Genomic DNA, 57,671 nt, shown 5'->3' with positions numbered 1-57,671 from the left:
GATCCTCGACATCCCTATTGTTCATACGGATGCAACCCGAGGACAGATTCAGCCCGATTGACCATGGCTGATTGGTGCCATGAATGCGGAAAATCGTATCGCGATTACCCTTGTAGAGATACATGGCGCGTGCGCCGAGCGGGTTATCCGGTCCTCCTTCCTGGACGACCGGCAGGACATGACCGCGACGCGCTTCCCGCACGCGCATTTCTTCCGGTGGACGCCAGCTTGGCCATTCCACCTTGCGACCGATATTGACGACACCAGACCAACCGAAACCTTCGCGCCCGACGCCGACGCCGTAGCGGATCGCCCGGTTATTACCCTCAACGAGATACAGGAACTTGTTATTGGTATCGATGATGATTGTACCCGGCGCCTCATCGGTTCTGAGCCGCACCAGCCGCCGCTTGAATTTGTCGGGGACTTCCCGCTTCATCATCTGCGGTGTTACAACGCTGCTGGCTGTTGAGCTGGCCGGATCGTCCGCTCTCGGCGCTGCTGCCGAGCCTGAAGCTGGCAAGGCCAGTGCTGCCATCATCAATGCGGCCATCGCCACACCCGTTCCCCTCATCCGCATAGGCAATTTCCCTCTCCAAACAGTTCGAACAAAACTATCCAAGCTTAGCAATGTTGCAAGCCATCCCCGGTCGATTTTGTCAAAAAGGTGACAATAGTGTGACTTGAAATCAGCAGCTAGCCTCTGATCACATCACGATAACTTTCGTACCCACGGGTACGCGGCCATAGAGATCCGTTACATCCTGGTTGCGCATGCGGATGCAGCCGGAAGATACGCCATAGCCGATTGTCCATGGCGCATTGGTCCCGTGAATACGGTAGAGGGTCGAGCCAAGATAAAGCGCCCGGGCACCCAATGGATTTTCAGGCCCACCCTGCATGCGGGCCGGCAGATAATGGCCCTTGGCAGCTTCACGCGCGATCATTTCCTGCGGCGGAATCCATTCCGGCCACTCTGTCTTGCGGGTCACTTTGTGCTCGCCAGCCCATTCAAAACCAGGCTTGCCAACACCGACGCCATAGCGGCGCGCCATTCCTCCGTCCATCACCAGATAGAGAAAGCGATTATTGGTATCGATCACCAGTGTGCCCGGCTTTTCCCTGGTCTGGTAGGCCACCACCTGCGGCAGGAATTGTGCGGGCGTCGGCGACATCTGTCTGGGCGCGGGCATGGCTGACGCTTGTTGAAGCGCAGGCCGCAACGGTGCGGCGGAAGCGGCAGGCTGGCGGTATTGCTGCGGTACCGGCTTGCTCACCGGGCGATAGTAAACCGGCTGGGCGGCAGAAGTCCTGCTCGGATTAACGGCTGGTGGCTCGGCCCGCACACCCAATTGCAATAGCCATGGCGCTGCAAGGTCCGGGCTGACGACAACCGGTGGGCGGATTTGATAGCGATCCTGCGCCACGGCTTGCCCGGTTATGGCCGGCAAGGTGAGCGCCAGTGTCAAGGCAAGACTGGCTTTCAGGAGAAAACGCGGTGGCAGCATCGGCTAAACCCATTTTTTAAACCATCAGGACCCACAGTCCGTTGGGATCAACCTGCCACCGCCACTTGTGGAAAAGGTAAACGCGCATTCATTCCATTTGCCACAATGCGGGAAAGCTTTTGTCAGGGTTAGTATTTCGTTTGAAAAGACAGTGAACAAAGAGTAAACAAAAAATCAAACGAGGGAGCGGGAATGGATAGTGCAGGATTGATTGCCGACGAAGAAGGCGTATTGCGCTGTTTCTGGCATGGGGGGCTTGCGGATTACCGACGCTATCATGACGAGGAATGGGGCCGCCCTGTTACCGACGACCACCGCCTGTTCGAGAAAATCTGCCTGGAAGGCTTTCAATCCGGCCTGTCCTGGCTGACCATTCTGCGCAAGCGCGAGAATTTTCGCGCCGCCTTTGCCGGTTTCGACTTTGCAAAAGTAGCGCTGTTCGATGATGCGGACATTGCCCGTTGCCTTGCCGATACTGGCATTGTGCGCCATCGTGGCAAGATCGTTTCCACCATCAACAATGCCCGGCGGGCTTTGGACTTGCAGGCCGAGTTCGGTTCCCTCGCCGCTTATTTCTGGCGTTTTGAGCCTGGCCCCGAAGAACGCCCGGCCAAAATGGATTATGCAACGCTGCGCGCCAATCCTACATCGCCCACGTCCATCCGGTTGTCGAAGGAATTGAAAAAGCGTGGCTGGAGTTTTGTCGGCCCCACCACAGTCTATGCCTTCATGCAGGCGATGGGACTGGTCAACGATCACCTGGAAGGCTGTGTTTGCCGGGATATAGTGGAGCAGTTGAAGGCTACGTTTATTCGGCCCACCTAACCCTCAGCCTATCGAAGCCACCAGTTCCGGCAGGGCGCTGATCTCAGGCAATTCGCGAAACCGCGGCGCATCGACGGGCTTTTCCACATGCTCGAAAACCCAGGTCAGCTCATGCGGTACGAAGACGCCCCAGGCTCCGACGGCCAGCGCGGGCACGATGTCGGATTTCAGCGAATTGCCAACCATCATTGATCGTTCCGGCTCATCGCCATGCTTTGAAAAAAGTCGCCGATAGGTGGTGGCGTTTTTATCGGAGACGATTTCCACCGCATCGAAAAAATCACCAAGCCCGGATTGCGCCAGTTTGCGTTCCTGGTCGAACAGGTCGCCCTTGGTAATCATCACCAGGAAATATTGCCCTGCCAAGGCTTCCAGCACATCGCGCACACCGGGCAGCGTTTCCACCGGATGGCTGAGAAGATCACGGCCAATCGCCAGGATCTCGCCGATCACTGTGCCGGGCGCCCTACCCTCGGTAATATCCAGCGCGGTCTCGATCATCGACAGGGTAAAGCCTTTAATGCCGAAACCGTAATGGGCCAGATTGCGCTTTTCCGCCTCCAGAAGCCGTTCCGAAATCATGGAGGATTCAGCATAATCAGTCAGCAGCGACCGGAAATGCTCTTCCGTCAGCCGGTAGAATTGCTCGTTTTGCCAGAGCGTATCGTCGGCATCGAGGCCAATGGTGGTCAGCGCCCGCGTCATGTTCTCCTCCAAGCAAGGCAGCAGCACGGCTGCCTCAAGCGTATCCAATACTTGAGACAGCCGCTGGTCGCTTATTTGCCGTGCATATCAAGCCATTGCTGCATCATGGCAATTTCGCCCTGCTGCGCCTTGATGATCTCTTCGGCCAGCGTGCGGATCTTTTCGTCCTTGCCATATTGCAACTCTACCTTGGCCATGTCGATAGCGCCCTGGTGGTGAGCAATCATGCCGCGCACGAAATCCACATCGGCGTTGCCGGTCATCGGCATGGCCATGGCCTTATGCATCCTGGCATTGGCGGCTGTAAAAGCCTTGCTGGATGGCGCGTTCAACGTGGTCGAGGGCATGGAATGATCCATGCCTTTCATTGTGTCGTCGGCATAAGCGGCAGTGGTGGCAAGCAACAGGCTTGCGGCAAGAAGTACTGTTTTGACCATGACGGTCCCTTTCTAATGATGACAAGTAAGTCGAAATCCGGCCTTTCCCGGATTCCATAGGCTCTTTCATCCATCAGAAACGAGGCGGCGGCACCAAGGGCAGAGGCGCCAGTGATAGCAACCGGGTCGTCGATCCCGGCAATGGCGCATCCCCCACAAGTGGCTTGCCAAACACAACGGAAAAATCCGCAAGCAGGCTCACGCAGGCGGCACAATGCCCACATCCCATTGCCTGATGCCGATCAGGACAGTTTCCGTCGGTCTTGTGGAGATGCCCGGATGGGCTAGCAGCCTGCATCGGCGATGCGGACAGCATCATATCATGGCCATGGGGCGTTTCGGGAACCGGCATCGTCATCAAGGTCGCCATACCGCCGGAGGCCGCCAAGCCGCTAACCGGCATGGCGCCATAGGCCAGAGCGGCAATAACCAGCATAAGGCGAAGAACGAGAGCCATGGACGCAGTGTATGCCAATCGCCTCATGAGGCAAGCGTTTTCGATCAGCCCTTCCGGCCCTTGAGTTGGCCCGCCAGATCCAACCATTGCTGCGCCCGGCGCGCCCAGGTGAAGTGGGTACGGACATAGTCCGTCCGCTCCTGGCGTCGTGCCGCCGCAGCGGACGGATCTCGCTTCATTGCCACCAAGGCCTCACTGGCAAATTCGATGTAGTTCTGCGCGAGTTGCCGGTAGGATGGTGCCATGTCCATGAACTGACCGAGTCCATTTAGAACTTCCGGTAGCGCACCAAGTCGCGTCGTCAGCACCTCCGCCCCGCTGGCCAAGGCTTCGACAGCAGCTATGCAAAAGGTTTCCGCGAATGTCGATGGATAAGTCAGGGCAGCAGCATTCCCCATAACATCAGCCAGTTTTTTTTGCGAAACCGAGTCATGATAGGTCACGCCCGACAGGCTACGTGCAACTTCATAGAGATAGGCATTGGGGTCATTCTGAGCATCAGCAGTGTAAATCTTTATGCCCGAGAAAATTTTAAGCTCTGCCCCTGACAATCGGGCACGAATGGAAGGAAAAGCCAGCAGCAGAATGTCCAATCCACGAAAGGGTGTGCTGGTATAGGTCAGGACTGGCTCAGCGCCGATCTCAAACCATGCCGGTTGCAAGGGACGTTCCAGAAAAGCAGGAGATACTGCATTGCCGATCACCGCGGCCCGCGTTGGATTAAGACCAAAGGCCGCGGCATAATCGTTGACCTGCCAATGGCTCACCATCACAAAGGCGTCCCAGACGGCCCGTTCCTCCGCATTGCGCAGGGTCGAAACCGACACTTGATCGGCAGCGTGATGGCAATAAAGCACCATGGGAATGTGTTTGGGAACGACCTGACGAAATTTGATGCCCAACGCCACCGATACCACGACGACGATATCGAACTGGCCGAAGCCCTCACGTCCGATGGTGCTGCTTTCCACCAGCCGAACGCCCTTTACCACCCGCTCACGGCTAGGATTGTTCATCAGGGTCACCGTGGCACCAGCCTTGACCAATTCCTCGGAAAGATAGGCAATGGCCGATTGCGTGCCGCCGAGTGGCTGTTGCAGAGGCGTTTCTGGATCGTAATCGATGCCACTCGTATCCAGAAACAGAAAATGCATGCACCCCCCCAAATGGCTCATGTCAGCGATGATTCGAATTAACCTGAGGAAGCATATATGACCTTGTGAACAATACGATAATCCTTACTCTCTTCCCCCAGCGGCACGACGGGCCAATCCCAGCCCTGCTCTGTTTCAGGCGGCGCAATACCCGCCAGAAGATCGGTTTCCTCACGCAGCACATCATTGCGGTCGATGACGGAGAAAGAAATATCCGTCAGCAGACAGACCCGGGCAGGCACTTGCGACAATCCGTCGAGATGAGCGCGGATCAGCCGGGCGACGCTATCCCCAGGCATCGCCTCCGCCGCCTCCCCGGCCAGCCGCTTTTTAGCGCCCATGCCAATCTGGGAAAGAACATTGGCCGAGACCACCAGATCAAGCCATGGAACGCGGCGCAGGAAATCCAGCGGTTCCGGCAGCTCTCCCTGTTTCAGCGCGTCGTAGCCGGAAAGGTCGCGCTCGATGAACCGGACGTTCTTCAGCCCCTTCATCCCCACCCAGGCCCGGACGCTGGCGACATGCACCAGATCCACCAGCACGACCGTATCGAAGGCCCGTGACAATTCCAAAACAGGCACATCGCGCAGCAGGCCGGAGCCAAGCACGACAACCGTGCGGCGCGGCATGATCGGCTGCGCCGCATGCAGGACCGCCCGTTTGCAATTGCGCTCATGCTCCGCCCAATCGCTGGCGCAGCGGCGGGCGCGCGACCAGAGATTGATGGAATAGCGGATATAAGGCCGATGCGCTTTCGACGTCACCCACCATGTTGCGGCGTAATTCAGGGCTTCCAGGATCATTTCCGGCCTATAGCATTGGCTTCGGGCCGAAACCAGCCTTCGGCCTTGCCGCTCAGGGCGTCATCCACTAAGACAGCCGCAACACACATTTACCCCAAAAAATATCAGAGACTCGGTGCCGATCATGAGCGAAAAGACCAAAAAGCCCCAGAAACTGAGAGCCCGCCTGCCGCGTGGTTTCGTGGATCGGGAAGCCCATGACATCCGCGCCGTCAACGAGATGACCGCGAAAATCCGCGAGGTTTATGAGCGCTACGGCTTCGATCCCATTGAGACGCCGCTGTTCGAATATACCGATGCGCTCGGCAAATTCCTGCCCGACAGCGACCGCCCGAACGAAGGCGTGTTCTCGCTTCAGGACGACGACGAGCAATGGATGAGCCTGCGCTACGACCTGACTGCACCGCTCGCCCGCCATGTCGCGGAAAATTTCAACGAAATCCAACTGCCCTACCGCACCTACCGCGCCGGCTATGTGTTCCGCAATGAAAAGCCGGGTCCGGGCCGTTTCCGCCAGTTCATGCAGTTCGATGCTGACAGCGTTGGCGCACCTGGCGTGCAGGCCGATGCCGAAATGTGCATGATGATGGCCGATACGCTGGAAGCATTGGGCATCAAGCGTGGTGATTATGTGATCCGGGTGAACAACCGCAAGGTTCTGGATGGCCTATTGGAGTCGATCAATCTTGGCGGTGATGACAAGGCCATTCAGCGCCTGAATGTTCTTCGGGCTATGGATAAATTCGACAAATTTGGTTTTGAAGGCGTAAGACTTCTACTCGGCGCTGGCCGGAAAGACGAAAGCGGCGATTTCACCAAGGGCGCCGGATTGGACCACGGTCAAATTGAAACCGTAATCCAATTTTTGAGTTGGAAGAGTATTCAATATACCCCTGTAGAGGGCAGCGACAAACTTAAACAAGAGACAAACATTCAGGACACTAATCTGACGGTTCTAGACGGTTTCATAAATTCATTCCCTGCCGAGAATGCTCTTTTCTTAGAGGGCATCAGCGAGTTGCAAACAATAGCAACGCTGACCGATGCCGCCGGGTATGATCGCAGCCGAATTCAAATCGACCCCTCCGTCGTGCGCGGTCTCGAATACTACACCGGCCCCGTCTATGAAGCCGAACTGACATTCGACGTCACCAACGAAAAAGGCGAAAAGGTCGTCTTCGGTTCGGTCGGCGGTGGTGGGCGGTATGATGGCCTCGTGTCGCGTTTCATGGGCCAGCCTGTTCCGGCCACCGGCTTTTCCATTGGCGTCTCGCGCTTGATGACCGCCTTGAAAAACCTGGGCAAGCTGGGTGCCGACGAGGTGATCGCTCCGGTTCTGATCACGGTCATGGATGGCGATGTCGAGAGCATGGGGCGCTATCAGCGCTTTACCCAGGCGCTTCGCAATGAAGGCATTCGCGCTGAGATGTATCAGGGCAATTGGAAGAAATTTGGCAATCAACTGAAATATGCCGACCGTCGCGGCTCCCCCATCGCCATCATCCAGGGCGGCGATGAGCGTGAACAGGGCGTGGTGCAAATCAAGGACCTGATCGAAGGCAAGCGTCTGTCAGGTGAGATCACCGACAACACCGAATGGCGCGAAGCCCGCGTGGCGCAGATTGTCGCGCCGGAAGCAGAGCTTGTGGCCAAGGTGAAAGAGATTTTGGCCGCCCAGGCGGAAGATCGGGCGCGGGCGAAATAAGGGTTTTGGTTTGATGTTGTCGGGTGGGGGACCCCCCTCTGCCCTGCCGGGCATCTCCCCCTCAAGGGGGGAGATCGAAGGAGGTTGGCGGCTCGGCTATCATTCGCGTTTTGGGCATTCGCGTTTTGGGGTTTGGTCAGACTAAACTCCTTGATCCTTGTCTCAAGACGAAATAGGCGGGTGCGGCATACCGATCTCCCCCCTTGAGGTGGGGTGAGGAGTGGTCGGCAAAGCCGATGAAACGATCCAGTGAATCGTTTCAAATGACGAACGCTGGCAAGCCAGAGGGGGTAACCCCACACGCAAAGCGGTCCCAATCTGGACGACGAAGGGCAATCAACCCCACCGAATTTCACGGTTATAAATTCCGCAGCGCCATGCCAGACTACCGTGGCAACGACACGGTTCCCAACGATGCCGCATTTTGATGTTCCAGTACGCAATCGGCAAAATGCGCGGCAGATGCGCAAGGCTATGACCGATGCCGAGTTGAAATTCTGGAACGCGGTTCGGGCGCATCGGTTGATGGGATTGAGCTTTCGGCGACAAATGCCGATTCACGGCTATATCGTCGATTTCGCCTGCTCGGAATATAAGTTGATCGTAGAGATCGACGGCGCAACCCATAGCGATGACCACCAGATTCACAAGGACGCACGGCGGGATCAGATGCTGTCGTCGCTTGGCTGGACGATCCTTCGCGTCACCAACGAGGACGTTACACGTCGGCTCGATGAGGTCTGCTCTCATATCATTCGCTTGGTTGAGACACTGCGGTGATATTCGCTTTCAGGTGAGATATGGGCGAGGTGCCGGGTGGAGTACCCCCCTCTGCCCTGCCGGGCATCTCCCCCTCAAGGGGGGAGATCGATGGGGTTGGCGGCTCGGCTATCATTAGCGTTTTGCGTTGAGAAAACAGGAATCTATTGCCATACGTTTTAAGAGGAAATAGGCGGACAAGGCATACCGATCTCCCCCCTTGAGGGGGAGATGGCTGGCAAGCCAGAGGGGGGTCCCCCCCGCGCAAACGCCCCCTTCCCCCTCCACTCCTTATACGCTAGAACCATTTCAGGATCGGTTGTAACGCACCGATCCCGGAGCGTAGAAAACTCCTCAGCAAGCGGCCCGTGTCGGTCGTTATAAAGACACCCCTCAGCCATAGGTTTGTGGCTGAGGCGGTGGGCTGTGTCTATATGGTCCACTCTCCATCCTTCTATGGTCGGGGAGGCCTTGGCGTATGTCCAGAGCTTCGGCTTAAAGGCCAAGGCGGTCGTCTTGTTGCGGCTTTTCTACCTCCCCGATCGCCAGAGACTGTTCTCTGGCGATCGCTTGGTTTTCAAGCGCGGGAGACAATGGACAATGGCCGATTACAACCTTTGGGCCGATCTTTTCGATACGTGGCAATCCTCATCCGACTGGATCAAGGCACTGATCATCGTGACGCCGCCGGTTTTTGCGGTCAGCGTGTTGGCGCTGCTACTGCGCCACAGGCGGGAGAGACCGGGAAACCCACCCCAAGGCGCAATTTACCAACCACCACAGCGCCCGGAAGACTCGGCGGAGATTATCGACGTCACCATTCTCGACGCGGCAACCAACCTTCAAACCCGATTAGAGGAAGCCCGCCGCACCCTGCTGCCACAGATCCGCACCCTGCCCGATAGCGACACACTGGGACGCCAGACCATCCGCCAGCAGATCGAACAGATCATTCTCGAAGAATACCACCGCCGGTCCGATCCAGCTGATGCCCTTGAGCGCGTGCGGGAATTCTTGAGACAATACCAGACCCTGCAGAAAGACGGTCTCCCAACTAAGGATTGACGATAGGCAAGAGGGTGACGGTCCGTTCAAGCTAAGATAGACTGGAATCGCAACCACGGAGACAGCTTTGCAAGACAGCGCCCCCATTCCGGTGACCCAGTGGAACGAAATGAAAAAGCTCGAAGCCTCGTGGTTCGACCGGCTGTCCACCGTTTGCCTTACCGTCGGTGTGGCCGCGCCGATTGCCGCCAGCAGTCTTTCGCCCAATGGTGATCATAAATTACCGTTACTCGGCTTCGTCTTCTGGATTTTTCTAGCAATCGTGCTACATATATTGGCGAGGTTCTCTATTCTGGAGATGAAACAGTGACAAGTTTTGAGCAGATCTACACTGTAATGCCGCTTGGCCTGCTGGTTTTGGCCGGGGGCCTGTTGGCCTATAAAAAATGGCAGCATAGCCAGACCCATCATTGACATAACAGTCAAAGGGTGGTGTTCGGATTATCCCGAATGCATGCGTAACTGACCGGGATAATCAATGCCTCTGATCAATATGCCGGATTTCGCCGGCGCTCTTCTTGATGACTTTGCCGCGCGTGGCGCGGCGAGGGTCGATACCCCGGTTATCCAGCCCGCCGAGCCGTTTCTGGATATGGCGGGCGAGGATCTGCGCCGCCGAATTTTCCTCACCGAAAGCGAGACCGGCGAAAGCCTGTGTCTGCGACCGGAATTTACCATTCCCGTCTGTCTCAGCCATATTGAAAACGCTACCGGCACGCCGAAACGCTACGCTTATCTGGGCGAAGTGTTTCGCCAGCGTCGCGAAGGCGGCAATGAATTCTATCAGGCCGGCATCGAAGATCTGGGCGAGCCCGCCACGGCCCGCGCCGATGCCCGCGCCATTAATGATGCCATCGGCATTCTGCACAAGCTGCTGCCCGGACGTCCGCTGACCGTCACGCTCGGCGATCAGGCGGTGTTTGAGGCCGTGGTCAAAACCCTTGGCCTGCCCTCAGGCTGGCAAAGACGGCTAATCCAGGCGTTCGGTGACAGTACTCATCTCGATCAATTGTTAAAAACCCTGGCCAGCCCACAAACGGCGCATGGTCTCGATCCGGCTGTGGAAGCGCTGTTATCCTCAGGCGACGAAGCCGGGCTGATCGCCCATCTCGACCGGACCATGGAAGACACCGGCTATTCCACCAATGCCAGCCGCAGCCCCCGCGAAATTGCCGCGAGGCTGAAGGAAAAGCTGGCGCTGGCCGAAACCCGGCTGGATGGCGCGGCCCTGTTACTGCTGCGCGAGTTTCTATCGCTGGAATTGCCGCTGAGCGAAGCCGCCGCAGCCTTGACAGGCTTTGCCGATGCGGCGGGCCTGTCGCTGGGTGCAGCGCTGGCCGGGTTTGAAGCGCGGATCGCCGCATTGGCCAACCTTGGTGTCGATCTCACCCGGATCACCTATCGCGCCGCCTTTGGCCGACCACTGGATTATTATACCGGTCTGGTGTTTGAAGTGGCCCTAACAGGCGAACCCGCCGTTCTCGCCGGTGGCGGGCGGTTCGACCGCCTGTTGACGCTTCTCGGGGCAAAAGACACCATTCCTGCCGTCGGCTTCTCCCTCTGGCTGGACCGCATCGAACTGGCGAGGGCGCGCTGATGACCATTACCATCGGATTGCCCTCCAAGGGCCGGATGAAAGAAGATGCCTCGGCGATTTTTGCCCGTGCCGGGCTGACCATTACCGCTGTCGGCAATGACCGCTCCTATCGCGGTCGGGTCGAAGGCGAGGATATCGAGATTGCCTATCTCTCCGCCTCGGAAATTTCCCGCGAAATCGGCAATGGCACAGTCGACTTCGGCGTCACCGGCGAGGACCTGATCCGGGAAGGCCTTGCGGAAGCCGACAAGCGGGTGGAGATTGCCGCACGGCTCGGCTTTGGTCATGCCGATGTCGTGGTCGCCGTGCCGGATATCTGGCTGGATGTGGACAGCATGGCCGATCTGGGGGATGTGGCGCAGGAATTTCGCGCCCGCCATGGCCGAAGGCTGGCGATCGCCACCAAATACTGGCGTCTGACCCAGCAGTTCTTCTCCCGTCAGCACGGCATCCAGCTCTATCGGATCGTCGAAAGCCTCGGCGCCACCGAAGGTGCGCCCGCTGCTGGCCAGGCCGACATTATCGTCGACATCACATCTACCGGCTCAACGCTGAAGGCCAATCACTTGAAGGTGCTAGGTGATGGTGTCATCCTGCGTTCGCAGGCCTGCCTGGTCCGCGCCCGCAAGCCTGAGCATGAAGGCAATGCCCAGATCGCCAGAATTATCGACGCGGTCAGAAGCGCACTCTGAATTATCAGGGCAGACATAATATAGCAGACCGCTTCCCACACTTCCCAAATTCAATAATGACGTAAAAGCCCAGGGTCTGAATAGACGCTGGGCTTTTACTTTGGAACCAGTCCATCTCAATAAATAGAAATTTCTATATAAGTCTTTTTTCGAAATCAAAGGTGAATAGGCAATGTATTTTTGGTAACTATTTATTTTTTTATGATTTATTATTATTTTTATTTAAAATTTTTTTATGGCGCATGTCAGCTCTTAAATTGATTTAAAATATCATTTTTACGACATTTTTGATATCAATTTATATAGAAAATATCATTTAATGATTTTATGCTCATAAAAAATAATTGACTTATCGCAAAATAAGCACCTAACTGACCGGCACGGATGCGCTATAAAAAAATATTTTTATATTGTCTCCGTGCTTATTATTTCAATCATATCTGGGGGTAATGATGAAATACCACATGAAAGCACTTCTTATTATCTCGCTGTTCTTGGGCACTGGTGAAACACTCACCCTAGCCAACGCAGGAGTCTGCAATCCGTTCACCAAGGTTTGCTCCGGCCCGCACGGCGGCTAAGGCTGTTTAGAGTTTGTCAGGAAAAACGGGGGTTCCTTTCCCTGACAAATGACCAGCCGATGTCCGTGATCCACGACAGCATGCCGTTCAAAGCAAAAAGCCCGTCGGATCGCTCCGGCGGGCCTTTGTATTTATCCCGGCTTTAAAGAGCCGGTCGATACAGGAAATTTTATCGGCTATATTGAATAGCCCCCTGCATATCAGGCAAGTGCCAGCTTACCACCGCGACGAGCGTCGAGCGAGTAGGCGCCTGCTCCAACCGTTGCCAGTAGGATATAAGCGCCAGCGAGGGTGAAGTTCTTCATCATCATGATACCGTTCAGCGTGTTGATCCAGCCGAGTGCTGCATCCGGCCAGCCGGGAACGGCAACCGTGCCGCTATGGAAAACAGCGCCGGTGAAGATGCAAAACAGCGCCAAGGCCCAGCCAACGATCTTCGTCTGGAAGCCAACGAGGACAGAAAGACCGGTGATCAACTCAAACGCACCGGCCAGATAGGCCAGAGCTGTTGCAGCAGGCAGGCCGGCGCCCGTGATCATACCGGCCGTGGAAGCCGGATCGGTCAGCTTGCCGAAGCCGGACAGGATGAAGATGAAGGAGAGAAGAATTCTGGCGAGCAGAAGGATCGCGTTATTGGTATTTGACATGGAAGGCTCCAGTGTGATGACTGCGACACGCAAATTGGTTAGAAAACTGTGAAGCCGTTTTCCCACATCTCTACTGTTTCAGATAGGTGGACAATAATTGACGTATCGTTCACAATTTGAGAACAGTAGGCTTTCTCGATCAGCAAGGGAGGGATGCGTGAGCGCGTCCGGTTCCTTGGCCTTAATCAGGATCTTGTCATGACCGATCTTTCTTCCTTCCCGATCACGCAGCGCTGGCCTGCACAGAATCCAGAAATCATTCAGCTCTATTCGCTGCCGACGCCGAATGGCGTGAAGGTATCGATTGCGCTGGAAGAACTGGACCTGCCCTATGAGGCGCATCTGGTGACGTTCTCCGACAATTCGCAGAAATCTGCCGAATTTGTCTCGCTCAATCCGAATGGCCGCATCCCGGCTATCCTCGACCCGCACGGGCCGGACGGAAAACCAGTTGGTGTGTTTGAGTCGGGCGCGATTCTTGTCTATCTGGCCGAAAAGACCGGACGGCTTTTGCCAAAGGACGGCTCCAGCCGCTATAGTGTGCTGCAATGGCTGTTCTTCCAGATGGGCGGTGTCGGACCGATGTTTGGCCAATTCGGCCATTTCTACAAATATGCCGCCGATAAGGTCGCCAACAATTCCTACCCGATGGAGCGTTATCGTGACGAAACCCGCCGCTTGCTGTCCGTGCTCGAAGCAGAACTTGCGCACCGTCCCTGGCTTGCCGGTGACGAGTACAGCATTGCCGATATCGCCACCTGGCCGTGGGTGCGCTGCATTACCGCTGGCTATGAGGCCGCCGACGTCATTGGTCTCTCCAATTATCCCGCCGTCATGGATTGGGCCGCTCGCGGCGAAGCCCGTCCCGCCAGCCAAAAGGGCCTGAATATTCCTGCGCGCCCTGTGTGAGGCTGATCTTTATCGAGGCGACCTGATCAGAAACGCTTGCAATTCAACGCACCATCCCGCTCCACTGCGGCAGCGGGATTGGTGTTGCCTTGCGGGCGCACCGTCACGGCATAGCTGCCGGCAAAACGGTTGATATCCTCTCCCTGCATGCTGGCATTCAACACTATGTCGACACTCATGCTTTCCCCACCCTCGCCCGAGGTGGAGGAGGTGCGGAGCTGAAAGCTCCGATCGTCACGCCTGGATTGGACCATGTCAGCCATAGCAAGCCGAACCGCGCCGGTTACTGTCCTGTCCTCGCCCGACACGCTCTGCCCCGGCTTAAACACCATGACACCGCGAAGATTTCCCAGCGGCCAGCCTGGCTCTTCCTTGAAAGCGGCCTCTATCGACAATTTCAGTTGGCCATCATCCACCGCACAATAATAACGATCCATGGCCTCAGCCCCTGGTGTCAGGCACGCCAAAACCACCACGGCTTCATTCAGGATCAATACAAATCGGTTTATCATCGCCCGCCCTCCAGACAGGACCCAGCAACAGGGTTGCTAAAAGACCGATCCTTGCATACTGCGATTATAAATCCTTTAATTTCTGGGGTTTTTCTCCGCCAAACGCCCAATTGAGCAATTCGACAGTGTGGACGACAGGGATGTCTGTTCCCGAACCGATCTGGGTCATACAGCCAATATTACCAGCAGCAATGACATCCGGATGGACCGCCTGGATGTTGCGCAGCTTGCGGGCTTTCAATTGCTGCGAAATTTCCGGCTGGAGAATATTATAGGTTCCAGCCGAGCCGCAGCATAAATGCCCTTCCGCCGGATCGCGGACCGTAAAGCCCGCCGTTTTCAGCAGTAATTTCGGCAGAGCCGTTATCTTCTGGCCGTGTTGCAGCGAACAGGCGGAATGATAGGCAACCGTCACGCCCTTATCCGCCTGCTGTGGCAGATCTAGAGTGGCGAGGTACTCGCTCACGTCCTTGGCAAGCGCCGAAACCCGTGCTGCCTTGGCGCTATAGACCGGGTCGTGGCGCAGCATATGGCCGTAATCCTTGATGGTCGTGCCACAGCCGGATGTGGTGATAACGATGGCATCCAGACCGCTTACCTCACCCTCCCCGATCTCGACCATCCAGGCATCAATATTGCGCCGCGCTGCGGCAAGCGCATCCGTCTCACGCCCCATGTGATGCACCAGCGCCCCGCAACACCCCTCCCCCTTGGGAACGACGACCTCGATACCCAGCCTAATCAAAAGTGCAACCGTCGCGTCATTGATACCGGGGTCGAGCACCGACTGAGCGCAGCCGGTCAGCAGCGCCACCCGGCCTTTGCGATTGCCCCGCGCCGAATGCAAACCCGGGCGTGAGATGGGCGATGGATAAGGCACATCCTGAGGTGCCAATCTCAACATCGCCGCCATCGGCTTCAAGGCGGCAATGCGCTCCATCAGCGGCGCGAACGGTCGTCCGAGCCGGGCAAAGGCCAGCGCCACCCGCATGCGCCCCGGATAGGGCAGCACCGTCGCCAGCAGCTTGCGGAGCAACCGGTCGGCAAGCGGCCTTTGATAGGTGTTTTCGATATGGTTGCGGGCATGGTCGACCAGATGCATGTAATCGACACCGGAGGGACAGGTCGTCGTACAGGCCAGGCAGGACAGACATCGGTCGATATGCGTGACGATTTCCTCATCCGCCGCCCGCCCGTTTTCCAACATATCCTTGATCAGATAGATGCGCCCGCGCGGACTGTCCAACTCATTGCCAAGCGTGACGTAGGTGGGACAGGTCGCCGTGCAGAAGCCGCAATGCACGCAGCGGCGCAGGATGCTCTCGGCTTCAGCGGTTTTTGGATCGGCAAGTTGGGTTATGGAAAAATTGGTCTGCACCTATTCCTTCTTTCTCCTGAAGAGCACTGCATAGGCCTGGAATGCGGTCAATTCCGGACGTCGCTTCTTAACAGCGGAATCTGCCTCGACCTCAACTTCTTCGCATCGTCCTTTGAACGTAAAATCTGGAAACTTCTCTTCACATTTACTGAGAAAGTCTTTCAGCACAGCTTTCTTGTCCTTAGTAGAAGTATTGGTCGTTTCTCTCATGGAAGCAACAGCGCCCCATTTCAACGTACCTTCCTCCTGAGTATCCAGGCGCGACAAAAGCAAAGAGATTTTGCGGATATCATCTTCGCAATTTGAAAAGGAAAAATGTCGTTTTACCTCAACCACGCCTTCCGGCAAATTATGCCGATTCCAGTAAACGACGTCGGCTCTCTGCCCGTCGCTATCCTTGTAAACACTGTCCTCCACCTCGCCACCAAGCGACCACTTCACCAACTCCCAGCACGTCGTTTCCAGAGTAACGAAGCACTCCTCTCCTCTCTGGGCGCCTGAATTATATAATGTTTCGGCAATCGTCGCCGAAATCAAAGGCTCTATCCCATATTCGTGAACGGTAGCGCCCCCCGACATGCGCAGATATTTTCGATTGGCTTCGTGCGTTCCTTCAATAATCAGACCAATGGCATCATCGATTTTCAGCATTTCAATCCCCCTGATGAGTGTCGCAATAGGCGCGTATCATCAGGGGGTAAATTTTCAGAAAATCCCGTTATGATTGAATATCAATTTTGGATCGAGAGAACGCCGAACCTGTTGCATCAAAGCAGCCACAGCGGGTTGCGACGGATCGAATGAGGAGGAGGCCCGTCTGACTGCCTCATCGGCCCGCAGAAGAGAGGCATGTCCCCCGCAAAGTGCCATGATTCCCTGCCGGATAAGCTCGCCCTCCGGGTCCGCCTCCATCTGCATCCAGACCAGGCCGCCCTGCCAGTCGTAAAAGGCATCGATAGCCGCATGCAAGCGCAGGCCAGCGACCAGGTGATGGCCTGCTGTCGGTGCGACGGAGACTTTCCAGACCGGTTTGGCCAACATGGCCGTGAAGGGATGGACATCACGAATTTCCTGCCAAAGAACAAGGCTTTGCGGCTCGTCCAGCAGCGTGACGGGTCCAAGCCGCTCCATCACCGCCAGTAGCTTTTCCGCCCGCTCGCGCACCGAGGCAGGCAGGCCTTCAAGCCGTAATACCGTGGCGGGTCCATCCGGTAGCTTTCCGTCGATCAGGCGGGGCCGAACCAGTTCCGGGAGATGAGCGGCGCCCGTCACCTCGACCGGCATGGCAAGCGCGACGGCCATGGCATGGGCGGCAGCAGCGTCGTCCAGACCTGACACCACAACGGTTTGCGTCAGGCGCGGGCGCGGCAGAACCTTGAAGGTCACTTCCGTCAAAAACCCCAGCGTGCCATGCGAACCGGCCAAAAGTTTCGCCAGGTCGAGCCCGGTGACATTCTTCATCACCCGCCCGCCTGCTTTGATCGCCTCACCTTTGCCATTGACGAAACGGACACCCAGCAGATGGTCACGCGCCGCGCCTGCCACAAAGCGCCGAGGTCCGGACGCATTGACGCTGAAGGCGCCGCCAATCGTCGGCTCCCCTGTCGTCCCCATCAAACCGCGATGATCCGGTGGCTCAAAGGCCAGCGACTGGCCTTTCTCAGTCACCGCCCTCTCGATCTCGGCCATCGGTGTCCCGGCTTTCGCCGTCAGCACCATTTCTGCCGGATTATAGGCAATTATCCCGGAGAGCCCGGTGGATGACAGTATCGCATCCGTCTCCAGGCGATTGCCGAAGCCTGAGCGCGTACCGCCACCCCTGATTGCAAGCGTCCGGCCCTTCGCAGCGCTCTCGGCAATGATCGCCGCAGCCTCATCTTCCGTTTGCGGCGCCAGAAACGCGCTCACGCCCGGCCCTCCAGCGGAAAGACCTTGCTGGGGTTAAGCAGCCAATCGGGATCGAAAGCGGCCCGGACCGCCATTTGCTGGGCAAGATCCGCCTTGGAAAACTGGTGGCGCATCAGGTCACGCTTTTCGATGCCGACACCATGCTCACCGGTCAGGCAGCCACCGGCATCGACGCAGAGCTTGAGGATTTCATTGCCTGCCGCCTCCGCCTTGGCCGCATCTTCGGGGTCGTTGATGTTGTAGAGGATCAGAGGATGCATATTGCCATCGCCGGCATGAAAAACATTGGCAACCCGAAGTCCGTAACGATCAATGATTTCCGAGGTCTTTTTCAAAACATAGGCCAATTGGCTGAGCGGCACCGTGCCATCCATGCAGATATAATCGGCAATCCGGCCCGTTGCCCCGAAGGCGGATTTGCGGCCTTTCCAGATCAGCGCGGCCTCCGTCGCCGACTGGCTTTCGCGGATGGTTTTCACCCCATGGCGGCGGGCGATTTCGCAGATATCGGCCAGCATCGCCTCCATCTCGGCGTCCGATCCCTCGACCTCGATAATCAAAAGCGCCTCGACATCCATGGGATAACCGGCGTGGGCAAAAGCCTCGCAAATCTCGATGGCGGGTTTGTCCATGAATTCCATCGCCACCGGCACGATGCCCGCCCCGATAATATCGGCAACGCAGGTGCCAGCGGCCTCGGCACTGTCGAAGCCGAACAAGACCGGACGCGCACCTTCCGGCTTGGCCAGCAGCCGCACGGTCGCCTCGGTGACGATACCAAGTTGACCTTCCGAACCACAGATCAGGCCAAGCAGATCGTAACCGCTGCTATCGAGCGCCTTGCCGCCCAGCTCAATCACCGTGCCATCGACCAGAACCATCTTCACGCCCAGAAGATTGTTGGTGGTCACGCCATATTTCAGACAATGGGCGCCACCGGAATTCATGCCAATATTGCCGCCAATCGTGCAGGCCAGCTGCGAACTGGGATCGGGCGCGTAGAAAAATCCCTGCGGCCCAACGGCTTCCGAGATCGCCAGATTGGTCACACCAGCCTGAACAATGGCGGTGCGGTTCATGAAATCAATATCGAGAATCCGGGTCATGGCCGACAAGCCGATCACAACAGCATCTTCCTGCGGGATCGCGCCGCCGGAAAGCGAGGTTCCCGCGCCGCGCGGCACGACCGGAAGCTTATGGCGATGGCAATATTGCATCACGGCCGCCACCTGCGCCGTGGTTTCAGGCAGGGCGACACAGAGCGGCTGGAGGCGATAGGCCAGAAACCCGTCGGTCTCGAAAGGGACAAGCTCTCTTGGCTTATGGATCAACCGTTCCCTAGGCAGGATTGCCGACAACTCGGCGACGATCCGATCACGCCGATCAAGAATGCCAGCATCGGGCTTTAGAAATTCAATGGTATCGGCCATCCAGTCCTCCCGAAGCGCCGCTCAGATGCAGCACCTTATCTGCGTCGGCCAATTCCTCAAATGAAAACCGTGCGGAGATGGCCATCCTCTCCATCTGCTTTTTGCTGCCACCTCACGACTTTATCAGCGGAGGTCCTCAGGCAGCAGCGTCCAGAACGAATATTTCTTGGCGTGCTTTAGTCTCAGGCTCTGCATGAACCTGACATGATCGGATTGGCCGTTCATGGCCGAAACACGCGGCACCAGATCGGCCAGTGCCACAAGATAGGCCGTAGCATGGTGATAGGCTTGCGACAAACTGCGCTTGAGAATGTCATTGACCAGCACCCGGTAGAGCACCGTTGCCGCCTCCGGCTGCTCTTCCGAGAGCTTCTCCGCTGCGCTGGAGAGCAGTTCATATTGGCGACCATCCCAGTCCTGGGCGTGATCGATCACCAGCTGTGCGGCAAGATCCAGTTTTGGCCAACCGATCAGAAACCACAGGGATTTATAGACATCCTTGCTATTCATCACCAGATCCAACGCCTTGTCCATCTCCTCGAATTCGGCAAAATCATCCAATTTGGCAATATAGGTTCGCAGCACGTCAGGCTCGAATGTCTCGCAAAACTCCTGCCAGCGTAAAGCCTGGGCATCCCCTCGCCGTTTGAGGCGCTCGAGAATATCGGCTTCCAGTAGTTTACGCTCCTGCACGCCATAGTCCGGGCCAGCCGCTGCAGTCATACCGCCGATGCGGATGACACGCATACCCTTTGGCTTTCTGCGCACCCACTCGAGCGCCTGCTCGAAACGCTGGGCGTCAAACAGCAGATGCGCGAGGACAAGGCTATCCTGATAAAGTTCAGGCTTAACCTGTTCCAACCGGATCACCTCATCGAAATCCTGCCGCTTCACGGCGAGATCCTGGAGAAGTTGCAGGATGTGGTGTGGCGAACGGCTGTTCTTGAGCGCCCCTTCCAGCAATTGCTTCCAGGTATCGGCGGCGGCTGTGCCAAGCACTGCCATCACTTGTGAAAAGACATCGCCCAGCTCGCGGTGCTTGTCAGCATCCCGGACCTTTTCCAGGGCCGGGACCAGCGTTACCTGACCAGCCTCCGGCAAAGCCCCAATCATCGAAACAGCCGCAGCAATAATTTCTTCCGACAGTTTTTCCAGCTTGGCGCTGCGGTCGTATAAGCGATGGGTCATCCCCAGCATCACGGACATCATCCGCACCATCCGCTCGGCTGCGGCAACCGGATCATCACCAAGCTCTCCACCAATGGTCCGCATCATGCCACCCAACTCGGTCGATAATTCGCGTGCGCGGTTGGCGGTAATGCCGGAGGCAGAGCGTTCAATCTGATCCAGGCGCTTGTCGATCCGGGCGAGCACCTTGGTCGATCCCGCTGCCCCGGCAAGCGCTGCTTGCAAGCGCAGTTTCAAGGCTTTATTGGCGCTGGCCTCGTCCAGCAGAATCTCCGCCAGTTTTTCCGCGCCAAGCGATGCCAGTCCGGCCCGATCGAATTTCGCAGCAGCTTTCTTTGCCATCGTCTTCTCTCTCAGAACGGCAGACCTTACGGACCCCAGATGCATCGCAAAAGAAGCGACCTTGGGCAAAAAGGCAAATCAGGCCATATTTAGGAATGATTTTCGGCGTAATTGAGCAAACAGATCGATCTGATTCAATAGATAAGCCTATCGGGAACAAATTTTCACAAACATGAAAATAGTTGCGATTCCCGGCACTGAAGGGGTCTTCTCGAATCACTTTGATTTTCGGCCATGGCTATAGGATCAGAACGCTGCCTTGCGATGGGCGCATAACAGACAGTTCCTCATGTCAATTGCATGAAGGCATTCATGAGTTGTATTATGAAAGACTTGATTCACGTCACCGTGAAGCTTTTTTCCCATGAAGCGAAACAACTACCAACCTTTGCGGGAATCAGTTATATTACAATAATCAAAAATACGGATTTACGCATTGGCAATTTTACAGCGCATCGTGTCGGATTTGGAATTGATGTTTCGGCGCCCGCCCAAGCAGCAATTTGCCGCGCTTTGCTATCGAGAAACCGAAGCGGGTCTTCTGGAAGTGCTGCTGATTACCAGCCGCGACACCGGGCGCTGGGTCATTCCCAAGGGCTGGCCCATGGGCTCGAAAAAGTCGCATCTCGTGGCCCAGCGTGAGGCTTATGAGGAGGCAGGCGTCAAGGGAAAGATCGCTAAAACCAGTTTCGGTTCTTATCATTATATGAAAGGCATGCCGGACGGGCTGAAAATTCCGTGCGAGGTGAAGGTCTACCTGCTGGAAGTGCGCGAGTTTGTTGACGATTATCCGGAAAAAGGCACCCGCATATTGGAATGGGTGGGCTGCGACGTTGCGGCGAGCCGGGTGCAGGAACCACAATTAAAACGACTTTTTCATCTTCTTTCCCTCTCACGTCAGCGCAATGCCGCAAAAGCGGGCTGATTTGCCGATAAGACGACGTCTTACGGTCATGGTGACAGGCTATTATCTTCCTAATCGGGTGTCATAGCCATTTCGCGCTCTTGTCGATAGAGAAGAGAGAGTTGCTGGCGAGTGCCTGTTATTGAAGAGGCTGTCAGGGAATCCGGGTTCGCCTTTTTCTCTGAGACATTTTAAATCAATTCCGACCCAGGCAAATATGCGCTACAGCACAATGCGGCCAAAATAACCAAAGTGCGCCGCATATCAGTCTTTCTTCCTCACGGGCCTCTCCCACGCCCCCCTCCCATGGGCGCGACATCGGTTTTAGCCGTGTGGCCCGCTCCAATGATAGAACCAGCACGTCAAGCATGAGCAAGCCCCCCAAATACGCCCGACCAATGCTGGACAAGGATCTTGACCGGCTAACCCTGCTCGAACGCGCTGCCCAGCACGTGGCGCGTGGCGCGGCTCCCTATGGCATGGCGTTGATCTTCCTGATCTTTGCTGCGGTTTCCGCGCTTGGTTTTGCTGCAGACCGGCCGGGCTCCGCCATCATTATCGCCGCAGCCGCACTTGCTGGCTACATGGCGCTGAATATCGGCGCCAATGATGTGACCAACAATGTCGGGGCGGCGGTGGGCGCCCGGGCCATGACGATGACCGGCGCTCTGGTGATGGCGGCATTTTTCGAAATTGCCGGGGCAATGATTGCCGGAAGCGAAGTCACCGATACGATTTCCTCTGGTATCCTGGCGCCATCCCTGGTTGGCAATCCGCAAACCTTTATCTGGATCATGATGGCTGCTCTGCTGGCGGCAGCCCTCTGGATCAATCTCGCCACCTGGGCCAATGCCCCTGTCTCCACGACCCACTCAATCGTCGGCAGCGTCATGGGGGCCGCCGCCTCGGCCATGGGCACCGCCGCCGTCAATTGGCAGACCATCGCCACCATCACGCTCGGCTGGGTAATTTCGCCGGTGCTGGGCGGGGTGATCGCGGCGGCCATCCTGTTTCTGATCTACGACCTGATCGTTTACCGCCCCGACAAGATCGCCCAGGCGCGCCGGTGGGTGCCGATTCTAATCGGATTGATGGCGGGTTGCTTCAGTTGCTATCTCAGCCTGAAAACCAGCGGCATGGGCTTTACGATGATCTCAGATCGAGCCGTTCTGTTCGGCCTGGTGGTCGGCTGCATTGTCTGGCTTGTGGCCAGGCCCATTGTGCGCCAGCAGGCATTGGGGCTGGAAAACCGTAATCAATCCTTGCGCAAACTGTTTCGGATGCCGCTGATCGGTGCCGCAGCCCTGCTATCCTTCGCGCATGGCGCCAACGACGTTTCCAACGCCATCGGCCCGCTGGCAGCCATTGTTCATACGGTCATGTCGAATGATCTGCACACGCGGATGACCGCACCGCTTTGGGTGGTCACCATAGGCGCGCTCGGTATTTCAACCGGACTTCTGCTGTTTGGCCCAAGGCTGATCCGCCTTGTCGGCACCAAGATCACCAAGCTCAACCCGATGCGGGCCTATTGCGTCTCGCTTTCCTCCGCCATCACAGTGATTGCCGCTTCCAAGCTGGGCCTGCCAGTCAGCTCCACCCATATCGCCATCGGTGCGGTCTTCGGCCTTGGCTTTTTCCGGGAATGGTATAACCGCCATTCAAAACGGCGGCTGGAATATATGCTGATGAAGTCGGCGGAATGGCAGCGTAAAGCTCCCAAACCGTCCAATGCCGATGAAGTGAACCGGCGCCGACTGGTCCGCCGCTCCCACATCCTCACCATCATGGGCGCCTGGTTGGTGACACTTCCGGTCTCCGCAGGGCTTGCAGCGCTGATTTACAGGGTTATGTTCGCGCTCTTTCGATAACGTGAGACGGTCATAAGGCATGCGGGCAAATTACAAGATGCAGAGACTCTATGTCGAGGCTGGGCTGGAAGCCGCAAACCCGGTAGCGACGACACCGGAACAATATAACTATCTGGCCAATGTCCTGCGCCTCACCGAAGGTGCCGAAGTGCTGGTCTTCAATGGCCGCGATGGTGAATGGAAGGCGAGCCTCGCCTTCCCCACCCGCAAGCGCATCGCGTTGATTCCGCAGAGCCAAACCCGCCCGCAACCTCGCCCGAGCGAACTGACATTTCTGTTTGCACCGCTTAAAGTCGGGCGGATGGACTATCTCGTCCAGAAGGCGGTGGAAATGGGCGCCGGTGCGCTCCAGCCAGTGATGACCCAGCATGTTCAGGGCAGGATCGGCAGCATTGAACGCTTGCAGGCCAATGTGATCGAGGCAGCCGAGCAATGCGGCATCCTGGCCGTTCCAAAGGTTGCACCGCTGGTCAAGCTCAAGGACCTGCTGGAAACCTGGCCTGCCGCCCATCGGATCATTTTCTGTGACGAGGACAGCGCCACCGACAATCCCATGGCGGCGCTGGCGGCAATCGAGGAACGGCAACTGGCATTGCTGGTTGGGCCGGAAGGTGGCTTTTCCGATGAGGAACGCAGCCTGCTGCGCAGTCTCAGCTTTGTCACCGCCATTCCGCTGGGACCGCGCATTCTGCGCGCCGATACCGCCGCGGTGGCTGCCCTGGCCGTGGTGCAAGCCAGCATCGGCGATTGGAAATGAACTTGAAACAAACCGGCATATCTCGTTCAATATTGTTGAACGTTCAAATCGCAAAATTCGCTTGCGCAGCCGCCGGGTTCAGCCCTATCAACCCTCGGCAACGCATCGGAGCGAAAAGTGGAAACCGGTTTTCGGTCCCATCCGATGCGAAAATAAAAACCTGTAGCAGAACAAGGTCGGCTTCATGGCTCGCGATACAACCGATGACACGCCCCTGACCTCGCTTGAGGACATGGCCGCCTATATGGCCGAGGGGTGCAAGCCGAAAGAAACATTTCGCATCGGCACGGAGCATGAAAAATTCGGGTTCTTCACCGCCGATCTCTCGCCCGTCCCCTATTTCGGCGAAGCCAGCATTTCTGCGCTGCTGAAGGGCATGCAGGCCCGGCTTGGCTGGGAACCGATCATTGATGGCGGAAACATCATTGGCCTGGCTGGTGGCAGTGGCCAGGGCGCGATTTCCATCGAGCCGGGCGGGCAGTTCGAACTGTCAGGCGCGGCTCTGGAGACCCTGCATGAAACGGCGGGCGAAACCCTCCAGCATCTCGAAATCCTGCGGGAAGTCGCCGAGCCGATGGGGATCCGCTTTCTGGGCATGGGCGGCAGCCCGCTGTGGACCCTAGAGCAGACGCCGCGTATGCCGAAATCCCGCTACGACATCATGACCCGCTACATGCCGAAGGTCGGCTCGAAGGGTCTGGACATGATGTATCGAAGCTCTACGATCCAGGTCAATCTCGATTTTTCGTCTGAAGCCGACATGCGCACCAAGATGCGGGTTTCCACAAAGCTGCAATCCATCGCCATGGCGCTGTTTGCCGCCTCGCCTTTTACCGAAGGCAAGCCGAATGGCCTGCTGTCCTGGCGCGGCGACATCTGGCGCGATACCGACAATCGCCGCTCCGGCCTGCTGCCCTTCGTATTCAAACCGGATTTCGGGTTTATCGATTATGTCGAATGGGCGCTTGATGTGCCGATGTATTTCGTCATGCGGGATGGCCGCTATCACGACCGTACCCACATCACCTTCCGCCAGTTCATGGCGGGCGGTTTGAAGGACGAAATCGCCGCCTGGCAGCCGACGATGGGTGACTGGACCAATCATCTGGGAACGCTGTTTCCCGATGTCCGCCTGAAACGGTTCCTGGAAATGCGGCTGGCCGATGGCGGCCCGCAAAGCCATATCACGGCGCTTTCGGCTTTCTGGGTCGGGCTGCTCTATGACGACACCGCGCTGGCAGCGGCCGACGATTTGACGGCAGATTGGGACGTGGCAACAGTTAGCAAGCTTCGCGACACTGTTCCGGCCCTCGGCTTCGATGCCACCGTACAGGGTCGCTCCGTTTTGGATGTGTCACGCGATTTGCTGGCCTTGTCGAGGGCCGGTCTTGTGGCGCGCGCCCGGCTGAATGCGGAAGACCAAGACGAATCGATCTACCTACAACCGCTGGATAGTATCGTGGAGCGAGGCCATTCGCTGGCACAGGACATGCTGGATCTCTATCATGGCCCGTGGGACGGCAAGGTGGAACCTGTATTTTCCGCCTATCAATATTGATGTAGGCAGCGCGCTGGCAAAGCCTTGTGCGTGCGTAAAAAAAACGATTTGCAGCCGGATGTTTCCCGCTATAGTGGCTCTTGCATGGTTTTCTCCTTGAATCGATTATTGTGAATCGTTTGATGAGAGCTGGCTGGTGACGACAGCTCAATCATGCCGCGAAACAGGCGGATAAGGCGCAGTAACTGTTGTGATCGAGCGCAAAACGTTCTGAAGCCTCAGGCTGACTGTCCATACGACCGCCACCGCATGAATACCGTATAAAAAGGCTGCGCGCCGGGGAGCAAATACACATGTTGCCACTGTTCGATATGTTACTGAGAGCACAGAATGGCGCGGCCATGGATGCCATGGCAAAGCAGTTCGGGCTTGCTCAGGAACAAGTGGCGCAGGCGCTTGCCGCATTGACGCCGGCCTTTTCCTCCGGGTTCAAGCGCACCGCCGCTAATCCTTATGATCTGTCCAGCCTGTTTGCGGCTTTATCGTCCGGCAATTATGCCCAGTATTTCGAGGATATGGGCAAAGCCTTTACCCCTCAGGGCATTGCCGACGGCAATCAGGTGCTGCAACAATTGTTCGGCTCCAAGGAGGTGTCGCGCGCTGTCGCCGCCCAGGCGGCCCAGATCACCGGTATCGGCCAGGACATTCTCAAACGTATGCTGCCGGCTATGGCCGATACGATCATGGGCGGATTGTTCAAGCAGAGCCTTGGACAGATGCAGCAGGCCAGCAATCCCTTTGCTAATAACCCGATGGCCGGAATGATCCAGGAATGGCTTCAGGCAACAGGATTTTCACCGAAAGCTCCACCGACATCGCCCGGCCCCTTCGACAATCCCTTTATTGCCGCCTGGCAGCAAATGATGGGTATAAGCGCGGCGAAAGCCGCACCTAAGACCGAAACGAACCCTTTCCTGGACAATCCTTTCACCAAGGCCTGGCAGGACATGGTCAGCGGCTCAATGGGGCAGGCCCCGAAAGCCGAGGCACCAAAGCCGAGCCCGGAAGCCGAGGCCAGAAAATCGATGATGGATATCGTCAACACCATGTTCGATAGTGGTCTGAACGTGCAGAAAAGCTATCAGAAAAGCGTAGAACAGATCTTCGAGACCTATGTGACGGCGCCGGGCAAGGATGATCGTGGCGAATCGGACGAAGGCACCACTCATTCCAAGCACTGACGGCAGGCCAACACCGGCCAGCACACGAAAAAAGACCCGGCAACAGTGACCTGTTGCCGGGCAAAAGCAGGGCCGATTGGCTTTTCGCCCTGCGGGGATGGCGGGTGGAAAGGGGATCTTTCAGCCGATAGAAAGCGTGCTCACCTGTTTGCGAATCCTGGCGCGTGCGAGACCTGCCAGCTTTGAAGACGGATCTCCAAGTGGCCCGGACTTCGACAATTCGGCCTCCAGCTCAGCTCGGGTCAAACCGACATCATGCAGAAGGTAATCGTCGAGATCCGCAAGCTTAAGAGCCGCACGGCGATTGGTGAGCGTGCGCAGCACAGAATTCACTGTCCAGACAATGGCGCGAAGGGCTGCGATGACTGCGCCCTCTGCTTGAGGAAAAGCCGCTACGGTGATCTGTCTGGTCGTGCGCATGACAATAGTCCTTTCAAATTCGGCACGAGAAGGGGCGGCCGCGCTTGGGAAACCAAGCCGGAGGGACGCCGTGAAGGGGTTGGAGGACACCGCGACAACTGAACATCAATTGGTCACTCGTGGCGTCGATTGACATTTTGCAGTTTGAGATTTGCCGAATTTCTATTGATCAGTCCAGTGAATGTTTCTAATGGTAATCATCAATCCAACTGATGGAATGGCCGCCATGTCCGCACCTCTTGATACTGACCAGTTGCAAACCTTCATCGCTATTGTCGACACCGGTAGCTTTACCAAGGCGGCAGGGCGGGTCTTCAAGACCCAATCAGCCGTTTCCATGCAGATGCGCCGTCTGGAAGAACGGATCGGCAAGCAATTGTTCATCAAGGACGGGCGTGGCAACCGGCTGACGGCGGAAGGCGAAAAGCTGCTGAACTATGCACGGCGGATCGTCCGCCTGAACAGCGAAGCGATTGCCGCTTTCGACGATAACCGGCTGGAAGGCACGTTGCGGATCGGGACTCCAGATGACTATGCCGACCGTTACATGCCTGAAATTATTGGCCGATTTGCCAAAACGCATCCCAATGTCGAGCTTTACATCGTCTGCGAACCCTCCACCGACCTGGCCGACAAAATGGCGAGAGGTGAGCTGGACATCGCGCTTGTGACCCATAACCCGGCGGCCAGACAATCCGATGTGATGCGCACCGAACCACTTTGCTGGGTGGCTTCGGCCAACCACCCCCTGCGCGACGATGCGCCCGTACCGCTTGCGGTTGGACGGCGCGATTGCAATTGGCGGCAGTTGGCATGTTCAGCGCTCGATGCCGACGGGCGTGACTATCAGATCCTGTTCACCAGCTGGTCATCGACCGTCGTTGCAGCGGCAGTGCTGGCTGGCATGGCGGTGTCGGTGCTGCCAGAATCAGCGCTGCGGACCGGCATGAAGGTGCTGGGTCAGGCAGATGGCTTTCCGCCGCTGCCGCCCGTGCAGATCGGCATCATGAAACGCCCCGGCATGTCGCCCTCGCTGATGAACGCCATTACCGACCATATCGCCGCCTGTCTCGACAATATCAATCCAACGGCCATCGAAGACGATATGGATGGGGAAACCAAAACCTTTTCCCGTTACTATCCGCGCCTGCGAGCGGGACATATGATCCCCGGCTGGTAATACGAAGATTCATTGAAAACCACCGTTCATATTGCCTCAGAACCTGTCGCAATCACTTTTGCGCGGGTTGAAACAGCATAGCGCACGCGGCGTTTTTCCACTCGTCCAACATTGCCCAAGCGCGCTCATGCTTTTCGGCGATGGCGCGGAAAACTGCTCCGCTCAAGACCGCAACCAGCAGGAAACGATTGTGTTTGCCCTGCCCATCCCCACCATCGGCAAATGGCCCCAGCCATCTCATCGCCAACGCGCCAATGTCTTCCTGAGCCTTGTATTGCAGCGCGCCGAGATCGGGATCGGTCGACATTGCGATCCAGAACTCCCGACACAGCGGATTGTCACGATGCAGACGCGCACCGCTTTCGATCAGATCGACCAAACGGGCGCGCGCATCCGCTTCGTCGCGCACATCCGTTAACCGCATGGTAATATCTTCGGCCAGGCTGGTCAGGCGCACGTCCATGATGGCTTTAAGCACAGCCGCTTTCTGCGGAAAGAATTGGTAGACGGAGCCCACAGGTACGCCAGCATTCGCGGCAATATCCGTCATGCGCAATTGTGAAACACCATGCTTGATAATAAGAAACTCAGCCGAACTCAGAATATTTTCGACACGCTGAATACTGCGCTTCTGTTTTGGCTGCTTGCGTGGATTGATTCGCGAGCTTTCATTCGGCATTTTCATCGCCGTCACCATTCCGTCCTGTCCCAGGATAATTTCCACATCATGTGGACCACAGGTAACGGCTCTATTGGAAGGGTGTTCAGTTTTGATTAATGCAAAGTAGTAAACCCATATAAAACAGGGGGTCAGAAACCGTATCAAAACGGCTTCTGACGCCCCTTTTCGAAACAGATACGTGTAGGGTTTTCAGCGGCGATGCTGGATCGTATCTGCTTCGAAGCTTGGAAGCTGCCTTAAGGCAGCATGAATACCTGCTTCATCGTCTGGATGTACCAGTTTGAAATACGCCAGTTGACGCCCGATGATCGATCCAGGCACCTGAATGCCGACTGTGGTCGTTATTCTCCGAGAAATTCATCATGGCGTCCTCCTTGGAAGGCGGTCTTCGTCAAAATTAATTTTAAAACAATGTTTCGTCTCAATGACTGTAGTGTTCCATTGACGGATCATAATTTCCAATCGTATTTATTTTGAATTACGATTTGGAAATCCTATCATGCTAACGATTCGTCAAATGCGCTACTTCGATGCGCTTGCCAGCACACTGCATTTCGGCCGGGCTGCCGATCTCGTCCATGTCAGCCAACCCGCGCTTTCGGCGCAGATCATGGAGATGGAAAAACATCTGGGCGTGATGCTGATCGAGCGCACGCGCGCCAACACGATCCTGACCACCAAGGGGCTGGAAATCCTGGCGCATGTGCGCGAGGTCCTGGCGGGAATAGACCGGCTGAAACAGGCCGCGCGCAACAATGGCGGTATGTTGGAAGGCCTGGTGCGGATCGGCATCATTCCCACCGTCGCCCCTTATATGGTGCCGCGTATGGTGCCTTACTTGCGGCAAAATCATCCTCTGATCGAGATTGAGCTCAAAGAAGCAGTCACCGACCGGCTGCTGTCCGACCTCAATGATGGTAAATTGGATGCGGTCGTCGCGGCGCTGCCGGTGGATGCGGACGCTCTGGTCTGCCGCAGCCTGCTGGTCGATCGGTTTTTCATGGCCGTGGCCCGTAATGACGACGCCGTGCTTCTGTCACCTCTGGTGGAAGCGGACGTAGATACCGATCGGTTGCTGCTGCTGGAGGAAGGCCATTGCCTGCGCGACCAGGCGCTGGCCGTCTGCAAAACCGCCAGCCGGCGCAGCATGGTCAATTTCGGCGCAACATCGATGGCGACACTGCTCCAGATGGTGTCCCATGACATGGGCATGACGTTGATCCCCGAAATGGCGATAGAGACCGAAACCAGCCGCAACAAGATCCGCATCATTCCCTTCACCGATCCCCCACCCTACCGCGAAATCGGCCTGATCTGGCGGCGATCCAGCGCCCGCCAAGCCGATATGGAAGCGCTTGCCGATGGTCTTGCCGCCAGCGCGCGGGAGAAATCGACGCCCTCGCAACAGAGGCAGGATGTTTAAAAAGGGGGATGACCGACGTCATCCACAATCCATGCTTTTGCTATTCCCTTCCTGTCATGAACGTGTTACCAGCCCTCGCCAACCTCCAAGCATTACATGCAAAGGAATCCAGAGGAAAATCGCTTTTCTGGAGGACTCTGCCTATTCATATGAAGGATATTGGCATGGCACGGATCGTAATTTCGGCAACCGGCGCAGAAGCGCTTACCTTTGACGATGTTCTCCTCCAGCCCGGACATTCGGAAGTCATGCCGGGCCAGACGAATATCTCCACCCGGATCGCCAAGGATATCGATCTTTCGCTCCCCATCCTGTCTTCCGCCATGGATACGGTCACCGAGAGCCGGTTGGCGATTGCCATGGCACAGGCTGGCGGCCTTGGGGTTATCCACCGCAATTTGACACCGACCGAACAGGCCGAAGAGGTTCGCCAGGTCAAGAAATTCGAAAGCGGCATGGTGATCAATCCCGTCACCATCCATCCGGATGCGACGCTGGCCGAAGCACTCGGCCTTATGAAGGCCCACGGTATTTCCGGTATTCCAGTGGTCGAAAACGGTGGCCGTCCTGGTCGCCTGGTCGGCATTCTCACCAATCGCGATGTGCGCTTTGCCTCGGATCATTCCCAGAAGATCCATGAATTGATGACCCGCGACAACCTGATCACCGTCAAGGATGGCGTCGAGCAGCAGGAAGCCAAGCGTCTTCTGCATAGCCATCGGATCGAAAAGCTGCTGGTGGTGGATAATGAAGGCCGCTGCGTTGGCCTGATCACCGTCAAGGATATCGAAAAGTCGCAGCTCAACCCGCATGCCGCCAAGGATTTTCAAGGTCGCCTACGGGTCGCCGCCGCCATTTCCACTGGCGATGACGGGCGCGAGCGGGCCGAACGGTTGATCGAGGCCGGTGTCGACGTGATCGTCGTCGATACCGCCCACGGCCATTCGCAGCGGGTGCTAGACGCCGTGACCGCTGTGAAGAAAATGTCGAACTCGGTTCGGATCATTGCCGGCAATGTTGCGACCGGCGATGGCACCCGCGCCCTGATCGATGCAGGTGCCGATGGCGTCAAGGTCGGTATCGGCCCCGGCTCGATCTGCACGACTCGTATCGTCGCAGGCGTCGGCGTACCGCAGCTGGCGGCCATCATGGCAGCCGTCGAAGCAGCCCATAAGCTGGACATTCCTGTGATCGCCGATGGCGGCGTGAAATTCTCCGGCGATCTGGCCAAGGCAATTGCCGCCGGTGCCTCCGCCGTCATGGTAGGTTCGCTGCTGGCCGGCACGGATGAAAGCCCCGGCGAAGTGTTTCTCTATCAGGGCCGTTCTTTCAAGGCCTATCGCGGTATGGGCTCGGTCGGTGCCATGGCGCGCGGCTCTGCGGACCGCTATTTCCAGGCGGAAGTGCGCGATACGCTGAAGCTGGTGCCGGAAGGCATCGAAGGCCAGGTGCCTTATAAAGGTCCGGTCTCTGCCGTGCTGCACCAGCTGGCGGGTGGCCTCAAGGCCGCCATGGGCTATGTCGGCGGCAAGGACATCAAGGATTTCCAGGAAAAGGCGACCTTCGTGCGGATTTCCGGTGCGGGCCTGCGCGAAAGCCACCCGCACGGCGTCACCATCACCCGTGAGAGCCCCAACTATCCGGGCGCTGCATAAAAACGGTCCAGTAACGCATAAGTGTTGATGAAAACCCGGATTGACCTCCAAGAGACATTGGATGGCGGTTCGGGTTTTCTATGTCTTGGACTGGACAACCTTGTGGAGGACATGATGGAAAAACCAGCCATTACCCAGGCGATGATCAACGCCTATGATGAATACACGCATCTCAGCCTCGACCGACGCGGCTTCATGGAAAAGCTCACGAAGCTTGCCGGCTCCGGTGCCGCTGCCGCAGCCATCATGCCAATGCTGGCAGCCAACAAGGCCAATGCCGCGCTGACACCTGAAAACGATGAGCGGTTGACCGCGTCAATGGTCACCTATCCCGGCGCGGGCGGCGAGATGAAAGGCTATCTGGTGTCCCCTAAGGACGCCAAGGCCGCCCTGCCCGGCGTGATCGTCATCCACGAGAACCGAGGCCTCAATCCACATATCCAGGATGTGACCCGTCGGCTGGCGCTGGAAGGCTTTATTACGCTGGCCCCCGATTTTCTGTCGCCAAAGGGTGGAACACCGGAAGACGAGGACAAGGCCCGCGACATGTTCACCACGCTCGATCTGGGTAGTACGGTCAACAATGCCGAGGCCAGCCGCGCCTATCTCGCGGCCGTCAAGGGCGTCAACGGCAAGATCGGTGCCATCGGCTTTTGCTGGGGCGGCGGCATGGTCAACCGGTTGGCTATTGCCTCACCGCAGCTTGGGGCGGGTGTCGCCTATTATGGCGCCCAGCCGCCCGCCGATCAGGTGCCAGCCATCAATGCACCCTTGATGCTACATTACGCTGGCCTCGATGAGCGCATCAATGCCGGGATCGATGCCTATCGCAAGGCGCTTGAGGCCAATGGCAAGCAAGCTGAAATCTTTGTCTATGACGGCGTCAACCATGCCTTCAACAATGACACGTCGGCGGCCCGCTATAACAAGGAGGCCGCAGACCTCGCGTGGTCACGCACCGTGGCCTTTCTGAAAAAGAACCTGGCGTAGGAATACCTGCCACAACAAAGCGGGGCGGATTGATATCAATCAAAAGCAATCGCCCCGCCCTGCACTAGGGTCCTCCATAGTCTCAGCATGAGCCGGGACACGATGTTGAATTTTAAAACATCAATTTCTATGGAGGAAATCATGGCATCGATGATGAAAGCCGCTGTTGCACGCGAATTCGGCAAGCCGCTGACCATTGAGGAAATGCCGATCCCCGAACCCGGTCCAGGCCAGATCCTGGTCAAATATGCGGCGACCGGCGTTTGCCATACCGACCTGCACGCCATCAGCGGCGATTGGCCGGTCAAGCCCAACCCACCGTTCATTCCCGGCCACGAAGGCGTCGGCTTTGTCGCCAAACTTGGCGCGGGTGTCACCCGGATCAAGGAAGGCGATCGGATTGGCGTTCCCTGGCTGCATACGGCCTGCGGCTGCTGCAACCCCTGCCGCACCGGCTGGGAAACGCTCTGCGGCAGCCAGCAGAATACCGGCTATTCGGTTAACGGCACCTTTGCCCAATACGGCCTCGCCGATCCCGATTATGTTGGCCGCCTGCCTGACAACCTGGAATTCGGCGCCGCCGCGCCCATTCTCTGCGCCGGCGTCACCGTCTATAAGGGTCTGAAGGAAACCGAAGTGCGGCCTGGCGAATGGGTGGTGATTTCAGGCATTGGCGGGCTTGGCCATATGGCTGTGCAATATGCCAAGGCCATGGGCATGCATGTGGTTGCCGCCGATATTTTCGATGACAAACTGGAACTGGCCAAGAAGCTGGGGGCCGATGTGGTCGTCAATGGCCGGGCAGCCGACGCTATCGAGCAGGTGCAGAAAGCCACCGGCGGCGTCCACGGCGCGCTGGTGACAGCCGTTTCCCCAAAAGCCATGGAACAGGCCTATGGCTTCCTACGCTCCAAGGGCACAATGGCGCTGGTCGGTCTGCCGCCGGGCTTCATCTCGCTGCCGGTATTCGAAACCGTGCTGAAGCGCATCACCGTGCGTGGCTCGATTGTCGGCACGCGGCAGGATCTTGAGGAATCGCTGCAATTTGCCGGTGAAGGCAAAGTTGCCGCCCATTTCTCCTGGGATAAGCTGGAAAATATCAATGCGATTTTTGACCGCATGCGCGAAGGCAAGATCGACGGACGGATCGTGCTCGATCTGGCCGCCTGAAAAATAACCAGATCCGTGCGCCTTACCGGCGCACGGATCTCATGGATGATGCAAAGCAAATTATTTCGCCATAAACGATAAGTGAGGCGGCAAGATACTGGAATAGCGCGGAAAAGCGGCTATCTTCATTGCGATGCAATAATCCATGGTGAATGCCGATGCTGTCGTCCGAGTCCAATGCCGCCACCGATCGTATTTTTGTCTTTCAGGGTGGAGGGGCATTGGGTGCTTACCAGGCTGGTGCTTATGAGGCCCTTCACGTCCATGATGTCGATCCGGATTGGTTGGCTGGCATTTCCATCGGATCGATCAATTCGGCGCTGATTGCCGGAAGCCCCAGGGAAAAACGGGTGGAAAACCTGCGCGCCTTCTGGGACATGGTATCTTCGCAGCTGAATTTCAACCTTGGCGATCAAGACACCGCTTCACGACGCACCACCAACGATCTCTCGGCGCTGACCGGCATGATGTTTGGCATTCCCGGTTTCTTTTCACCGCGCCTGCCCACGCCGCAGCAAGTGTTGCTCAATCCCGATTATCGCGTCAGCGTTTATGACACCGAACCGCTGATAAAGACGCTAAACAATCTGATCGATTTCAAATTGCTGAATGACGGCACGACACGTCTCAGCCTGGGTGCCGTGGACGTTCTCTCCGGTAATTTCGCCTATTTCGACAACCGCCACACCAAGCTTGATGCCCGCCATATCGCCGCTTCCGGCGCGCTGCCGCCCGGTTTCCCACCGGTTGAAATCGATGGCCGGTTTTATTGGGATGGCGGCCTGGTGTCGAACACACCCTTGCAGCATGTGCTGGAAACCAATGAAAGCCAGCGGGACCTGGATATTTTCCAGGTCGATCTGTTCAGCGCCCGCGGCGACATGCCAAAGGACCAGTTCGAGGTGGAGAGCCGCACCAAGGAAATCCGCTTTTCCAGCCGAACCCGGATGAATACTGACGAATTTGCCCGCAAGCAGGTGATCCGCCGGGCCGCGAAACGCCTGCTGGACAAGCTTCCGCCGGAATTTCGCGATGACGAGGATGCCAAGCTGCTGCGCTCCGTCGGTCAAGAATATGACGTCACCATCGTCCACCTTATTCACCGGCGCGCCGCCCACGCCACCCATTCGATGGACTATGAATTTTCGCGCGCCTCCATCAATGAACATTGGCAGGCTGGTTACGACGACGCCACCTATACGCTGAAACATCCGAAATGGCGCAACCGCGGCCGCCCAAGGGATGGCATCCAGATCTTCGATTTGAGCCGCGAACGGCGTCGTATCGGGTCGTGACCTATCGGCTCTGCTGGATTATGCTGCGTTTATATCCACGCGTGTTTGAGGATAAAGCGTGACAGCAAAGATCAGCCTTAAAAACGTGGCGCTGGACGCCAGCGTCTCGATCAGCACCGCCTCGCATGCGTTAAACGGCACTGCGCCGCTGACGGCTGAAGTGCGCGACCGGGTGATCGCGTCGGCCCAACGGCTGGGCTATCTGGAGAAACGCCGCAACAAGGCGACCATTGCCACGCTGCGATGCATTCTTCTGGCGGTTGCAGGCGACGCTGCCCCGCAAAGCGATCTCAATCTGGTCAGTTGGACCGTGATGAATGGACTTCGCGAGGAATGCGAGCGTCGGGCGATCCGCATCGTTCCTTGCGTCACGCCGGGCAACCGGATCGACGCCGCTGAGGTAAAGCGGATTGCCGTTGCCGAAAAAGTCGATGGCATCGTCATCATCAATGACGACCGACCGGAATTTATCCGCGCGCTGGCGCAATTGGCGATACCGTCTGTGATCATCAACGGCGAAGATCCGTCGATGCGGATCGATACGGTCACCGCCGGAAACCGGTTCGGCGCGCGCCAGGCCATTGAGCACCTTCTGGCACTCGGCCACCGCCGCATTCTGCATGTGACATGGCCGGGCCGCACCACCATCCGCCGCCGTTACGACGGGTATGTCGATGCCTTTCTGGCCGCCGGGCTACAAGCACCTATCGACATGGTTGTCGAGGCCGAGAGCTACGAGCCAGCCGAGGGCGAAAGGGTGTTGCGCGAATTATTGACCCGCGACCCTTCGCTGAAACAAGCCACCGCGATTTTTTGTGCCGCCGATAATCTGGCGCTTGGCTGTCTGAAAACCCTCGCCAAGGCAGGCATCAAAGTACCCGACGACATATCGGTGCTGGGCTGCGACGACATCCTGCCCGGCGAGTTCAGCAGTCCGCCGCTTTCAACCATTCAACTGCCCAGCGCAAGGCTTGGCGCTGCGGCCCTCAGCCTGATCGAGCAGCGGCTGGTTTCCATCGATCCGCTGCGCCCCGCCCATCGGCTGGAGCTGGGATGTCGCCTGATCCTGCGTGGCAGCATCGCGCCGCCACGCTGTTAATAACGTTCAGGGGCTTATTTCATGCCCGTCCCGGCAATGCCTGTGGTGATGTATTTTTGCAGGAACAGGAAGACCAGCGTCACTGGCATCAGGCTGAGGAAGGTCATGGCGAGGATGTAATTCCACTGCACCGAAAACTCGCCCTGAAAGGCGTTGAGCCCGACTTGAAGAGTGAAATTCTCGCGGCTGCTGAGGACGATCAGCGGCCAGAGAAAGTCATTCCAACGCCAGAGTACCGAGAAAATCGCCAGAACCGCCAAGGCAGGCGCCGTCAACGGCAGGACGATCCGCCAGAAGATCCTGAATTCGCTGGCCGCATCCACCCGTGCCGCTTCGATCAATTCGTCGGGAATGGTCAGCATATATTGCCGCAGCAGGAACACGCCGGTTGGCGAGGCGATGGTCGGGATGATGACACCCCAGAGATTATCCACCAGCCCGACGCCGACAATGACAAGATAGGCGGGCACCATGACAACGGTCAGCGGGATCATCAAGGTCGAGATAATCAGCACAAACACTGCCTTGTCGCCCCTGAACCGGTATTTCGACAGGGCGAATGCCGCCAAGGCATTGACGATCAAGGTGAGAGCCGTCGCCACAACGGTGACGAAGACCGAGTTCTTGAGGAATGTCAGGAAGGCAAACCGGGTCAAAGGGTCCGTGTAGTTTTCCGTGGCAATCGTCAGGCTCTGGACCGGCGTAATCGTGCGGGTATCGATACTGACTGGCGCCTGCGGGTTTTCGGGATCGACCATTTGCGCCTTCAGGCCGATGCGCCGGACCATGGCCATCTGCCGGGTCGTGCCATCCATGCTGACCTGCCAGAGGCTGAGCGGCTTATCATAGCCCTTGACCGTCACCTCCACCGCGTCTCGCGGCAGAAGCGTCGGTGGAAAACGAGTGATTTCGGCAGCAGGCTTCATCGAGGATAGACCCGCCCAAACCACCGGCACCAGCACCGCCAGCGTGCCGAGAACCAGCCAGAGCCAGGCCAGCACATCGGTCACGCCAATGCGACCTTGGCGGCGCGTGCGGGTCAGGAAGGTTACGGGATTAAGGCTCATATCACTGCTCCATTTTTTTGGAGAGGCCAAGTTGCAGCAGGGTCAGCACCAGCAGCACGCAGCCCATCAGGGTTGCCGCAGCCGAGGCGAGCCCGAACAGCCGAAGATCGCTGCCAAACGCCATCTGGTAGATATATTGCACGATGAAACTGTTGGCCGTCCCCGGCCCGCCGCCATTGGTCAGCACCCAGGCCTCATCGAAAATCTGCACGGACCGGATCATCAACAGGATCAGCACCACCAGCAGGTTGGGTGCCAAGAGCGGCAGGGTGATGCGAAACAACACCCGGCGCGGTGTGGCCGCGTCGATGGCCGCCGCCTCATAGAGATCTTTGGGAATGGCTTGCAAGCCGGCGAGCAGGATCAGCGTGTAGAAACCCATGTGGAACCAGACGGAGACCACGACGACGAAAAACCGTGACCAGCCAACCTCCAGCAGGAAGATTTCCGGCGGCACGCCGAGCATTTGCAAGAAGGCGTTGAGCAAGCCGTTGCGGTCCAGGAACCATTTCCAGATCAGCCCGATCACCACAGGCGATAGCAACACCGGATAAAAAAACATCGCCCGGAAAAACCCACGCGCCACCATGGCGCGGTTGAGGATCAACGCCGTAATCAGCGAGACCAGCAAGGTCGCCACAACGTTGAAGCCGACAAACCACAGCGTGTTCCAGATCGCAGTCCAGAACAGTGATTCCGTGCAGGTTCCCGGCTGCATATAATCGCCGCAGGTCAATAATTGGCGAAAATTGTCGAGCCCGACATAGGGGCGCTCTGAAACGAACAGATTGGTGCCACCGGTAAAGGCATAGCCGATGGAAATGGCAATCGGCAAAAAGGTGAAAATGCCAAACAGCACCAGATTGGGCGCCAGGAAGAAATAGGGCATGCGCTTGCGGCCAAACAGCCGTTCCAGCCCGTTCAGCGGCACTTCCACCACCAGCATGACGCGGTTCAGAACGCGGTCAGCGATCTCGGCAAACTGGCTCATGCGGCAAGGCCTCCGCTGACCTGTTGGCGGCGCCGGGTCAGCGCCAGACCCGAGACAGGATCGAACACATGCACCGTGCCAGCCAAGGGCGCGACCGCCAAGCGGCTATCCTCCGGGGCTACGAAATGGCCGGGCTGATGCAAAATGACCTGTTCTTCCTGCCCTTCCATCCGGCCATAGAGATAGGTTTCTGTGCCAAGGCTTTCGCAATAGCCGACGATGAACGGCAGGCCGCCCGTCTCGACCCGCTGGAAATGCGCCGGGCGAATGCCGACCATGACCTCCTGTCCCGACTTTGCCGCCGTCTCATCGACAGAAGCGGTGAGTTGCTGTGGATAGCCGACATCGATCAGCGCCTCGCCCTTCTGAAAACCGGCGATCCGGCCTTTCAGCATGTTCATCCGGGGCGAACCAAGGAAGCCTGCCACAAACAGGTTGCAAGGATTGTTAAACAAATCGAGCGGCGTTCCCACCTGCTCGACCCGGCCCCCTTTCAACACGACAATCTTGTCGGCCATGGTCATGGCTTCCACCTGGTCATGGGTCACGTAGATCATCGTCGTCTTGATGTCGCGGTGCAGACGGGTAATTTCCGCCCGTGTCTGGACCCGCAGGGCCGCATCGAGATTGGAGAGTGGCTCATCGAACAGGAAGATTTCCGGTTCGCGCACAATCGCCCGGCCAATCGCCACACGCTGGCGCTGACCGCCCGAAAGCTGGCGCGGCTTGCGGTCCAGATAGGGCTCGATCGCCAGCATCCTTGCCGCTTCGGCGATCCGCGCCTCGATTTCAGCGCGCTTGAATTTCAGGTTTTCCAGCCCGAAGGCCAGGTTCTTGCGCACGCTCATATGCGGATAAAGCGCATAGGACTGGAACACCATGGCGATCTTGCGCTCGGCAGGCGACAGTTGAGAAACGTCGCGGCCATCGATGTTGATCGCGCCCATCGTCACATCCTCCAATCCGGCGATGATCCGCAGCAGGGTGGATTTTCCGCAGCCCGACGGGCCGACGAAGACGACGAATTCGCCGTCCTCGATCGTCAAGTCTATGTCATGCAGCACCATCACCGCGCCGTAGGACTTGTTGAGATCCTTGAGTTGCAACGCTCCCATATCATCCTCCCAGATGCATCAATTTACTGTTGGACGAAATCCAGCCGGTTCCAGCCCTTCGGCAGGGGCTGCGGCCTGTCTATAACGAGGTCGTCTACAGTCAGCCCTTCCACCCCACGGGCAAACACCCCCGGCATTCCGTCCGGATAGTCGATTAGCCCAACAATGCGTCCGTCCGCGCCGCGCGTCCAGGCATTGGCCCGGCCATGAGCCTCCGGCGAAGGTGCAAGATCCGCATTGGTTGGGCGCATGTCGTAGTGTAAGGCAGTACCAAGGGAGCCGGGCTGCTGGGCCAGATGCACCCGCCGCAACGCGACATCGTGAATACCGGCACCGGCCATGGAGACAAGGTTGACCGTGCCTTCCATCCGCCCGGTGATGTCCTCGACAACAAGTCCCCTCACCGCACCCGCCGGGCGCTCCGGCACCCGGTCCACCACCGTCACCGTCAGCGCTTCGCCAGAGCCCCAGAACCCGTCCGGCGTCTCATGGCAATCCAGGCTGATGCGCGAGAACCTGACATCGGAGACCTTGCCGCCATCGCGGGAAAAAATCCCCAGCCCCCGGTTGGATTGTTCGACACGGCAATCCTCGAACACAACGCGGGAGAAATCACCGAAGCTTTCAGTCCCCAGTTTCAGCGCGCAGCTCTGGCTGGAGACAGTGCAGCGGCGCACCAGCACATCCTCGCAGGTGCCAATGGCCTTGCCATCCGGCCCGACGCTGGTCTTCAGGCAGATCCCATCATCGGCGGTAGAGATCGTGCAATCCTCGATCAGCACCCGGCGGCAGGCGTCCAGCACGATGCCATCGGTATTGGGCAAGCGGCAGTTGTTGCGGATCGCCACATTGGCAAGACTAACATCCTCACAATTGACGAAATGCAGCGTCCACATCGGCGAGTTTTCGACTTGGAGATGGTCGAGACGCACGCCCCGGCACCCCTCCAGCACCAGAACACGCGGCCGAAACTCCGCCGGGATGAACACGCCGACGCTGACATCGTCACCGGCAATGAACGCATCGCCGCTGGCGTCGATGCGGCCCGGCCCGGTCAGGGCGATCGTGTCCGCACCGCGCGCCACCAGCATTGCCCGGTTGGATTTTTCGGCAATGACCGAGACGATATTATCACCATAGGCCTGATAATCCGGCACAGGCCGCAGCACCGCCCCCTCAGTCAGATGCAGATTGACACCGGAGCGAAGCGTCAGCCCGCCAACCTGATGCGATCCGGCGGCAAGCGAAACCCTGCCGCCGCCAGAGGCCGACACATGGTCCATTGCTTCCTGAATGGCGTGCGTGCGGTCACCGTCCTGATGATCGATGACAATGTCCAGCGTCTGGGTCATGCGGTTGCCTCCGAGGTCCTTGCCGCCTGGGTCATAGCCACATCCGTCAATAGCAGCAGAGCCAGGGCCTGACCGTAAGGGGTCGGCAGGTTGGGAATACGCCGGTAGAAATCCAGATCATGCCCCATCGGCGTTCCATCCGAGACACCCAGCACCACACCCTCGTCATCGATATGGCGCAGCACGGCATCCAGCGCCCTGTCGGCATGGAGCTTGTCCTCCACCGGCAGAATACCCGCCTCGATGCCGCGCAGAATGCCATAGGCTATCCCGGCCGTGGCCGAAGTTTCCAACGGCGAGGTCGGATCGTCCAGCAGCGTGTGGAACATACCGTCCTCGCGCTGAAAGGCTTTCAGCGAACGCAGCTGGCTTTTCAGCACATTGGCCAGAAAGCGGCGGTCTTTTTCGTCTATGTCAGGCACCAGAAAGAACAGTTCCGGGATCGCCACGGTGATCCAGGCATTCCCACGCGCCCAGAAGGCACGGGCAAAGTTATGACGACCGATAAAGGTCCAGCCGTGATACCAGAGACCGGAGATCGGGTCCGACAGATAACGGGCGTGGATCATGAACTGATAGACGGCCTCATCAATCCAGTCCTTGCGGCCAAAATGCACACCGGCCTGCGCCAGAAACAGCCCGGCCATGAACAGGGTATCATCCCAAAGCTCGCCTTCGTTCAAGCGTTCCTTGACCACATGCTGAAAGCCGCCATCCTCGGTTTTCGGCAGGCTTTTCACCAGCCATTCAGCCCAATCCTCCACCAGCGCATTGAAATCGGGCCGGTCCACATGACCGATCAGGATGGCGAGCGGCAGCATCGGCGCTGTGCTGTTGATCTGGCGCGGCGGCAGGCCGCGACCGATCTGCATGGCGTACCAATCAACGAGATCGTTGATCGCTTTCCTATCTCCGCTGGCGATGGCGCGGCGCAGGAAGCCATAGAGACCGACGCCCACTTCCCAATCCCATTCATCAAACTGGATGCCGCTTGCACTGCCTTCCCCGCTTAGGCCTTCCTTGATGCCCTTGAGGCGGCTGAATGCCACCGCCACCTTGTCGATTGTCTGCTGAAGGCCCGAATGGCCGGTCTCTGCCTGATGCATGGTCTGATCCATCTACTGATAAAGAGGGGTGGTTTCACCCTGATCCGGTTGGGCGCTGTCATAGGTCAGCACCGGTTGCGGCTGTTCATGTTGGAAAGGCAGCGGATGTGTCCCCAGCCGAAAATCGCCGTCATAGGATAAAAACAGCACCTCACGGCCCGGTGGCCGGACCCGAAGAGTTCTCGCCACCGGGTCGAAGTCGATGTTGGTTGCTCGTGCCTTTTCACAGAAAATCTCGAAAGCCAGCACGTCCCCGGCTCCGACAATGGCCACCCAGCCCGAAATCGGTGCCAGCGCGCGCAGCTCTCGGCCTGCTGTCGCGCCGGCGTCCATCGGTTCCAGGCCGTGGCTGTTGTACAGGGCGGCAAACCCTTGTCCCGAGCGGGCAAACACCCAATTTTCCTCAAGGATCACCTCGTCCAGACCGTCAATGCCCAGATAGGCGTGGGTAAACGGCAGGCGTCCGCCTTGCGTATCGGCAATCAGCAGGGCCGTATCGCCATACTGCGCCACCCTCGGCAGGATGCCGCTACCTGCCCAATAGGAAGGCCGCTGCGATCCCCACGGATCGTCCTCGCCGGGATGATTGATCCAGAGCCGCGCCATCGGATGGCCAGCCAGCCTGATATCCAGCACATGCTGCTGATGGCCTTTGCGGCCAGTCTTGTGATCGACCACTGTCGAAAGCTGCGAGGCATAGGTCTTGAACACCACCAGCTTGCCGCTCTCCAGCCCTTGCGCATACCGCGCCTCTATGCTGCGCCCTTCGCTCAGCATCGCCAACGCAGCTAGGTCCTCCGGCGGCTGATAATGGCTGGCGCAGAACATGGGCAGGGAGGCGACACCGCCATTCAGCCAGCCCTCGCCAAACGCCACCCACGCGAAAGGCGCCAGTTCCGTCAGCGGTCCGGCCCGCAATTCCTTGTCATAGGCGCGGCCCTGCGATCCCGCAGGCACGCCCGCCAGCGTATGCAGGGCAATCATCCGGAAAATCAGGTCCAACTGGTAGCGAGCGCGGGTGGCGATGTCAGGTTCCGCCCAATGTTCCAGCGCCAGCAGGCCAATGAAATCAATCGGGTAATAGGCGGCGGAATTCCATTCAGCCAGTCCATGCGCCTCGACGCTGTCGAACCAGCGATGTAGACGCTGACGGGCCAGCGCCGCCTGCTGTACACCCGTGCGGCCAGACGCGGAAAACACCGCATCCGGCATCAACTGACCGGCCAGGAGCTGGCTGGTGTGGAAGCAGAGAACATGGTTCTCGCTCCAGAACCACATCGTGTCATTGCCCGGCTCATCCACCCAATAGCGATAGTTGAGCACCGATTGGCGCACCCGCTCGCGCTGGTCCGGGGTCAAAACATCAGGGTAAGCGCCGAACAGCCACAGCAGCGGCACAAGGATGAAATCCGAGCAATCCTCCCGCCGGTCGATGGCGGCAAGTGTATCGCTCAGGAGTTTCTCCAGCACCGCATCATCGACCTGCTCGCAGGCCGCCATGGCCAGCACCCGGCCGATGCGCGGCGCACCATGGCGGGCCGAGTAGGCAAGTGCCTGCTGTTTGCGCTCCCTAAGGCTATCCTGAGAAATCTCCGGCTGCACGCGGGTCAGAAAAGCAGCATCAATCACCCGGCTCGCCACACTGGCACCCTCACCCATACGCAGCCGCACACCGTGATAGCCATCGGCAATACCGAGTGTTTCCTGCACGACAAGGGTTCTGTCCCCAGCGCGCAGCGCCGCCTGCGCCTTTGCCAGCACGGCACGCTCATGGCCATGGCTGTAGACAGTGATCTCAACCGGAACATCGGTCTGCGGCGCGTCATCGAACAGCAATTCCAGCGGTTGACCACAAAATACATCGCGAGCCGGGCGCACGCTGCGCATCAGCCGTTCCAGCCGCGTAACCGTCGCCCCATCCAGAACCGCTGGCAAAAGCACGGCGATTGACTCTGCATCCGTTACTTCAAGCTCGACAAACCAGACCGTGTCGCGTTCCGCCAGGTCTTCAGTGTGAACCAGAATGTCATTATCGCCCTCGGTCAGTTGCAGGGTGACATCCGACATGGATTCGAAATTACGCCGGAACGGCTCGAAGCGAACCTGTTCCACGCCATTCACCCAGATCCGCACCCCGCCACAGGTCTTCAGCCGCAGTGAGAGGCTTCTCGCCGCTGCGGCCCTGAACGTGCCGCGCAACCAACGGCGCACATGGGTCGGAACATGCCAGAAATGGGTGAATTCCACCCGCCTGTTGGCGCCCGGCAGATTAAGGTGATCAGGCTCCCAGTCGCGCTCCGGCGCCAGATCGCGCCCGACCATCGTCGCCCAGAACGCCTTGCGACACGGCAGATCGCCGACATCGACAAAACCATTGATGAAGCGGTAATCGACGCGGTCCTCGGCGGGCGCGGCAATACCTGCAAACACACTGGCAGTGAGCGGCGAGACCAGCCAGGACGTAATCGTCTCCCCGGTAAGCACCTCGTAAACCGGGTCTATTGCTGCTGACTCGAAACGATCGCTCATGGCTCGCCTCCCTGCGATCATGAAAATATTTTTTATTCGGTCAAATTTCGATAGAAAAATCATCGATTGCCGAATTTTCGCCAACGAAACAGCTTGACGATCGGTTTGTCAAGTCTCAAAAAGAGGGCGGAGGAGCGTGACATTGAGGATCGTCGCGCCAATTATGAAAATATTTTTATGGGAGGGAATCATGTCGAAAATTCTGTCAGGCGTCAGTGCCATCGTCTTGTCGGCGCTTGCGCTCAGTCATCCGGCCGTTGCCGAAACCAAGACCATCACCTTTCTGTTCACCGATGACGATCAGTCCTATGTCGAGCACATGGCGGCGCTGAGCAAACAGTTCGAGGCGGCTCATCCTGACGTGAAGGTCAATTTCGTGTCCTCGGGCTATGATGCAGTCGCCAAGCAATTGCCGGTGCAGCTGGCTGTCGGCGAAGGCCCGGATCTAGCCAAGATTACCGATTGGCAATTGGCACCCTTCTTTCTCGACATGCGACCCTACATGAAGGACCCAGATGGTTACGCGAAGCTCCATGGCGAAAGCCTCAACCAGTTGCGCCTGCCCGGCGTCAACGACCCGCAATCGATCAATGGCTATGTCGCCTCGCAGACGCTGAACCTGCCCTTCGTCAACAAGACACTGTTCGAGCAGGCGGAAGAGCCGCTGCCCGGCCCGAAAGCAACGCTGAAGGAGATCGTCGAGGCTTCCGCCCGGGTGGCTAAAAAGACCGGCGTGCAGATCCCCTTCACCATGGACCGTTCCGGCCATCGGTTCTCCGGCGCCGCCTTTTCCTATGGCTCGTCCTATGTGAAGGACGGCAAGTTCAGCTTTCCTGACGAGGCCGCCAAGACCTATATTGCCGATCTCTACAACTGGACGAAGGATGGTAGTTTTCCCAAGGAAATGTGGGGCGCCGCTGGCGGCTCGCAATACAAGAACATGGGCGACGAATTCGTCAACGGCAATGTCGTGACCTATCTGGCAGGCAACTGGATGGTCAATCCGTTCCAGAAGAAGATCGGCGACGCCTTCGAATGGACGGCAATCAACGCGCCCTGCGGCACCGCCGGATGCTACGCCATGCCGGGAGCCACCGCCATCGCCGGTTTCAAACGCACCAAATACCCGGAAGCCGTGGCCCAGTTCATCGAATTTCTCGGCTCAGAGAAAGTCCAGCGCGAGATTGCCGAAAACTACGTGATCCTGACGGGCGCGGAGATCGACAAGCCGCAATACAAGCTGACCGACGACAATGCCAAAGCGTCCATGGCCGTCTTCAACGACAACGAAAAGAACGTGCCGCAGGAAGCACGGATCTTTGAAAAGAAAAAGGGCGGCTCGGCGCTTTACCAGCAGATCGTCCAGCGCATGAGCCAGCTGATTGTCGGCGAATTGACGCTGCAACAAACCTATGACGCCCTGGCTGCCGATATCGACAAGATCAATGTGGCAACGGCGACGAAGTGAACCAACAGGCGTAAGACAGTTTAAAGGCCGTCCAGCAATCTGGGCGGTCCTCTTTTGGAATGGCTACTCTTCCCTTGCAACCGCCGAAATTTGGCCGCACACCATGTCCAAAACGATGTGCCGATTTGAAAGGACAAGGTGCCATGCCCACAGCATTGACAATCGATGACCTGAAACGCCGGGCACGGCGCCGTGTCCCGAAAATGTTCTTCGACTATGCCGATAGTGGGTCCTGGAGCGAGAGCACTTACCACGCCAACGAGAGCGATTTTTCCCGTATCAAGCTGCGTCAGCGGGTTCTGGTCGATATGACGGAGCGCTCGCTGGAAAGCACGATGATCGGTGAGCCTGTGACCATGCCGGTGGCGCTCGCTCCAACCGGAATGACCGGCATGCAACATGCCGATGGAGAGATTCTCGCGGCAGAAGCAGCGGAGGCTTACGGCGTGCCATTCACGCTGTCCACCATGAGCATTTGCTCGATTGAGGATGTCGCGCTTCATACGCGCCGCCCCTTCTGGTTCCAGCTCTACGTGATGAAGGACCGCGATTTCGTCAACAGCCTGATCGACCGTGCCAAGGCCGCCCATTGCTCAGCCCTGGTGTTGACGCTCGATCTGCAAATCCTTGGACAGCGCCACAAGGACCTGCGCAACGGCCTGTCGGCACCCCCAAAATTCACACCGAAACACATCTGGCAGATGGCGACCAAGCCGCAATGGTGCATCGGCATGGCCAATACACGGCGGCGTCATTTCGGCAATATCGTCGGCCATGCCAAAAACGTCTCCAGCCTGTCTTCGCTTTCGGCCTGGACTGCGGAACAGTTCGATCCAAAATTGTCGTGGAGCGACGTCGCCTGGATCAAGGAGCGCTGGGGCGGGAAACTGATCCTCAAGGGCATTCTGGACGCGGACGATGCCCGCGCCGCCGCCGATAGCGGGGCGGATGCGATTATCGTCTCCAACCATGGCGGTCGCCAGCTGGATGGCGCGCCGTCGTCAATCTCCATGCTAGCCTCGATTGTCGAGGCGGTGGGAGACCGGATTGAAGTGCATATCGATGGCGGCATCCGCTCTGGCCAGGATGTGTTGAAGGCCTTGGCCCTGGGCGCCAAGGGGACCTATATCGGTCGGCCTTTTCTCTACGGGCTTGGTGCGGATGGACGGGCTGGCGTGCAGCGAGCTTTGGAAATCATTGCCAGGGAGCTTGATATCAGCATGGCACTGTGCGGCAAGCGGCTGATTTCGGAGGTGGACGCCTCGATCCTGATGGGAAATCCTTTCGCTGCAGGGCCTTGCTGAACCAATTCTCTCACCCTTACCGGGTAAATCCTTTTCTGCACCTTGAAATCCGGTGCATAATCGGCGACCAAACCGAATAGGTTTTATCGCAAGGCAGGATCATGTCCCCCATCAGCACTCCGGCATCGCCTCCCCGTCAGCTTACCCGCGCAGATTTTCGCACACTCGGGCTTTCAGCCCTGGGCGGAGCCTTGGAATTCTACGATTTCATCATCTTCGTGTTTTTTGCGGGCGTGATCGGCAAGCTGTTTTTCCCTGCAAACATGCCAGACTGGCTGGTGACGATCCAAACCTTCGGGATTTTTGCCGCTGGCTATCTGGTCCGGCCTCTGGGCGGGTTAATCCTGGCCCATTTCGGTGATGTGTTTGGCCGCAAAAAAGTCTTTGCCTTCTCCATTCTGCTGATGGCGCTCTCCACCCTCGGCATGGCGGCCATGCCGACCTATGCCACCATCGGCATTGCCGCACCCGTGCTGCTGATCGTCATGCGGCTGTTGCAGGGCGTTGCCATCGGCGGAGAAGTGCCGGGAGCCTGGACCTTCGTGTCGGAACATGTGCCGTTTCGCCGGGTCGGCTTTGCCTGCGGTTTTCTCTGCTCTGGCCTGACGCTCGGCATTCTGCTGGGTTCGTTGATCGCAACCGTCATCAATTCTATGTTCACGCCGGAGGATGTCGCCGCCTATGCCTGGCGCATCCCCTTCTTCCTCGGTGGCTTCTTCGGCCTGGTTGCCGTCTACCTGCGGCGCTGGCTTCAGGAAACCCCTGTTTTTGCCGAGATGCGTCAGGCGCGGACGGTGGTGATGGAACTGCCGCTGAAAACCGTGCTACGCGATTATCCGGCTGCCGTCATCATTTCCATGGCCTTGACGTGGGTGCTCGCCGCCTGCCTCGTCGTCACCACGCTGATGACGGCGACGCTCCTGCAAAAACTCTATGGTTACAGCGCCCAGATCGCCCTGTCCGCCACCAGTTTCGGCACATTGTTCCTGATTTTCAGCACCGCGGCATCCGGCGCGATTGTCGATAAATTCGGCTCCGGGCGGTTTTTAATGGTTGGGAGCGTATTTTTAGCCGCAGCTACCTTTGCTTTCTACACCTATGCAAGCGTTTCGGTTCCGGTCCTGTTTGTGCTCTATGCCGTGATGGGCCTTTCCGTGGGCATCGTCGGGGCCGTGCCTTACGTGATGGTGCGCGCCTTTCCCGCACCTGTGCGCTTCACCGGCCTGTCGTTTTCCTACAATGTCTCCTACGCGATTTTCGGCGGATTGACGCCGATTGCGGTGGCCAGCCTGCTGCCGATAAACCCGATGGCGCATGCCTATTATCTGCTGTTCATCGCCGCCCTCGCCTTTGTGCTTGGCGTCTATCTGACGCTCAAAGGCGATGGGATCGAGGCGAAGGCCGGGATAGAGGAACTGACCAGCCGCCAGACAACAGCGACGCTTTAATCCAAAAGCCGGGGGCGACACTGCCCCCTGCCTCACATCCGGTCAAATATCCAGTGTTGTCTGATGCTCCCATGGGGTGAACTGCGAGCAATAGCTTGTCCACTCCCCATGCTTGAGCTTGAGATAGGCTGATGAGAACTCTGTTCCCAATGCCTGTTGCAACTCGGTATCGGCTTCATAGGCGCGCAAAGCATCCAGAAGGTTCAGCGGCAGTTTCGGGGCATCCGTCACCGTATGGCCTTCGCGATACATATCGATGTCGTAATGCGGGCCGGGATCAGCATTGGTTTTGAGGCCAGACAGGCCAGCGGCAATGATGATGGCCTGCAAGAGATACGGGTTCACCGCACCATCGGGCAGGCGCAGTTCAAACCGACCCGGGCCCGGAACACGCACCATATGGGTGCGGTTATTGCCGGTCCATGTCACGGTGTTGGGGGCCCATGTGGCACCGGAGACTGTGCGTGGTGCATTGATACGCTTGTAGGAATTGACCGTGGGGTTGGTCACAGCAGCCAAGGCTGAGGCATGTTTCATGATGCCGCCGAGGAAGGTTTTACCCTTGGCAGACAGGCCAAACGGCATGGCCTTATCGGCAAAAGCATTGACCTTGCCGTCATTATCCCACACCGAGATATGGGCGTGGCAGCCATTGCCCGTGAGGCCCTTGAACGGCTTGGGCATGAAGGTAGCACGCAGACCATGCTTTTCAGCCACCGATTTGACCATGAATTTGAAGAAGGAATGCTTGTCGGCGGTTTTCAGCGCGTCATCATATTCCCAGTTCATCTCGAACTGGCCATTGGCGTCTTCATGGTCGTTCTGGTACGGCTTCCAGCCCAGCTCCAACATGTGATCGCAGATTTCGGCAATCACATCATAACGGCGCATCAAGGCCTGTTGGTCATAGCAAGGCTTTTCAGCCGTGTCGAATTCATCGGAAATCGTCTTGCCGTCGGCAGAGATCAGGAAGAATTCAGGCTCAACACCAGTCTTGACCCGAAGGCCCATAGAGGCTGCTTCGTCCACCAGCTTTTTCAGCATCACGCGCGGCGCTTGCAACACTGGCTTGTCGTCCATGACGCAATCGGCGGCAACCCATGCCACGTCCTTTTTCCAAGGCAGTTGGATCACGGAAGAGGCGTCTGGCACTGCAAACAGATCGGGATGGGCGGGGGTGAGGTCCAGCCAAGTGGCAAAGCCTGCAAAGCCTGCGCCGTCCTTTTGCATATCGGCAATGGCTTGGGCTGGCACCAGCTTGGCACGTTGCGCGCCAAACAGGTCGGTGTAGCTAATCATGAAATATTTAATGCCGCGTTCGGCTGCGAATTGTGCGAGGTCCTGTGTCACGTCGTTCCCCTGTTTTTATGGATTGAGACACATGTTGAAAGGAAATGGCTGCAATCCTGGGAGAAGAGTGCAGCCATTGAGACTTAAAATCCGGCTTTGCCGGGATACCAGTTGGTGCCAGCCAGCGGCACTTGTGCCATGGCGGCGGCTTCCATGGTCAGAGCCACCAGATCTTCGGGCTCCAGATTGTGCAGACGGTTATGGCCACAGGCACGGGCAATGGTCTGGGCTTCCAGCGTCATGACCTTGAGGTAATTAGCCAGACGACGACCAGCCAGCACCGGGTCAAGCCGCTTCATCAACTCGGGGTCTTGCGTGGTAATGCCTGCCGGGTCTTTGCCTTCATGCCAGTCATCATAAGCCCCTGCGGTGGTGCCGAGTTTCTGATATTCCTCTTCCCACTTCGGGTCGTTATCGCCAATCGCCACCAGTGATGCGGTGCCAATTGCCACCGCATCGGCACCCAGCGCCAAGGCTTTCGCCACATCCGCACCAGAGCGAATGCCGCCAGAGATAATCAGCTGCACTTTGCGATGCATGCCAAGGTCTTGCAGCGCCTGAACGGCAGGGCGAATACAGGCCAGCGTCGGCATGCCGACATTTTCAATAAACACATCCTGCGTCGCCGCCGTGCCGCCTTGCATGCCGTCCAGCACCACCACATCTGCCCCGGCTTTCACCGCCAGCGCGGTGTCATAATAGGGGCGGGCACCGCCAACCTTGATGTAGATCGGCTTTTCCCAATTGGTGATTTCGCGCAGTTCCAGAATTTTGATTTCCAGATCATCCGGCCCCGTCCAGTCAGGATGGCGGCAGGCCGAGCGCTGATCAATGCCCTTGGGCAGGTTACGCATATTGGCCACGCGATCAGAAATCTTCTGGCCCAGCAACATGCCGCCGCCGCCGGGCTTGGCGCCTTGGCCAACCACCACTTCAATGGCATCGGCGCGGCGCAAATCCTTCGGGTTCATGCCGTAGCGCGATGGAAGATATTGATAGACCAATGTTTGGCTATGGCCGCGCTCTTCATCGGTCATGCCGCCGTCGCCGGTGGTGGTGGAGGTTCCGGCAATCGTCGCACCACGGCCAAGGGCTTCCTTGGCATTGCCCGATAGCGCACCAAAGCTCATGCCTGCAATGGTAATCGGCGTTTTCAGATAGATCGGCTTTTTGGCAAAGCGCGTGCCCAGCACCACCGATGTGTCGCATTTCTCGCGATAACCTTCCAGCGGATAGCGCGAAATCGAGGCCCCGAGAAACAGCAGATCGTCAAAATGCGGCACCTTGCGCTTGGTGCCAGCACCACGAATATCATAAATGCCAGTGGCGGCAGCGCGGCGGATTTCCGCCAGCGTATAATCATCAAAGGTCGCGGATTTGCGCGGCGGGGTATTGGGATTATGGTAGCTCATAGGTCTTCTACCCCTTGCCTTAGTAGGCGTCTGCGTTGTCAATGTTGAAATTGTAAAGCTTGCGGGCAGAGCCGTAGCGCTTGAACTCTTCCGGCTTCACATCGGTGATTCCGGCCTTGGTCAGAAGCTCCGCGAGCTTTTCCAGATGCTTGGGCTTCATCTGTTTTTCGATGCAATCGGCCCCAAGGCTTTTCACCGTGCCGCGCACAAACAGCTTGGCCTCGTAAAGTGAATCCCCCAGCGCTTCACCGGCATCGCCCAGCACCACCAGATGGCCAGATTGGCCCATAAAAGCGGACATGTGGCCGATATTACCCTGCACGACAATATCAATACCCTTCATGGAAATACCGCAGCGCGAGGCGGCATTGCCTTTGATCACCAGCAACCCGCCTTGACCCGTGGCCCCGGCATATTGGCTGGCATCGCCTTCAATAATCACGGTGCCGGACATCATGTTTTCAGCCACACCCGGACCGGCAGAGCCACGCACGGTGACGGTGCCACCATCGTTCATGCCCGCGCAATAATAGCCCACCGAGCCCTTCACCTCGACGGTAACGGGGCTATCAATACCAACCGCCACGGCGTGGTGGCCGCGTGGATTGATGATTTCAAAATTGGTGTCATTGGCCCCAGATGTCACGGCATGCAAAGCACTGTTCAGCTCACGCAGCGGGGTTTGGGAAAGATCAAAGGTTGGCATTATAAATCCCTCAAGCTGGAGTCTGTTCAAGAATTGCCGATGGCGTGGCGAAAATGGTGATTTCGAGAACCGGAGCGGAGCGTACTCAAGTACGTGAGCACCGGAAGCGCAGAAATTGCCATTTGCAGCCCGCCAGCGGCGATTATGGGACAGACTCTCAGGCTGCTTTCTCGTGGTCCCAGAAGTAAACGGTGGCAGGCTCCGGCTCCCAGATGCGGGCGGCGTCGATGCCCGGCAGGTTGACCAGTGCGCGATATTCAGAGCCAAAAGCGACATATTGGTCAGTCTCGGCCATTACTGCGGGCTTGCAGGCAATGGGGTCGCGTACCACTCCAAAGCCGGATTTGGTGCCAACCACGAAGGTGAAAAAGCCATCGAGATCATCCAGCGCACCCGTCAGCGCCTGCCCAAGGTCCTTGCCCTTAGCCATTTCGGCGGTGAGGTAAGCGGCGGCAACTTCGGAGTCGTTCTGGGTTTCAAATTTGATGCCTTCGCGGATCAATTCGCGGCGCAAATTATTGTGGTTGGAGAGCGAGCCATTGTGCACAAGGCACTGATCGGCCCCCGTGGAAAACGGATGTGCACCCAACGTTGTCACCGCACTTTCCGTTGCCATACGGGTATGGCCAATGCCATGGCTGCCGCCCATGGCGCGCACATCAAAACGCGCCACAACATCTTTCGGAAGGCCAATTTCCTTGAAAATCTCAACGCTTTCGCCAGAGCCCATGATGCGGACATTAGGTCGAATTTCGCTTAAGATACCGCGAATGTCGCCAAGCTTTGCAGCATCAATATCAATCACCGCATGGGTGCTTTTCACCGTCACTTGTGCCGGAATACCAACCTTGGTGAGATCAGCATCCAGACCTGCAAAGTCCACCGAAGGCTCCGGCGATTGAATGGTGATTTTCGCCTTACCCTTTTCCCCCGCGCCATAAATCGCAATGCCCGCAGAATCCGGGCCGCGATCAGTCATAGTAATCAGCATATCCGAGAGCATGGCTCCCAGCTGAGGTTCAAGGCTCTTGTCTTTCAGGAACAATCCAACAATGCCGCACATGGTCAGCCTCTCCATTTGTCGTTGGACAATGGCTAACAGGCGGCTGCGATAAAATCAATCCTAGAGAATAAAATTTTCCTGTAAGGCAATTATTTTTGATGCGGGTAGGAAATGATGGAGAGATAGCGGGCAGGCAGTGTCACCAGTTCTTCCGGCCCGTGCGGAGCATCGGCATCAAAAAACAGGCTGTCTCCCGGCTGCATCCGGTAGAGGCTCTCGCCATGGCGATAGACCACCTCGCCCTCCAGCATGTAGAGAAACTCCATGCCCTCGTGCTGGAAGGTGGGAAACACATCAGATTCGGTGTTAAGCGTGATCAGATATGGCTCCACCACCACGCCGGAGGTGTTGTTTTCGATATGGCCCAGTAGGCTGTAATGATGCCCCGCACGGGTGCCGCGCCGCTCCAGATGCACGCCTTCACCGGCTTTGACAAAGCTTGCGCTGCGCGGCTCCTCATAGCCTTTGAAAAAGGCGGTCATAGGCACACCGAGCGCTTTGGAGAGTGATTGCAGCGTTCCGAGCGAGGCGGAAATATTGCCATTTTCAATTTTGGACAACATGCCCACCGACATGCCCGTGGCCGTTGCCAGATCGGCAACCGTGATGCCCAGTTTCTTGCGAAAAGTGCGCACCTCATGGCCAATGGCCATTTCCAGATTGTTGGCCCGTGGTTCGCGCACAGCATGGGGGTCTTGCGCCAATATTGCCTTGGCCGCTTTTGCTGCCTTTGTCTCACTCTTGGCCATGCCTGCCCCTTACTCCGCGTCTACAACAGTTCGTGATCTTACGATCTAACCGATTTTGGCTGAATGCCAAACTGCTGTTTGAAGGCGCGTGAAAAATGCGAGGCGCTGGAAAAGCCCGTGGCAAAGGCAATTTCCGACAGCGACAGCGGGCTTTGCTCCAGCAGTTTACGGGCATGGGAAAGCCGCATACGGCGGTAGGTATCTTGAAAGCTCGCCCCCATATGGCTGGCAAACAACCGATCCAGATGCCGGGGTGTGATTCCTACCAGCCGCGCAATCGCTTGCCGATCCAGCGGGTTTTCCAGCGTGGCTTCCATTTTTTCCAAAGCCGTCACCAAAGCCGGGTGATGGGTGCCAAAGCGCTCCACCGATGAGCCACGCTGCGGTGCGCTCGCTTCTGTCACCGCCGTGTGCAGATACCAATCACTGACCCGGCGGGCAAATTCCGGCCCCATCCGCTCGCCAATCAGGGCATGCATCATATCCAGCGGGGCAACACCGCCGCCGCAGGTGAGCCGATCTCCATCCAGCACGTAGCGGGCCTGACGTGGGGCAAGGTCAGGGAAGGCTTCACGAAGGGCGGGGGCGTGTTCCCAGTGAATGGTAAAATCTCGTTCCTGTAAAAGACCCGCTTGCGCCAGCACATAAGCCCCGCTGGAAATGCCACCAATGCGAACCCCTTGGCGGGAGAGTTTGCGCAAAGTCGCATGAAGGTCGCTGGTACTTTTCCAGTCTATCGGATTGCCGCCAGCCACTACAAACAGTGTGTGGCAGTTCCCACCTTCAGAGGCCAGGTCTTCGCAGGGAATATCAAAGCCCGCCGAACAGCGCACAGGCTGGGCCCGGATGGAAAGCGGCTTGATGGCATAAAGTCGCGTCTGCGCCAACAGATTGGCGGCGCGTAGCGGCTCTGTGGCCGATGAGAAGGACATCAGCGCAAAATTCGGTGTCAGGATGAAGCCATAGGCCTGGGTGGAAGAGGGTTTTTCGCTCATGTCCTTTTTATATCGTGAAATGTCTTTCTTGTGCAATTTGAATTGGTGTGAAACATCTAGTCTTCGAAGCACTGTGCGGTGGTCACAAGCCATCCCCCCGTCCACCCAATCCTGAAGCGAGCGGGCATCATGCGCTATTCGGCTTTGTCGATTTTTCTGAACGGTCTTCGCGGCAACAAAAACTGGGCCGCCCATTGGCGACAGCCGGAGCCAAAGCCACATTATGATGTGGTGATTGTTGGCGGCGGTGGCCATGGTCTGGCCACAGCCTATTATCTGTCGAAAACCTTCGGCATCAAAAATATTGCTGTGGTGGAAAAGGGCTATATCGGCTCTGGCAATGTCGGGCGCAACACCACCATCATCCGCTCCAATTATCTGCTGCCGGGTAACAATCCCTTCTACGAGTTTTCCATGAAACTGTGGGAAGGGCTGGAGCAGGATTTCAATTTCAACGCGATGGTGTCGCAGCGCGGTGTGGTCAATCTCTATCATTCCGATGCCCAGCGCGATGCCTATACACGGCGCGGCAATGCCATGCGCCTGCATGGCGTGGATGCCGAATTGCTGGACCGCGACGCCATCAAAGCCATGCTGCCGTTTCTGGATTACGAGAATGCTCGCTTCCCCATTCAGGGCGGGTTGATGCAGCGGCGCGGCGGCACGGTGCGCCACGATGCAGTGGCGTGGGGTTATGCGCGTGGGGCGGACACCCATGGTGTGGACATCATTCAAAACTGCGAGGTCACCGGAATTCGCCGTGAAAATGGCAAAGCGGTGGGGGTGGAAACCACGCGCGGCTTTATTGGCTGCGGCAAGTTGGCTCTGGCAGCGGCGGGCAATTCATCCCGCGTGGCTGAGATGGCGGGGCTAAAACTGCCAATGGAAAGCCATGTGCTGCAAGCTTTTGTCTCTGAGGGGCTAAAACCCTTTATTGATTGCGTGGTCACCTTTGGCGCGGGGCATTTTTACGTCTCGCAATCGGATAAGGGTGGTCTGGTATTTGGCGGCGATATTGATGGTTATAATTCCTATGCCCAGCGCGGCAATCTTGCCACTGTCGAGCATGTGGCAGAAGCGGGCAAGGCGATGATTCCGTCTTTGTCGCGCATCCGGGTGCTGCGCTCGTGGGGTGGCGTGATGGATATGAGCATGGATGGCTCGCCGATCATCGACAAGGTACATCTGGACAATCTCTATCTCAATTCCGGCTGGTGCTATGGCGGCTTCAAGGCCACGCCTGCCTCTGGCTATTGCTTTGCCCATCTGATCGCCAAGGGCGAAAGTCACGAAACCGCCCGCGCCTTCCGGCTGGATCGGTTTGCTCGTGGCCACATCATCGATGAAAAGGGCCAGGGTGCCCAGCCGAACCTTCACTAGAATCTGTCAGGTTCAGATTGAACCTGACAGATTCTAGATTCTTTTGTTGTCGTTTGTCTTTTCGGGAAAACCGGTGACCACTTTTCCCTGACAAACTCTAAGGATTCTGATTATGGCGAGCCTCATTCCCTGCCCCCATTGCGGGCCAAGACCCAAAGAAGAATACACCATCAAAGGTGCAGCCCTTTCACGTCCAGCGCCCGATGCCGGGCCGGATGTCTGGCATGATTACGTGTACCTGCGCGACAATCCACGCGGAGCCTATGAAGAATATTGGCACCACACATCTGGTTGCCGCCGCTGGATTGTGGTGTGCCGCGACACGGCAAGCCACGAGATTGCTGCGAGCTTTGATGCATCTGAGCGGAAAGGGGTGAGTGTATGACATCCTATCGTTTGAAAAGCGGCGGTCTGGTGGATCGCAAAACCGCGCTTTCCTTCACCTTTGACGGCAAAGCCATGAGCGGTTTCGCTGGCGATACGCTTGCGTCTGCGCTTTTGGCCAATGGCCAGCAATTGGTGGGCCGCAGTTTCAAATATCATCGTCCGCGTGGCATTCTCACGGCCGGTGCGGCAGAACCAAACGCCCTGATGACCATTGGCAGAGGCGGGCGCACCGAACCCAACACCCGCGCCACCATGCAGGAGCTTTACGCTGGGCTGGAAGCCAATAGCCAAAACCGCTGGCCAAGCCTTGAGCATGATGTTGGTGCCATCAACAGCCTGTTGTCGCCGTTCCTCAGCGCTGGTTTCTACTATAAAACCTTCATGTGGCCCGCGAAATTCTGGGAAAAACTCTACGAGCCGATAATCCGAAAGGCAGCCGGTCTCGGCAAGGCAAGCTATGAG

At 57.5% G+C, this 57,671-nt stretch carries 54 protein-coding genes (2 of these 54 cut by a window edge); 26 read left to right on the top strand and 28 right to left on the bottom strand.

The window, feature by feature from the left end; genetic code table 11:
• Positions 1-580, bottom strand: partial view of a L,D-transpeptidase gene (locus ASB66_RS04355; RefSeq protein ID WP_060717085.1) — the 5' portion only. Its footprint begins 119 nt before the window's first position; the window shows 580 of its 699 coding nt (coding positions 1-580); it begins with the start codon at positions 578-580; the stop codon falls past the left edge of the window.
• A gap of 127 nt (positions 581-707) precedes the next feature.
• Positions 708-1,508: a L,D-transpeptidase gene (locus ASB66_RS04350; protein ID WP_060717084.1), complete on the bottom strand. Its 801-nt coding sequence runs from the start codon at positions 1,506-1,508 to the stop codon at positions 708-710.
• Positions 1,509-1,700: 192 nt separating this feature from the next.
• Between ASB66_RS04350 and ASB66_RS04345 the strand changes: the two genes are divergently transcribed.
• Positions 1,701-2,333, top strand: coding sequence for a DNA-3-methyladenine glycosylase I (locus tag ASB66_RS04345; RefSeq protein ID WP_060717083.1), 633 nt, complete (start codon positions 1,701-1,703; stop codon positions 2,331-2,333).
• 3 nt (positions 2,334-2,336) lie between these two features.
• Here ASB66_RS04345 and ASB66_RS04340 read toward each other — a convergent pair whose 3' ends face one another.
• The 5 genes from ASB66_RS04340 to ASB66_RS04320 form a co-directional block, all read right to left on the bottom strand.
• Positions 2,337-3,038: an HAD family hydrolase gene (locus ASB66_RS04340; protein ID WP_060717158.1), complete on the bottom strand. Its 702-nt coding sequence runs from the start codon at positions 3,036-3,038 to the stop codon at positions 2,337-2,339.
• A gap of 71 nt (positions 3,039-3,109) precedes the next feature.
• The gene (gene copM, locus ASB66_RS04335; protein ID WP_060717082.1) at positions 3,110-3,475 is read right to left on the bottom strand and encodes a CopM family metallochaperone; all 366 of its coding nucleotides are present in this window, start codon (positions 3,473-3,475) and stop codon (positions 3,110-3,112) included.
• Positions 3,476-3,548: 73 nt separating this feature from the next.
• Positions 3,549-3,932 (bottom strand): hypothetical protein, encoded by a 384-nt coding sequence (locus ASB66_RS04330; protein ID WP_060717081.1) that lies wholly within the window; start codon positions 3,930-3,932, stop codon positions 3,549-3,551.
• A gap of 44 nt (positions 3,933-3,976) precedes the next feature.
• Complete coding sequence (locus ASB66_RS04325) at positions 3,977-5,086, bottom strand: glycosyltransferase family 4 protein (protein ID WP_060717080.1); 1,110 nt, start codon at positions 5,084-5,086, stop codon at positions 3,977-3,979.
• Positions 5,087-5,124: 38 nt separating this feature from the next.
• Positions 5,125-5,889 carry a hypothetical protein gene (locus ASB66_RS04320; protein ID WP_060717079.1) on the bottom strand — a complete coding sequence of 255 codons (765 nt, stop codon included), beginning with the start codon at positions 5,887-5,889 and terminating at the stop codon, positions 5,125-5,127.
• Positions 5,890-6,013: 124 nt separating this feature from the next.
• Between ASB66_RS04320 and hisS the strand changes: the two genes are divergently transcribed.
• From hisS to hisG, 6 genes are all read left to right on the top strand, one after another.
• On the top strand, positions 6,014-7,594 hold the full coding sequence (gene hisS / locus ASB66_RS04315; RefSeq protein ID WP_060717078.1) for a histidine--tRNA ligase: 1,581 nt from the start codon (positions 6,014-6,016) through the stop codon (positions 7,592-7,594).
• 414 nt (positions 7,595-8,008) lie between these two features.
• A complete protein-coding gene (locus ASB66_RS04310) occupies positions 8,009-8,374 on the top strand; it encodes an endonuclease domain-containing protein (RefSeq protein WP_060717077.1) in 366 nt (121 codons plus the stop codon).
• Between the two features lie 579 nt (positions 8,375-8,953).
• On the top strand, positions 8,954-9,418 hold the full coding sequence (locus tag ASB66_RS04300) for a protein kinase (RefSeq protein ID WP_114386251.1): 465 nt from the start codon (positions 8,954-8,956) through the stop codon (positions 9,416-9,418).
• Between the two features lie 67 nt (positions 9,419-9,485).
• The gene (locus ASB66_RS04295; RefSeq protein WP_060717554.1) at positions 9,486-9,728 is read left to right on the top strand and encodes a hypothetical protein; all 243 of its coding nucleotides are present in this window, start codon (positions 9,486-9,488) and stop codon (positions 9,726-9,728) included.
• Between the two features lie 168 nt (positions 9,729-9,896).
• Complete coding sequence (locus ASB66_RS04290) at positions 9,897-11,015, top strand: ATP phosphoribosyltransferase regulatory subunit (RefSeq protein WP_114386249.1); 1,119 nt, start codon at positions 9,897-9,899, stop codon at positions 11,013-11,015.
• A complete protein-coding gene (gene hisG, locus ASB66_RS04285; protein WP_060717552.1) occupies positions 11,015-11,707 on the top strand; it encodes an ATP phosphoribosyltransferase in 693 nt (230 codons plus the stop codon). Before ASB66_RS04290 ends, hisG begins: the two co-directional genes overlap by 1 nt.
• Positions 11,708-12,488: 781 nt before the next feature.
• Here hisG and ASB66_RS04280 read toward each other — a convergent pair.
• Positions 12,489-12,935, bottom strand: coding sequence for a DoxX family protein (locus ASB66_RS04280; protein WP_012654098.1), 447 nt, complete (start codon positions 12,933-12,935; stop codon positions 12,489-12,491).
• A gap of 198 nt (positions 12,936-13,133) precedes the next feature.
• Here ASB66_RS04280 and ASB66_RS04275 point away from each other — a divergent pair, with 198 nt between their 5' ends.
• Positions 13,134-13,844 carry a glutathione binding-like protein gene (locus tag ASB66_RS04275; protein ID WP_060717622.1) on the top strand — a complete coding sequence of 237 codons (711 nt, stop codon included), beginning with the start codon at positions 13,134-13,136 and terminating at the stop codon, positions 13,842-13,844.
• A gap of 26 nt (positions 13,845-13,870) precedes the next feature.
• Here the strand turns inward: ASB66_RS04275 and ASB66_RS04270 are convergent, their stop codons facing one another.
• The 6 genes from ASB66_RS04270 to ASB66_RS04245 form a co-directional block, all read right to left on the bottom strand.
• Positions 13,871-14,356: a hypothetical protein gene (locus tag ASB66_RS04270; RefSeq protein ID WP_060717551.1), complete on the bottom strand. Its 486-nt coding sequence runs from the start codon at positions 14,354-14,356 to the stop codon at positions 13,871-13,873.
• A gap of 64 nt (positions 14,357-14,420) precedes the next feature.
• Positions 14,421-15,734, bottom strand: a complete 1,314-nt coding sequence (gene glcF, locus ASB66_RS04265) for a glycolate oxidase subunit GlcF (protein ID WP_060717550.1) — start codon at positions 15,732-15,734, stop codon at positions 14,421-14,423.
• Entirely contained in the window at positions 15,735-16,385 is a 651-nt protein-coding gene (locus ASB66_RS04260) for a hypothetical protein (RefSeq protein WP_060717549.1), read from the bottom strand.
• A gap of 54 nt (positions 16,386-16,439) precedes the next feature.
• Positions 16,440-17,642, bottom strand: coding sequence for an FAD-binding protein (locus ASB66_RS04255; protein WP_114386247.1), 1,203 nt, complete (start codon positions 17,640-17,642; stop codon positions 16,440-16,442).
• The gene (locus ASB66_RS04250; RefSeq protein WP_060717547.1) at positions 17,639-19,072 is read right to left on the bottom strand and encodes an FAD-linked oxidase C-terminal domain-containing protein; all 1,434 of its coding nucleotides are present in this window, start codon (positions 19,070-19,072) and stop codon (positions 17,639-17,641) included. The genes ASB66_RS04255 and ASB66_RS04250 overlap by 4 nt, the downstream gene beginning before the upstream one ends.
• A gap of 123 nt (positions 19,073-19,195) precedes the next feature.
• On the bottom strand, positions 19,196-20,602 hold the full coding sequence (locus ASB66_RS04245; RefSeq protein WP_060717546.1) for a DUF6880 family protein: 1,407 nt from the start codon (positions 20,600-20,602) through the stop codon (positions 19,196-19,198).
• Positions 20,603-21,149: 547 nt separating this feature from the next.
• Between ASB66_RS04245 and ASB66_RS04240 the strand changes: the two genes are divergently transcribed.
• The 5 genes from ASB66_RS04240 to ASB66_RS04220 all read left to right on the top strand — a co-directional run bounded on the left by ASB66_RS04240 (position 21,150) and on the right by ASB66_RS04220 (position 26,873).
• The gene (locus ASB66_RS04240; RefSeq protein ID WP_234612821.1) at positions 21,150-21,527 is read left to right on the top strand and encodes an NUDIX hydrolase; all 378 of its coding nucleotides are present in this window, start codon (positions 21,150-21,152) and stop codon (positions 21,525-21,527) included.
• Between the two features lie 347 nt (positions 21,528-21,874).
• Complete coding sequence (locus ASB66_RS04235; protein ID WP_060717544.1) at positions 21,875-23,377, top strand: inorganic phosphate transporter; 1,503 nt, start codon at positions 21,875-21,877, stop codon at positions 23,375-23,377.
• 19 nt (positions 23,378-23,396) lie between these two features.
• Positions 23,397-24,134 carry a 16S rRNA (uracil(1498)-N(3))-methyltransferase gene (locus ASB66_RS04230; protein ID WP_060717543.1) on the top strand — a complete coding sequence of 246 codons (738 nt, stop codon included), beginning with the start codon at positions 23,397-23,399 and terminating at the stop codon, positions 24,132-24,134.
• Between the two features lie 184 nt (positions 24,135-24,318).
• The gene (locus ASB66_RS04225; protein ID WP_060717542.1) at positions 24,319-25,692 is read left to right on the top strand and encodes a glutamate--cysteine ligase; all 1,374 of its coding nucleotides are present in this window, start codon (positions 24,319-24,321) and stop codon (positions 25,690-25,692) included.
• 293 nt (positions 25,693-25,985) lie between these two features.
• Complete coding sequence (locus ASB66_RS04220) at positions 25,986-26,873, top strand: DUF937 domain-containing protein (protein ID WP_060717541.1); 888 nt, start codon at positions 25,986-25,988, stop codon at positions 26,871-26,873.
• Between the two features lie 120 nt (positions 26,874-26,993).
• Here the strand turns inward: ASB66_RS04220 and ASB66_RS04215 are convergent, their stop codons facing one another.
• Positions 26,994-27,293, bottom strand: a complete 300-nt coding sequence (locus ASB66_RS04215; protein ID WP_060717540.1) for a DUF1127 domain-containing protein — start codon at positions 27,291-27,293, stop codon at positions 26,994-26,996.
• Between the two features lie 226 nt (positions 27,294-27,519).
• Between ASB66_RS04215 and ASB66_RS04210 the strand changes: the two genes are divergently transcribed.
• Entirely contained in the window at positions 27,520-28,473 is a 954-nt protein-coding gene (locus ASB66_RS04210; RefSeq protein ID WP_060717621.1) for a LysR substrate-binding domain-containing protein, read from the top strand.
• Between the two features lie 52 nt (positions 28,474-28,525).
• Here ASB66_RS04210 and ASB66_RS04205 read toward each other — a convergent pair whose 3' ends face one another.
• Positions 28,526-29,299, bottom strand: a complete 774-nt coding sequence (locus tag ASB66_RS04205) for a TetR family transcriptional regulator (protein ID WP_147274008.1) — start codon at positions 29,297-29,299, stop codon at positions 28,526-28,528.
• A 355-nt stretch (positions 29,300-29,654) separates the two neighbouring features.
• Here ASB66_RS04205 and ASB66_RS04200 point away from each other — a divergent pair, with 355 nt between their 5' ends.
• The 6 genes from ASB66_RS04200 (at position 29,655) to ASB66_RS04175 (ending at position 36,787) form a co-directional block, all read left to right on the top strand.
• Positions 29,655-30,578: a hydrogen peroxide-inducible genes activator gene (locus ASB66_RS04200; protein ID WP_060717538.1), complete on the top strand. Its 924-nt coding sequence runs from the start codon at positions 29,655-29,657 to the stop codon at positions 30,576-30,578.
• Positions 30,579-30,742: 164 nt separating this feature from the next.
• Positions 30,743-32,233, top strand: coding sequence for an IMP dehydrogenase (guaB, locus tag ASB66_RS04195; RefSeq protein WP_041698961.1), 1,491 nt, complete (start codon positions 30,743-30,745; stop codon positions 32,231-32,233).
• A gap of 114 nt (positions 32,234-32,347) precedes the next feature.
• Positions 32,348-33,223 (top strand): dienelactone hydrolase family protein, encoded by an 876-nt coding sequence (locus tag ASB66_RS04190; RefSeq protein WP_060717620.1) that lies wholly within the window; start codon positions 32,348-32,350, stop codon positions 33,221-33,223.
• A 141-nt stretch (positions 33,224-33,364) separates the two neighbouring features.
• Positions 33,365-34,393: an alcohol dehydrogenase AdhP gene (gene adhP / locus ASB66_RS04185; protein WP_012654080.1), complete on the top strand. Its 1,029-nt coding sequence runs from the start codon at positions 33,365-33,367 to the stop codon at positions 34,391-34,393.
• A 158-nt stretch (positions 34,394-34,551) separates the two neighbouring features.
• A complete protein-coding gene (locus ASB66_RS04180) occupies positions 34,552-35,688 on the top strand; it encodes a DUF3734 domain-containing protein (RefSeq protein WP_060717619.1) in 1,137 nt (378 codons plus the stop codon).
• 58 nt (positions 35,689-35,746) lie between these two features.
• On the top strand, positions 35,747-36,787 hold the full coding sequence (locus tag ASB66_RS04175; RefSeq protein WP_060717537.1) for a LacI family DNA-binding transcriptional regulator: 1,041 nt from the start codon (positions 35,747-35,749) through the stop codon (positions 36,785-36,787).
• Between the two features lie 14 nt (positions 36,788-36,801).
• Here the strand turns inward: ASB66_RS04175 and ASB66_RS04170 are convergent, their stop codons facing one another.
• Genes ASB66_RS04170 through ASB66_RS04145 form a run of 6 tightly spaced genes read right to left on the bottom strand, consistent with a single transcriptional unit; the run spans position 36,802 to position 44,947 of the window.
• Complete coding sequence (locus tag ASB66_RS04170) at positions 36,802-37,854, bottom strand: carbohydrate ABC transporter permease (protein ID WP_060717536.1); 1,053 nt, start codon at positions 37,852-37,854, stop codon at positions 36,802-36,804.
• Between the two features lies 1 nt (position 37,855).
• Positions 37,856-38,845 carry a carbohydrate ABC transporter permease gene (locus tag ASB66_RS04165; RefSeq protein WP_060717535.1) on the bottom strand — a complete coding sequence of 330 codons (990 nt, stop codon included), beginning with the start codon at positions 38,843-38,845 and terminating at the stop codon, positions 37,856-37,858.
• Entirely contained in the window at positions 38,842-39,960 is a 1,119-nt protein-coding gene (locus ASB66_RS04160) for an ABC transporter ATP-binding protein (RefSeq protein ID WP_060717534.1), read from the bottom strand. Before ASB66_RS04160 ends, ASB66_RS04165 begins: the two co-directional genes overlap by 4 nt.
• Positions 39,961-39,983: 23 nt before the next feature.
• The gene (pglB, locus tag ASB66_RS04155) at positions 39,984-41,312 is read right to left on the bottom strand and encodes a polygalacturonase PglB (protein ID WP_060717533.1); all 1,329 of its coding nucleotides are present in this window, start codon (positions 41,310-41,312) and stop codon (positions 39,984-39,986) included.
• Positions 41,309-42,418, bottom strand: a complete 1,110-nt coding sequence (gene bglB, locus ASB66_RS04150) for a beta-galactosidase BglB (protein WP_060717618.1) — start codon at positions 42,416-42,418, stop codon at positions 41,309-41,311. Before bglB ends, pglB begins: the two co-directional genes overlap by 4 nt.
• Positions 42,419-42,430: 12 nt before the next feature.
• Entirely contained in the window at positions 42,431-44,947 is a 2,517-nt protein-coding gene (locus ASB66_RS04145) for a hypothetical protein (protein ID WP_060717532.1), read from the bottom strand.
• 190 nt (positions 44,948-45,137) lie between these two features.
• Here ASB66_RS04145 and ASB66_RS04140 point away from each other — a divergent pair, with 190 nt between their 5' ends.
• From ASB66_RS04140 to ASB66_RS04130, 3 genes are all read left to right on the top strand, one after another.
• On the top strand, positions 45,138-46,415 hold the full coding sequence (locus tag ASB66_RS04140) for an ABC transporter substrate-binding protein (RefSeq protein ID WP_060717531.1): 1,278 nt from the start codon (positions 45,138-45,140) through the stop codon (positions 46,413-46,415).
• 143 nt (positions 46,416-46,558) lie between these two features.
• Entirely contained in the window at positions 46,559-47,719 is a 1,161-nt protein-coding gene (locus ASB66_RS04135) for an alpha-hydroxy acid oxidase (RefSeq protein WP_060717530.1), read from the top strand.
• 101 nt (positions 47,720-47,820) lie between these two features.
• Entirely contained in the window at positions 47,821-49,167 is a 1,347-nt protein-coding gene (locus ASB66_RS04130) for an MFS transporter (RefSeq protein ID WP_060717529.1), read from the top strand.
• Positions 49,168-49,209: 42 nt separating this feature from the next.
• Here the strand turns inward: ASB66_RS04130 and glnT are convergent, their stop codons facing one another.
• The 6 genes from glnT to ASB66_RS04100 all read right to left on the bottom strand — a co-directional run bounded on the left by glnT (position 49,210) and on the right by ASB66_RS04100 (position 55,442).
• Positions 49,210-50,517, bottom strand: a complete 1,308-nt coding sequence (gene glnT, locus ASB66_RS04125) for a type III glutamate--ammonia ligase (RefSeq protein ID WP_060717528.1) — start codon at positions 50,515-50,517, stop codon at positions 49,210-49,212.
• Positions 50,518-50,600: 83 nt separating this feature from the next.
• The gene (locus ASB66_RS04120; protein ID WP_060717527.1) at positions 50,601-51,929 is read right to left on the bottom strand and encodes an FMN-binding glutamate synthase family protein; all 1,329 of its coding nucleotides are present in this window, start codon (positions 51,927-51,929) and stop codon (positions 50,601-50,603) included.
• 19 nt (positions 51,930-51,948) lie between these two features.
• On the bottom strand, positions 51,949-52,635 hold the full coding sequence (locus tag ASB66_RS04115; protein ID WP_060717526.1) for a GltB/FmdC/FwdC-like GXGXG domain-containing protein: 687 nt from the start codon (positions 52,633-52,635) through the stop codon (positions 51,949-51,951).
• 157 nt (positions 52,636-52,792) lie between these two features.
• Positions 52,793-53,698, bottom strand: coding sequence for a class II glutamine amidotransferase (locus ASB66_RS04110; protein WP_060717525.1), 906 nt, complete (start codon positions 53,696-53,698; stop codon positions 52,793-52,795).
• Between the two features lie 89 nt (positions 53,699-53,787).
• The gene (locus ASB66_RS04105; protein ID WP_060717524.1) at positions 53,788-54,447 is read right to left on the bottom strand and encodes a helix-turn-helix domain-containing protein; all 660 of its coding nucleotides are present in this window, start codon (positions 54,445-54,447) and stop codon (positions 53,788-53,790) included.
• Between the two features lie 38 nt (positions 54,448-54,485).
• Positions 54,486-55,442: a GlxA family transcriptional regulator gene (locus ASB66_RS04100; RefSeq protein WP_060717523.1), complete on the bottom strand. Its 957-nt coding sequence runs from the start codon at positions 55,440-55,442 to the stop codon at positions 54,486-54,488.
• A gap of 129 nt (positions 55,443-55,571) precedes the next feature.
• On the opposite strand from ASB66_RS04100, the gene ASB66_RS04095 reads away from it, so the two are divergent.
• The 3 genes from ASB66_RS04095 to ASB66_RS04085 all read left to right on the top strand — a co-directional run.
• Positions 55,572-56,822 (top strand): sarcosine oxidase subunit beta family protein, encoded by a 1,251-nt coding sequence (locus ASB66_RS04095; RefSeq protein WP_060717522.1) that lies wholly within the window; start codon positions 55,572-55,574, stop codon positions 56,820-56,822.
• A gap of 112 nt (positions 56,823-56,934) precedes the next feature.
• A complete protein-coding gene (locus tag ASB66_RS04090) occupies positions 56,935-57,207 on the top strand; it encodes a sarcosine oxidase subunit delta (protein ID WP_081088983.1) in 273 nt (90 codons plus the stop codon).
• A protein-coding gene (locus ASB66_RS04085) for a sarcosine oxidase subunit alpha (RefSeq protein ID WP_060717521.1) crosses the window boundary here: on the top strand, positions 57,204-57,671 show its 5' end (the start). The gene runs 2,496 nt beyond the window's last position; the window shows 468 of its 2,964 coding nt (coding positions 1-468); the start codon lies at positions 57,204-57,206; the stop codon falls past the right edge of the window. The genes ASB66_RS04090 and ASB66_RS04085 overlap by 4 nt, the downstream gene beginning before the upstream one ends.

The organism is Gillisella vitis (genome assembly GCF_001541345.2).
In the GTDB taxonomy this organism is placed as follows: Bacteria; Pseudomonadota; Alphaproteobacteria; order Rhizobiales; family Rhizobiaceae; genus Allorhizobium; species Allorhizobium vitis.
Note: the sequence above shows the minus strand (reverse complement) of the source record. Positions and strands in the feature narration are given on the sequence as shown.

What these genes read in the sequence shown, in the direction of transcription:
- ASB66_RS04325 (WP_060717080.1), bottom strand. Translation starts at nt 5,086, where the DNA reads ATGCATTTTCTGTTTCTGGATACGAGTGGCATCGATTACGATCCAGAA.
- ASB66_RS04310 (WP_060717077.1), top strand. Translation starts at nt 8,009, where the DNA reads ATGCCGCATTTTGATGTTCCAGTACGCAATCGGCAAAATGCGCGGCAG.
- ASB66_RS04145 (WP_060717532.1), bottom strand. Translation starts at nt 44,947, where the DNA reads ATGAGCGATCGTTTCGAGTCAGCAGCAATAGACCCGGTTTACGAGGTG.
- ASB66_RS04270 (WP_060717551.1), bottom strand. Translation starts at nt 14,356, where the DNA reads ATGATAAACCGATTTGTATTGATCCTGAATGAAGCCGTGGTGGTTTTG.
- ASB66_RS04180 (WP_060717619.1), top strand. Translation starts at nt 34,552, where the DNA reads ATGCTGTCGTCCGAGTCCAATGCCGCCACCGATCGTATTTTTGTCTTT.
- ASB66_RS04280 (WP_012654098.1), bottom strand. Translation starts at nt 12,935, where the DNA reads ATGTCAAATACCAATAACGCGATCCTTCTGCTCGCCAGAATTCTTCTC.
- ASB66_RS04090 (WP_081088983.1), top strand. Translation starts at nt 56,935, where the DNA reads ATGGCGAGCCTCATTCCCTGCCCCCATTGCGGGCCAAGACCCAAAGAA.
- ASB66_RS04230 (WP_060717543.1), top strand. Translation starts at nt 23,397, where the DNA reads ATGCGGGCAAATTACAAGATGCAGAGACTCTATGTCGAGGCTGGGCTG.
- ASB66_RS04260 (WP_060717549.1), bottom strand. Translation starts at nt 16,385, where the DNA reads ATGCTGAAAATCGATGATGCCATTGGTCTGATTATTGAAGGAACGCAC.
- guaB (WP_041698961.1), top strand. Translation starts at nt 30,743, where the DNA reads ATGGCACGGATCGTAATTTCGGCAACCGGCGCAGAAGCGCTTACCTTT.
- ASB66_RS04190 (WP_060717620.1), top strand. Translation starts at nt 32,348, where the DNA reads ATGGAAAAACCAGCCATTACCCAGGCGATGATCAACGCCTATGATGAA.
- ASB66_RS04350 (WP_060717084.1), bottom strand. Translation starts at nt 1,508, where the DNA reads ATGCTGCCACCGCGTTTTCTCCTGAAAGCCAGTCTTGCCTTGACACTG.
- ASB66_RS04215 (WP_060717540.1), bottom strand. Translation starts at nt 27,293, where the DNA reads ATGCGCACGACCAGACAGATCACCGTAGCGGCTTTTCCTCAAGCAGAG.
- ASB66_RS04115 (WP_060717526.1), bottom strand. Translation starts at nt 52,635, where the DNA reads ATGCCAACCTTTGATCTTTCCCAAACCCCGCTGCGTGAGCTGAACAGT.
- ASB66_RS04170 (WP_060717536.1), bottom strand. Translation starts at nt 37,854, where the DNA reads ATGAGCCTTAATCCCGTAACCTTCCTGACCCGCACGCGCCGCCAAGGT.
- ASB66_RS04340 (WP_060717158.1), bottom strand. Translation starts at nt 3,038, where the DNA reads ATGACGCGGGCGCTGACCACCATTGGCCTCGATGCCGACGATACGCTC.
- ASB66_RS04165 (WP_060717535.1), bottom strand. Translation starts at nt 38,845, where the DNA reads ATGAGCCAGTTTGCCGAGATCGCTGACCGCGTTCTGAACCGCGTCATG.
- ASB66_RS04220 (WP_060717541.1), top strand. Translation starts at nt 25,986, where the DNA reads ATGTTGCCACTGTTCGATATGTTACTGAGAGCACAGAATGGCGCGGCC.
- ASB66_RS04250 (WP_060717547.1), bottom strand. Translation starts at nt 19,072, where the DNA reads ATGGCCGATACCATTGAATTTCTAAAGCCCGATGCTGGCATTCTTGAT.
- ASB66_RS04100 (WP_060717523.1), bottom strand. Translation starts at nt 55,442, where the DNA reads ATGAGCGAAAAACCCTCTTCCACCCAGGCCTATGGCTTCATCCTGACA.
- ASB66_RS04320 (WP_060717079.1), bottom strand. Translation starts at nt 5,889, where the DNA reads ATGATCCTGGAAGCCCTGAATTACGCCGCAACATGGTGGGTGACGTCG.
- ASB66_RS04135 (WP_060717530.1), top strand. Translation starts at nt 46,559, where the DNA reads ATGCCCACAGCATTGACAATCGATGACCTGAAACGCCGGGCACGGCGC.
- ASB66_RS04210 (WP_060717621.1), top strand. Translation starts at nt 27,520, where the DNA reads ATGTCCGCACCTCTTGATACTGACCAGTTGCAAACCTTCATCGCTATT.
- ASB66_RS04200 (WP_060717538.1), top strand. Translation starts at nt 29,655, where the DNA reads ATGCTAACGATTCGTCAAATGCGCTACTTCGATGCGCTTGCCAGCACA.
- ASB66_RS04275 (WP_060717622.1), top strand. Translation starts at nt 13,134, where the DNA reads ATGACCGATCTTTCTTCCTTCCCGATCACGCAGCGCTGGCCTGCACAG.
- ASB66_RS04300 (WP_114386251.1), top strand. Translation starts at nt 8,954, where the DNA reads ATGGCCGATTACAACCTTTGGGCCGATCTTTTCGATACGTGGCAATCC.
- ASB66_RS04235 (WP_060717544.1), top strand. Translation starts at nt 21,875, where the DNA reads ATGAGCAAGCCCCCCAAATACGCCCGACCAATGCTGGACAAGGATCTT.
- ASB66_RS04290 (WP_114386249.1), top strand. Translation starts at nt 9,897, where the DNA reads ATGCCTCTGATCAATATGCCGGATTTCGCCGGCGCTCTTCTTGATGAC.
- ASB66_RS04330 (WP_060717081.1), bottom strand. Translation starts at nt 3,932, where the DNA reads ATGGCTCTCGTTCTTCGCCTTATGCTGGTTATTGCCGCTCTGGCCTAT.
- ASB66_RS04160 (WP_060717534.1), bottom strand. Translation starts at nt 39,960, where the DNA reads ATGGGAGCGTTGCAACTCAAGGATCTCAACAAGTCCTACGGCGCGGTG.
- hisS (WP_060717078.1), top strand. Translation starts at nt 6,014, where the DNA reads ATGAGCGAAAAGACCAAAAAGCCCCAGAAACTGAGAGCCCGCCTGCCG.
- pglB (WP_060717533.1), bottom strand. Translation starts at nt 41,312, where the DNA reads ATGACCCAGACGCTGGACATTGTCATCGATCATCAGGACGGTGACCGC.
- ASB66_RS04140 (WP_060717531.1), top strand. Translation starts at nt 45,138, where the DNA reads ATGTCGAAAATTCTGTCAGGCGTCAGTGCCATCGTCTTGTCGGCGCTT.
- ASB66_RS04105 (WP_060717524.1), bottom strand. Translation starts at nt 54,447, where the DNA reads ATGGCCAAGAGTGAGACAAAGGCAGCAAAAGCGGCCAAGGCAATATTG.
- ASB66_RS04245 (WP_060717546.1), bottom strand. Translation starts at nt 20,602, where the DNA reads ATGGCAAAGAAAGCTGCTGCGAAATTCGATCGGGCCGGACTGGCATCG.
- ASB66_RS04225 (WP_060717542.1), top strand. Translation starts at nt 24,319, where the DNA reads ATGGCTCGCGATACAACCGATGACACGCCCCTGACCTCGCTTGAGGAC.
- ASB66_RS04130 (WP_060717529.1), top strand. Translation starts at nt 47,821, where the DNA reads ATGTCCCCCATCAGCACTCCGGCATCGCCTCCCCGTCAGCTTACCCGC.
- bglB (WP_060717618.1), bottom strand. Translation starts at nt 42,418, where the DNA reads ATGCATCAGGCAGAGACCGGCCATTCGGGCCTTCAGCAGACAATCGAC.
- copM (WP_060717082.1), bottom strand. Translation starts at nt 3,475, where the DNA reads ATGGTCAAAACAGTACTTCTTGCCGCAAGCCTGTTGCTTGCCACCACT.
- ASB66_RS04120 (WP_060717527.1), bottom strand. Translation starts at nt 51,929, where the DNA reads ATGAGCTACCATAATCCCAATACCCCGCCGCGCAAATCCGCGACCTTT.
- ASB66_RS04345 (WP_060717083.1), top strand. Translation starts at nt 1,701, where the DNA reads ATGGATAGTGCAGGATTGATTGCCGACGAAGAAGGCGTATTGCGCTGT.
- ASB66_RS04095 (WP_060717522.1), top strand. Translation starts at nt 55,572, where the DNA reads ATGCGCTATTCGGCTTTGTCGATTTTTCTGAACGGTCTTCGCGGCAAC.
- ASB66_RS04110 (WP_060717525.1), bottom strand. Translation starts at nt 53,698, where the DNA reads ATGTGCGGCATTGTTGGATTGTTCCTGAAAGACAAGAGCCTTGAACCT.
- hisG (WP_060717552.1), top strand. Translation starts at nt 11,015, where the DNA reads ATGACCATTACCATCGGATTGCCCTCCAAGGGCCGGATGAAAGAAGAT.
- adhP (WP_012654080.1), top strand. Translation starts at nt 33,365, where the DNA reads ATGGCATCGATGATGAAAGCCGCTGTTGCACGCGAATTCGGCAAGCCG.